Here is a 57,671-nt window from a genome sequence, read left to right on the forward strand (position 1 = left end):
TTCGCGCCCAGCGTTCCAGGGTGGCCCGCTCATCGGCAGAAAGCGTCACCGGAGTCTTTGGTCGTCCCGTCCGCGCCATAAATTCCACTCTAGACTTAGCCGACGAATTTTAGACGCAGGACACTAGGGGTCTTTAGGAGCGGACCTAGGGCGATAAGTATTTGGTGCGTTCCGGCATCGTTGCCAGCACAGGGATGTGGACGGTAGCGAGGCACCCGTCTCAGGCGTCGCAGACCGTGTCGTCACAGGGTCGATGTACAAGATCTGTACGCGCGAGCCCGCTAGGAGCCCGCAACCCCTAGAACAAAATTCCAAAAGGCCGCTGCCTCGCGCGTTTGCGCAGGTCAACGGCCTGAGGAGCGGTGCGCCGCCAGGGACTCGAACCCCGGACCCGCTGATTAAGAGTCCGCAGCTGCGCTACCCCAGCGTGTGCACCTAATCTCCCGCCATCGTGGTGAAGTCGCCGTCGTCGGTCATGCAGGACGGGCCGCCGCCTCTCGCCCCGTACCGCGTTGCTCGGATACCTGGCCTGGATCTTTGATGTCGTCGCGGACGTCGGTGGAGATGACCAACCTTGGCCTGTGGTGCTGTCCCATTTCGGGTGTGGCGGCAGGTATTTGAACTGGTGACAGGAGATCCGCCGCTGAGGTTCGGAGGCTGCCTGCGTTGTGCCCATCCGCATAGGGGTGGTGGTCGTCGAATTCCGGAACGGTCGTCGGATTCGGCTTGACCGATGCCGTCCAGGTGGGCGTCGATACACCCCCGCCCGACGTGGCCGTGCACCAGCCCCGGTGTGGTCAGGATCGTGCTCGCCTGACCACGCCCCTGGCTGTGCTGTGCACCCTTCGCGCAATGGGCGGGCGAACGCATCGCAGGATGAGGGGAGAATGGTGATGGCTGACGGCACTACGTTCAAGCGGTGCTCCTGCACGGGAGCCGATGGTAAGGCGCTGGGGCAGAAATGCCCCAAGCTGCGGCGCCCCGGTGGGGGCTGGAGCAACCGGCACGGCATTTGGAGCTACCAGATCGAGCTACCGGCCACCGTGGAGGGCAAGCGCCGAGGCCCGTTGCGCCGCAGTGGTTTCGCCACCCAGGACGCCGCGAACAACCAACTGGGGCAGGTGCGTGAGCTGCTGGCGCTGGCTGATCCCAGCGAGGTGGTCACCCGTAATCAGGTCGCGGATTTGATCAAGAGGACGCTGGCCGAGACGGATGCTCTGCCCAGTGTCGAGGTGGTCCGTCGTAGGGTGCGGATTCGGCAGGACCTGACGCAGGACGTGACGGTCGGGCAGTGGCTGGAGGAGTTCCTCAAGCGCAAGCGGAAGATCGAAGAGACGACCCGGCGCTCCTACGAGGGCCACATCAGGCTGTACCTGGCGCCCTACCTGGGTCATATCCGATTGGATCGGCTCAAGGTCGGCGATGTGGCCGGGATGTTCGAGCAGATCGATGAGTTCAACGATGTCATCGCCGCGCGCCGTACCAGCGCCGACCGCGAGGTGCGGGCCAGCGTCAAGTATCGGCGTCCGGTCAGCATGGCCACCATGCACAGCATCCGGGCGACGCTTCGGCACGCACTGAACATGGCCATCCGCCAGGACCGACTGATCGACTTCAATCCCGCAGCGGCGCTGGAGATGCCGGCCAAGACCCGCCCCAAAGCACTGGTGTGGACCAGGGACCGGGTTGAGGACTGGCATCAGGAGTTCCGGGACTACCGCAGGGCGGAGAAGCTGCGGCGGGCCGGGCGGCGGGTCGATCCGATCGACGCGTACATCCGGGTGCCGCGCCCGTCGGCGGTGATGGTGTGGACGCCGGAGCAGACCCGGCTGTTTCTGGAAGAAGCGCGCCGGCATCGGCTGTTCGCCCTGTACCGGCTGATCACGCTGCGAGGTCTACGGCGTGGTGAGGCGTGCGGGCTGCGCTGGAAGGACGTCGATCTCGATGCTGGAACCGTGAGCATCGCCTGGCAGCTGGTGCAACTGGCCGGACAGATCCACGAGGGCAGGCCCAAGACGGACGCCTCCATGCGCACCATCGCCCTGGATGCCGAAACGATCGCGATCCTGCGTGCCCACCAGCAGCGTCAGCGCGAGGAACGGCTCGCAACGGGCAAGGCATGGAAGGGGACCGGCTTCGTGTTCACCCAGCCCGATGGGGATCGGCTGCACCCCCAGCACGTGTCCGACCAGTTTCTGTGGCTGGCCTATCTGGCGGGACTGCCACCGATCCGGCTCCATGATCTACGGCACGGCGCGGCCTCGTTGATGCTGGCCGCGGGCGTGGAGATCAAGGTGGTCCAGGAGACGCTGGGGCACACGTCCAGTGCTTTCACCGCCGATACCTACACCTCGGTCTTTCCACAGGTAGCGATGGCGGCGGCGGAGAAGACCGCGGCGCTGTTGCTCGGAGACGGCGATCAGGAGGGGCGGAACGCGCTGAGGCATCTCCGCGCTTGACCGAAGCCGGGAGAGCGGCCTCGTCGCCGGATTCGCGGCGGAACGGGGCCGTTCGTCTTGACGCTGACTCAATGAGTGACCAACCGGACAGCGTGACGATCATGGCGTGTACGGAGTGTGTACGGGCGAGCACCACGCGAGCACTGATGACCTAGAATTATGTTCTGCAATCTTGAAGCGACACGCATTTCCGCAGGTCAACGCCATGATCAAAGCGCGCCCTGCAGGATTCGAACCTGCGACCGTCGGATTAGAAGTGGAGCGCTACTCACTCACCGTACGGCGGGCTGACCTGCGATCATGCGCCTGATCTCTTCGGCGAAGGTGTCAGCGTTCCGCACATATTCCGGATCTTGTCTGGTGTGTGCAGAACGAGAACCCAAACCGCATTAGCAGCTCGGATCTTGCCCGTCCCGATCGGTTCAACCTGGACCAATGAGCGCCGCTGATCCGCCTGGAACGGGCTGGTACGGCGGTGAACTGCAACCCAAAGTGCAACCCGCGCGCGGTTCGGCCAGCGCACCGGACATGCTTCGTCCGCCTGATCGTCCTGTCTGCCTCGACCCACCGCGAAGCGGCAGCGGGCCGGCGACGGAGTGGCAAGCCCGTCTTCGCGTGTCCGTTCGCCGGTCGCCGTTCCTCGACCATGGGATGCCAACCGTCACAGACGGGCTTGAGCCGGAGGAACCGGTCTGCTGGGCTCGCCTGGGTCGCGGCAGACGGGGCGATCAGCACTCACCTCAGCCACATACGGCCTGCGGTCACGACTGGCGATCATCCCGGCGCCGAGCCCTTGCCGGAGGCGTTCTCGGCGGTGACGCTGAGCCGAACCAGAAACACGCAGATTCAAAGATCGAGTAGACGCTGCTCCGTACGGTTCAACGCAGCTCAGAGGCTATGTGTGCCTCCTGAATGCCTCTGGACCTACATGAACTGCAACTAGTCTTGCAGCTCGGGACTTGCATGCCTATAGGACGACTCTGGAATACATTGAATGCGCGAACCTACGGCAGATCGCCCAACGCTTGGAAATCCCGACCGCTAAAGCTAACCGACTGAACATATACCACAATGCGACTCTGAAGGATCCGAGAGCGCGAGCCAAGCACGAATAGCGCGGAGAGGGGTACGAGAAGCAGAGGATGTAGCGTCGCTAGCAAGATACCTATCAATATGCGCGATAGTGCGATCGCGAGCCCCAACATCGAGAAGCTTCTTAGCGATCTTAAGGCGTTGAGCAACCTCGGCCCACGGCGCAGTAAGGGCAGCCAACCAGAGATCGATTGCAGCAGGAAGAGCCCCCTGTCTCGCTAGGGCGGTAGCGACTGCATTGCACTTATCGGCGGTTAGCGATCGAGGTAAAGCGGCCAATAGTTCAGGCACTGCTGTAAGTCCGGCAGCCTCCATCCAGGCATTTACAGCATGCCCGATCTCGAACTCCGTTATGTCGCGTCGGGTGATTGCATCACGGGCGAGCAATGCAGCTTCTTCTGTCGCTCCGATCTCAGCTAGAGCCTCAGCATAGTAAGCTTGATCCCATAAATCCAATGGAGACTTATCTAGCAATCGCGCATAGATCTCTGGCCCGGCAGACGGATCGGCTAGACCCCAAGCCCTTATTGCGGTCTCTATAACGTGCCATGGCATATGTTCCCCACACACCACTGTTTTCGCCAACCGAACTGCTGCTTCCATGCAGCCTTTTTCGGCAAAGAGCTCAGCGACGAGCGCCTTATATTCGGACGAAAATCGCTCACGAGCTTCCATTGCAGCAAGAATGCGCGAGGCAGCCTCGACTCCTTCGGCATTAATCCAAGCTGTTCCTGCATTCACCACGTCGATCTCGTCTGCGGAGTTGCTCCCGATGACTTCTGCAGCAAAGTCGCAAGCGGCAGCTCGCCAGCCTAGTTCGGCAAGTGCAACACTTATCCTTGCCTTATGTTCCGCAGTCAGCGACCTGCATCTCAAAGCCTCAATAACTTCGGACTGGCCCTCCGATCCGAGACCGGATGCCCAAGCTCTTACCGCAGAAGACATGGCCATTGCATCAGTTTCGGGATCGGCTACAGCTTCCCTTGCATAAGACAATGATTGATCGAGATATCCCAATTCACATAGAGTCTCAGCAACCCATCCTCGATGGGTCTTTGTCGGCCGCTTATCAATTAGATGTAGAGCCTCGTCCAGCGAGTTCTCACCGGCGGCAGTGAGCCAAACACGCAAGGCGCTGCGGATTGCCCTATCACTTACATCATCTGCCTCAAGGACCCGCTTCGCTAACCGTACGGCTTCGGCATGGCTTCCGATTTCGATTAGAGCATCCATTGCTCCTTCCAGATCGGCATCTTGAGGATTTGCCTCCGTTATATAACGCAGTACAAGCCACTCAGCGCTCTGTGGATCGTCGGGAATGAACTCATGAACCCCCGCAGCAAGGCGCTTCAAGTCATCGGGTGTCGCCTCATCAGCCAACGCGTGCAGCAATGGTACGGCATCCGCAGGCCCTACATTCTGGCCCAGTGCGATCGCGGCTTCTATCCTCGTCCTTGAAGGAAGTTCGCGCTGTTCAATGATTTCGATAAGACGGCGATGAACCTGAGTATTTTCTTTGAGGGAGGCCAAGACATCGAAAGCTGAGCTACTGAAGATGCTGCCCATGGCAACATTGATCAAGCTCTCTATCACCTCGTCGCCCACCTCGCTAGGGGCTGAAATCCCCTCCGCGAGGACTCTGCCTGCCAATAGCATCCGATCTTGATTTCCTTGAAGCAAGCGACGCAGAATCAGGCAGATGTCATGACCGGCCTGCCGCCCCCAAAGGCCAAATACGAAAATAACTAGGTTCCGTTCGGCCTCATTGAGCCCTCGCCTTATCCATTCTTCCATGTCCGGAAAATCGGCAGCAATCAGATCGGCGTATGCACGAGCGGCAAGGAATTCAGCAAATGAATGGTGTAGAAATCTAAGCCCATCTCCTTCATAGACGAACATTCCCGTTCCGATAAGTATCTGCCGTAATTGTCCTTCCCATCCTGGAGATAGTTTTAGATCGGATGGAAGGAGCTCACGTACCCAACTGGCAGCAGCATGGAGTAGGGATTCCTCGCTGTCCAGGCGAACACGAGCCAAGGCGTCGATCAGTGTCGAACGTTTGCCGTGGATCCAGCCAGCCAATCCGGAATATGAAGCTTTCCCGGTTACCAGATCGTGGAGCGTGTCACGTCCACTAATCTCGTCATCTATTAGATAATCGTAGAATCGGTGATAGAGATCTATTCTGTTGTTGGGTAGTGGCCGACTTGGCTCTCGGGTCCGCGCGATAGCAGCAATTGTGGCTAGCAGCGGGTTGCGGACCAATTCTTGTATACGGCCATCACTGGTTTCGCTGATGAATATATCCGCCTGCGCTTCCGCTGTTTCGGGGTTTTGCGTGTAGAACCATCGCCCAGCGAAGGATTTCAGCTCCGACCTGCCAAACCGCTCAACTGTATAATTACCCATATGGGCCGCCCTTAAGGGAGCCAGCTCAGAGTCAGGTAGTGGACGAGTGGTAATTAAGAACCGGTAAAAACTCCCTGGACGGGCATGTCTTGCGATGGCCTGTATGACGGTGCGCCTCAGCCCTCCATCAACAATCTCGTCGAGGCCATCGATAAATATGAGCCAGCGAGCTCCTTCAATTCTTCCTTCGAAAAGACGGGGAGCCAACTCCTCAATCAATCGCAGTCCCATAGCTTGTTGAGCAGCTTGCGCAAGCGCAACACTCCATGTTGTACCGTTGATCAACGCACGCGCTGATATTCGCAGCGGCATAACGGGTTCTGCTAGAGGAGACTCGGAAGCACTGAGTGTCCGCAACCAGATGCCTGAGAGCTGCCGAGCAAAGTGATAACCCAGAGTAGACTTCCCCGCACCCGGCTCCCCTGTCACCAATAGATGTTCGTGCCGATTCAACGCCTCGGTTGCCGATAATGAAGCTTCGCTATTTTGCTTTTCGATAAGAGCATCGGGCCGCTTAGATTCCCTGTCAGGTCTAACCTCGTCTTGTTGACGCATATGCTGCCGCACATAGATTGTAGACAACGGCGGGGGCTGAACCCCAAGTAGTCGGTAGGGGAGCTGCTCCACTACATCTGCCTGCGCTTCAAGGAAGTTACGCAAGATCGGGTTAGGCAATGGCAACTTATCCCAGGAAGTTAAGCGAGACTGTTCACTATCTCGCTGTTCAGCGACAGAGCGGTCCATTGCATCTTTGGCTCGCCACCAGATCGGCTCAATCTCCTCCAAGGGGCGCTCAAGGGCTCCTGCCAAGGAACGAGCAGCCTCGATAGTAACGAATCTAGTCCCATTAGCAACACCGTAGATCAGATTTTTGTCATACAAGTGCCGCTGAAGAAATGAGTTTACGCTCGAGTATCCCTTGGCTGAGAGTGACGAGCGGAACCAATCAGCAAACTCCATAAGAGCTGGATGTGACTCCTGCTTGCCCCCTGGGGGGCGTCCTCCAGGCATAGCACCTCTGCTCGTTTCTAAGCGTTTCCCTACCGTAGAGGGAAACCAGGAGCTTTGACCACCCTGGAGTCATGAATCCTTTGGCCGGCCTCGCCACGCTTCACCCACTGGTCCTGGTGTGCCTGCTCTTGGCCCCCTCGGCCACTGCCGTACTCGCTGCCTGGATCGCGTACCTAAAGATCGTCGTAACCGAACGATGGAGGACTCAGCGACTGATCGAGGTACTTCGCGACGTTGATCAAGACCATCGGGACAAAGTGATCCGCGCCTGCGCCGAGTTAGAGTCCGTGAGCAGTGCTGCTGTGCAGCAGTCCCGTCCTCGGCCCGCAGTCAAGCGGAGATAAGCCGAACCTTCAGCGCAGTCTACGCAGATTCAAGCCCTGCACCTTCCACACCAGCAGGAATGGCCCTCCCCCGCATCAGTATGGGGGGAGCCTTCCTCATTCCTTTCTTTGGTCCCGTATTTCCCCCTTGATCACGGCTAGATTTGGCGCGTTGGCGCGCGGGTGATCTTACGTAGACGGACCAAGTGAGAGTCCTTGGGCCAGCGTCAGGGGGACGGGGACAAGCGCAGTCGTGCCAAGCCATGCCGCTGGCCTTTATTGCGCCGGAGAGGGAGGATCATGTCGATCGCGACCATCAACGACAATGTCAACGCCGGTCACCGCCAGGAGAAGCATGATGGGAAACGAGTGATCGAGGTCGTGTAGTTGCAGTTGGTGAGCCCTGAATGTTGGTCTCCAAGGAGACTTGGAACCACCTAGTGCGGCTCGCGGAGATCGGCCACGTTACTCGGTGAGCCGGGGTGAGGGACGAACTCCGGATCTTCGATCGCCCCCGACCACGACGGAACATCGGCCACCCCGTAGCGATCGTCGTGCTGCACGGGGGCGGCGGCGCGACCAAAGGCCGGCAGATGGCGTAGGTACGGCGCGGCGTGCGTACGGCGACGGCCCGGAGTCCTGCCCGCATGCCGGGACCGGCCTCCAGGCCGCACGCCCGGCGTGCGCCGCAGGCGCAGGGCCGGGCGACGGCGCGCAGCGCCGCCGCCTCTTGATCACTATGAGAACAATTCGGCAATGGACGAGCCTGAGCTTCACTACGATGCGCTTACTGTCCTGTCAATGATGGCCACCGTACGGTGATCACGGTTGAGTCTTCCTCGGCTTGCCAGCAATGATCGATACCTGGGCCCCAGACGACGTAGTCACCCTGACGCTCCAGGGTGGTGCTACCGATGGTCAGGTCGAGGCGGAAGCGGCCTTGGACGAGCAACAGGAGGGTTGTGCGTTGGTCGTCGGCGGTCCATTCGGGGCGGGCTTGGCCGGCGGGGTGGATGCCCCATTTGACTTCGAGGGCGTCGGTGGAGCGGACGGCGCTGTGCTCAGGGTTGATGAAGTGGCCGAGTAGCCAGCCGCGGTGCTGGTCGGCGTCGTCGGTGGCGTTGCCGGTGTACCAGTTGTCGGCCATGGTCAGATCTCCACTTCGAGGGTCGGTAGGTTGACGCGGTCGCCACCGATCTCGCTTAGTCGGCGGATGCCTTCGGATAGCGCGAACAGACCCTCATTGCTCCAAGCGGGGTCATGGACCAAGGACGTGATGAGGTCCTTGTCCAGGGTGGAGTATCGCCTCAGGCCGCTGGATTCCCAGTTGGCGGTGATGTGTCCGCCGAACTTGGTCCACCATTCTTCGTCGTTGACGACGATGAGGGAGGCGAACTCGTAGTTGCCGCTGACGAGGTTGAACCCGTACCCGGTGCATTCCATCTGCCAGTGGCTCGGGTTCTCTGCCAGCCAGGCCATCGGTGCGGACAGCCTGCTGGGGTGCATCGGGTCGGCGTGAAGCTGTTCTCCGAACGTGGAATCGACGTCGTCCCGGCCGAAGAGTTCCTCTTCCATCTCTCGTTCCAACGTGCAGAGAACGGATACGTCTTCGCCGTAGTCAGCGAGGGGTTCGTGAAACGCCTTGGGGATGACGGCAAGCTTCTGGGCGGCGTTGAGCACGTTACCCGAGCGCTCCTGGACGAGGATGATGTAGTCGGCGCTTCCTCGGCGGGATCGGGTTGCCGGGCGGGCGACGGCGAAGAGGGCGAGCGGACCGCCTGCGCACAATCGGCCGGCTGGATTGACGACGGTCTCGATGTCGGGCAGGTACCGGTCACGTAGTGGCAGTGTTCCCGCGTGTGTCGGGCGGCCTTCGGCTATCGCGTCCAGAAGTTCTCGTTCGAGGAGATCCATGGACAGGGCGTAGTGGATGAATTCCTCAATGCCGAATGTGCTACGGATCTGCTTTGCCTCAATGTCGAGATCGATCATCCGATACAGCGGCGCGTTCACCATGCGCCTGCCGGTGATAAGAGCCTCGGCGAGACAGACGATTGCCGCGTCGGAGCGGAGCGGGTCCATGAGGAGATCTGGGCTGGTGGAGTCGGTGAGGCGGAAATCGTCGTTGCCTGATCCCAACGCGAGGCGTAAATCAAGCCACTGAGGCTTGGTGAGAAGGCTGGTGGCGATGACATCCTTGCCGCTGCGAATCCGGTAGGTGTTGTGGTCTGCGGCGTTGCCCTGGCTGAAGTAGTACGTACGCAGCGCGGCTGCGACCTGGTCCCGTGTGATTCGGCCGCGTAGCTGGGCTTCGTCGCGGAGCTTCCGGGGGTCCAGTCCGACAAGGTGAGAGGCGACCTTCCGCCGACTGCTCCCAGGTTGCCACCCCGCTTGCCGGTCGAGCCAGTCGAGGGCGGCGGTGATGTGCTGGTCGGTGGCAAGGCGCAACTCGGCTTCGTCGACCGCTGCGTCCTGCCCGACGAGGAGACGGCCGTTTCCTGCCGACGGTGCGGACGTGTCCGCGGTTGCCACGGGGGCGGGCATGCGCTCATCTCGCTGGGTACGCCAGAACCCTAGATCCTCTGGTGTCTGGCCGGTGAGCTGGGTGAGCGCAAGGCGATAGACGGTACTGGGCCATCGGACGTCTCCGGTCTCCCATCGACGTACCCGCTCTTCATCACACGCGAGGGACTCAGCGATACCCGTTGCGGTGGCGTTGATGCGGTCGGCCATTTCGAGGCGTGTCAGCCGCTCGGTATTCCGCCATTCCCGAAGCTGGACGTTCGGCGCCTTCATGGGCATCTGCTGACGTTCCTCTCGGTGGGGGACTCAAGAGGGGGGCGGAAGGGGGAGTGATTGGAGGTCCCCTTCCGCTCCTGTTGCCGGTGGACTTGCCATCAAGCAACCACGGTACGTCAAGCGGGCTCCCCGCAGAGGGAAGCACCGGACGAACAAAGGGAGATGGCGACGGTGACCCGGCCAGATGAGACCAGCGAGATACGGTCCTGCCCCTCGTGTCGAGGGCGTGGGAGCAAGCTGCGCAACTCACGCCGCGCCCTCCTGATCGGCGACGGCGGAGACGAGCACGATTCCAATGGGGAGCAACGGTGTCTCGACTGCCTCGGAAGCGGCCGGGCCGAAGGGAGCGTGAGATGAACCCGATCATGTCCGCGATGACGGATGCGGTGCAGCAGGTCAACCGGGCGGAGGAGGTGGCCGCGCTGATGCGGCTGCGCGATCGGCTCCTGATGCTTGGGGTGCGGGCCGAGTTGCGGGACAACAACACCGCGCTGCGGATTGAGCCGGAGGCGGGGATGCCGGTGTGGGTGTTCGTCGGGTACGGCGGCGCCTTCTTCTCCTGGCAGGCGGCCGAGAAGCGGCACCCCGTGGCCGATGTAGAAGGCGCGGCAAAGGTCCTGGTCGACTACCTCGGCCGATAGAGCGGGCGCGGCGGGGCGGAGAGAAGCCTCCCGCAGGGGTGGGGCCGGGTGCGCGCGGCGCCCCTCAACCCCGCCGCGTCTCCAACTCCCCGGCAGATGATCGAGCGATGTCCACAGTGTTCATGCCCCTGTGCCCCCGCCCGCTCGACATCTGCCGGGGCCGTCTTGTGTACGGCTCAGCTGGTGTCGCCTGGTCTGGCGTGGACAGGCAATGAACCCCAAGCTACGCTCCAACTTAGTAAAACAACCTGTCGGGTGTTGGACGGTCAAAATGTCGCTAGAGTCCGTACCGCCGAAGTATGCCCAGCTTGTGCATGCCCTTCAACGGCGGATCGAGTCGGGGGACTACCCTCCGGGCTCGCTCCTTCCCAGCGAGAACCAGTTGATCCAGGAGTTCGGCGTGTCCCGCCCCACGGTGGTGGCCGCGCTGCGGGTCCTGCGCGAACAAGGGTGGATCGAGTCCCAGCAGGGCAAAGGCCGGTTCGTGCGTGGCCGCCCCGCACGCTCCACCGACCGCCCTCGGCCGGGTCAGGCGTATCTGACCGCCCCGGAAAGCGACACCCCGGGCGAACTCCTGGAAGTAGGGGTGCTGGCCGCACCCAACCGGGTCGCGACGCTGCTCGGCCTGGAGGCCAAGAGCAAGGCATTCCTGCGCCGGCGACTAATCGCCCGTGACGGCGAACCCGCCGAGATCGTTTCCCTGTGGCTGCCTCTGGAGGTCACCGAGGGGACCGACCTGACCACCGCCATGCCGCTGGATGAGGGCATCCGCGAGCATCTCCAGACGCGTAAGGGCGTGCGGTTCGACCACGTCGCGGAGCAGATCACCGCGCGGATGCCCACCACGCAAGAGGGCAGGCAGCTCGGGATGCCGAGGAACACGCCGCTGCTTGCCGTGTACGGCACGGTGAAGGACGCTTCCGGGCGTGCGTTGGTGGCGGTGGAGGTGCTCATGCCCGCTGATCGGCATGAGCTGGAAGACGCCTACCCGATCGGTTAGCAGGATCTCACCCACCAAGCCCGCTTAGGTACTTGACCTATCAAGTGGGCTCTCTTATCCTCAGAATACTTGATAGGTTAAGTGCCTGTCAGTCGATACAAGGAGAGAGTTGTTATGGCGCTACACGGACCCATCCCCATCACCTACCCCATGCTCTTCCCGCACGGCTGCTACATCGTCGGCGGGGCTGCGTAAGAAGGACTGCGACCTTCCCGAGAAGGGGTGGGGCCTGCTCACGCTGGAGAGGACCAAGCCGCAGAGCAACAAGCGCTACACCGACTCGGGGCAGACCCACGACGAGCGTGGACTCAAGCACCGGGAGCAGAAGGAGACCCGGCCGGTTCCGATCCCTCCGGAGCTGGTGGCCACTCTCCGCGCGCACATCGACAGGCACGGTGTCGGCGAGGATGGCCGGCTGTTCCGCAGTTCGACCGGGAGTGTGCTCTCCGGCTCGGCCTACGCCAAGGTCTGGAAGCAAGCCCGCGCGTTCGCGCTCACTCCTGACCAGGTCGCCTCGCCACTGGCCGCCCGGCCGTACGACCTGCGGCACGCGGCTGTCTCCCTCTGGCTCAACGCGGGCGTACACGCACCTGAGGCGGCTGAGCGCGCGGGGCACGGTGTGGACGTGCTTCTCAAGGTCTACGCCAAGTGCATAGACGGCCAACGTGAGGTGGCGAACCAACGCATCCTGGATGCCCTCGTCGCATGAGACGTGGAACTGACTGGACCCCGGGAACCCTCTCGGGGTCCTTCGTCGTTGCAGTCCCGGAACCGTTCCGGAAGCGCTCGAATCTTGCGCGCTCACCTGCGGAAACGCGCCAAGATCTATTCCGTGTATGTTCCGGGAGCACTGGCATCCGGCTGCATCTGGGTGCTTCTGGCTGCCTGCCGTACGGAAAGATCGAATACAAAAGGCCAGGTCAACCGTTAGATTGCCTGGCCGGAGCGCGCGCCCTGCAGGATTCGAACCTGCGACCGTCGGATTAGAAGTCCGATGCTCTGTCCAGCTGAGCTAAGGGCGCTCCCGACTAATTGTGCATGATCCTGGGAGTGTCGGTGTATCCGATTACCTGTGTGGGGCCGGAGCGTTGAGGAAGCGGTGGAGGTCGGTGGTCTCGGGGGTGAGGTCGGCGGAGAGGGTGTGGAAGGGCTGCAGGTGGGTGTCCGCCGTGCGCCAGGTGCCCACGACGTGGCCGTCCACGAGTATGGCGGGCTGGATCATGCCGCCGCCTGCCTGGATGTGCTTGGCGTGGGCGGGGTCGAGGACGAGGTCCTTGCTGCGGAAGCCGAGGAGGTAGGTGTCGAAGTGGCCGAGGAGGCGGACCACGTGGCGGGGGGCGGGGCTGAGGTCCAGCTCTGAGGGGACGAAGGCGGGAATGCCGGCGGCGGTGACCTCGGTGAGGTCGGCGGCGAGGAGGGTGAAGGCCCGCTTGGCGGGGGTGGCGGGAAGGCCGGACCACCATTGGAAGTCGCGGATGGTGGCGGGGCCGTAGGCGTGGAGGTAGCGCCGGGCGAGCCGGGTCAGGGCCTCGTCGGGGGTCAGCGGCGGGGCGGGTGGCACCCAGTCGTCGAGGAGGACGTAGGTGGGCTTGGCGGCGGCGGTGTCGGGGCCGCGGCAGATCAGGCCGCGCATCGCCGCGTACGCGAGCAGGTGGGCGGGGGCCTGGCTGCGGGGAGCGAGGACCAGGCCCAGCTCGGCGAGGCGTTCGACGATCGTGTCGCGGGCGAGGGGCGGCGAGCCGGTGAGGACGGTGTGGACGGCGGTCAAGCCACGTTCGGCGGTGGCGTCGTCGAGGCCGAGTTCGAGCCTGCGGCGGCGACCGGCGGCGGCGAAGACGGGGCCGAGGAGACCGACCATCCAGCGGACGTCGTCGGCCGCGACCATGTGCAGGGTCCCACGCATCGCCCAGGTCCTGACCACACCGCCGTCCCGCCGGCAGGCCGCGTCGACGTCCGCCGCGGTCAGCCCGGTGGTGCGAGCCCGTACGGCGAGCCTCGCGGCCGGAGACGACTGGGCCTGGACGGCCGCCACGCTCGCCACCACGCCGGGGACTCCGTCGGCACCCCGGCCAGACAGCCGCTGACATCGGACCCGCAACGCGCGCACGTCATCGGCGGACAACGATCTCCTCATCCGGACGAGGTTAGTCGCAGCCGGCGAACACCGATCACGCGGTGCACGTCGGCCGATCACATGCGCGCCAGCCGACTCTGGTTCGACGCGCGTCCCCCCTCCCCCGACCTGACCCGCGACAACAGGGAGAGCGCGTCCACCGATCACACGGTGAACGCCGAGCGATCGCAAGCCCGTCAGCCGGCTCTGGTTTGACGCGCGTCCCCCTCCTCGACCTGACCCGCGACAACGCGGAGATCGCATCCACCGATCACACGGTGAACGCCAACCGATCGCATGCACGCCAGCCGGCTCTGGTTCGACGCGCGTCACCCCCGTGGCAACGCGGAGAGCGCGTCAGGGGCCCTGGTGGCGGCGGGCTCGGGTGAGGCCGCCGGGCAGGAAGTAGACGACCAGGATGAACAGGACTCCCAGCACGAAAAGCGGCTCGGACAGCGGAGCCTTGAGTACGGCGGGCAGCCCGGCCACCGCGTCGGAGGTGCCCAGGGCGGAGAGGCGGTGGTCCAGGTAGGTGTAGGCGATGCCGCCGATCATGGCTCCCCAGCGGCTGCCCGCGCCGCCGATGACGACCATGACGAGGAAGGCGAGGGTGAAGTTCGACGTGGTGATCTGCGGGCTGGAGCCGCCCACCAGGAAGAGGTGGACGACGCCGCCGAGGGTGGCGAGGAAGGAGGCAAGGGCGAAGGAGAGCAGGCGGAAGCGGTAGGAGGGCAGGCCGAGGACCGAGACACGACGCTCGTTCTCGCGGATCGCCTGCCAGACGCGGCCGGGTTCCGACTCGACGGCCCAGGCGACGACGGCGACCACCACGATGAGGTAGGCGAGGGCCAGCCAGTAGAGGTTGGCCGTGTTGAGAACGCCGGTGAGAAAGCCGGGCAGGGCGGACGGCGCGAGCGACAGGCCCTCCTCGCCGCCGGTCAGGCCGCCGGGGTCGCTCATCACCAGGATCGACCCGACCTGGGCGGTGGCCAGGGTCACCATCGCGAAGGCGATGCCGCTCACCCGCAGCGCCAGTGCGCCGAACACGACCGGCACGACGAGTCCCACCACCACGGCGAGCCCGAGGGCCGCGGCCAGGGACAGGCCCGCCTTGGTCACGGCGATGTTGACCGTGTAGCTGCCGAGGGCGACATAGAGGGCGTGCCCGAAGGAGAGCAGCCCGGTACGGCCGAACAGCAGATCGTAGGTGACCGCCAGCCCGGCGAAGACGAGGCAGATCGCCAGCAGTTGCATCGATCCCGGACTGTTGACCGGCCCCGGGAGCAACGCGGGCAGATCCAGCGTGGAGAACGGCAGTACGGCGAGCACCACGAACACGATCACCGGTACGGCACGCCGTACACTCCAAGCCGACCTCCCGCCCAGCGCCCACCACGCCACGGGTGCACCGCCCTTCGCCTCCGGACGCTCACCAGGCACCCGGTCCTCCCCAGACCTCCGCGCACGGACCTGCTTCTCGGACCGCCCCCCAAACAGTCGGCCCTCCCCAGACCCTCCCGTACTCACCTGCTTCTCGGACCGCCCTCCAAGCAGTTGGTCCTCCTCAGGATCCGGCCGGGACACGGGTTCGGTGCTCTGCCCGGAGGTGTGGTCATCCTGGGGGCGTTGCGGAGTCATGCGGTCCTCCCCGCGAGGCCGCCGGGGCGGGCGAGGAGGACGACGGCGAGCAGGAGCACGACCGACGCCTCCCCGACGCCGGCGGCGGCGTAGTAGCCGGCGAATTGTTGTACGAGGCCGACCAGGACGGCCGCGACGGCCGAGCCGGTCACCGAGCCCATGCCGCCGATGACGACGACGATGAAGGCGAAGATGAGCATCGAGGTGCCCTGCCCGGGGGAGACGTTGCCGAAGTAGACGCCGGCCAGGGCGCCGGCGAGCGCGGCGGCGGCGCCGCCGATGGCGAAGACGACGGTGAAGGCGGTGCGGACGTTGATGCCGAGGGCGGTGACCATCGTGCGGTTCTCGACGCCGGCGCGGACGATGAGCCCGAAGCGGGTGCGGTGCAGGAAGAGCTGGAGGGCGGCCAGGACGATCACGGCTGCGCCGATGAGCAGGAAACGGTCGTTGGGCACGATGGCGCCCAGGACGCGGGTGGTCTCGCCCGTCCAGGCCGGCTTGGGGAAGATGACCGGGTCGGCGCCGAAGGTGGCCTGGAGCAGCGCGACGCCCGCGAGGCTGAGGCCGACCGTCACCAGGACCTGTTCGATGGTCCTGGTGTACAGGGGGCGGATGAGGACCACCTCGACCAGTACGGCGACGGCCGTGCCCGCGGCGACTCCGAAGACGACGGCGAGGACGAAAGGCATGTGCGCGGAGGCCCACCAGGTGCCGTAGGCGCCGACTGCCAGGAAGAGGCCGTGCGCGAAGTTGAGCACGTCGGCCAGGCCGAAGATCAGGGAGAGGCCCGACGCGATGAGGAAGTACAGCGCGCCCAGCCCGAGCCCGGTGAGCGTCAACAGGACGACGTCGCTCACGACACCTCCCGAAGGGCAGGCGACGCGCCCAACCCCAATCCAGAAACCGCCGACAGGACGACGACACTCACGACCCTCGGCAGGCGGCGGGTGCAGGCAGGATCCCCGAACAGAGCGGCAACAACGCCCACAACACCACCAGACGCCAAACAAGCAACGAAGGTCATGAAACCCCCCAGCAGATCGCGCGTGGACGCAGAGTCCCCGAACAGAACGGCAACAACGTCACCAGACGCCGAGCGAGCGACGAAGATCGCGAAACCCCCAGCAGATCGCGCATGAACGAAGCCGCGACAACACCGAACGCCACCCAAGCGACGAAGGTCATGAGACCCCCAGCAGATCGCGCGTGAACGAAGCCGCAATAACGCCGAACGCCAGCCAAGCGACAAAGGTCATGAGACCCCAGCAGATCATGCGTGAACGAAGCGGCGACAACGCCGAACGCCACCCAGGCGACAAAGGTCATGAGACGCCCAGCAGGTCGCGGGTGAGGGCGGGGTCGCCGAGGAGGGCGGCGGCGGTGCCGGTGTGGACGACGGCGCCCTGTTCGAGGACGACCACGTGGGAGGCGATGCGGCGGACGAGGCCGAGGTTCTGCTCGACGAGCAGGATCGGGACCTCGGTGGCGGCGCGTTCCAGGACCGCGGCCACCTCGGTGACGATTCTGGGCGCGAGTCCTTTGGTGGGCTCGTCCACCAGGAGCATCCGGTTGTCGTTGAGCAGGGCGCGGCCGATCGCGACCATCTGCTGCTGGCCGCCCGACAGGGTGCCGGCGCGCTGGGCGGCGCGGCGCTTCAGCTCCGGGAACATCTCGTGGACCAGGTCGTAGCGGTGCGGGCCGGGGCCGCGTTCGGCGAGGCGGAGGTTCTCCGCGACGGTGAGGCCGGCGAAGACGTCGCGGTCCTCGGGGGCGTAGCCCAGGCCCAGCCGTACGATCGTGTGGGTGGGGAGGGCGGTGATGTCGTCGTCCGCGAGCCGGATGGAACCGGTTTTGGGGACGATGCCGAGGATCGCCTTCAGGGTGGTGGTCTTGCCGGCGCCGTTGCGGCCGAGGAGCGCGGTGACGCCCTGGCGGGCCACGCTGAAGGTGACGCCCTGCAGGATGTGCGAGCCGGCGATCCGCACGTGCAGGTCCGCGACGTCGAGCAGCGGGGTCACAGCGGCTCCCCCAGGTAGGCGTCCTGGACGGTCGGGTCGGCCATCACCTTCGCCGGCGTGTCGAGGGCGAGCAGGCTGCCGTGGTGCATGACGGCGACCCGGTCGGCGAGGCCGAGGAGGACGTCCATGTGGTGCTCGACCATGAGCACGGTGCGGCCCTGTTCGCGGTGCACGGAGCGGATGACGTCGGTGAGCGCGGGCACGTCGGCGGTCCCCACGCCGGCCATCGGCTCGTCGAGGAGGATGAGGCGGGGGTCGGTGGCGAGCAGGATGGCGATCTCCAGTTTGCGCTTGTCGCCGTGGGAGAGGGAGCCGGCCGTCCGGGCGGAACGGTCCGCGAGGCCGACGCGTTCCAGGGCGTCGGCGGCGGCGGAGGCGGCCACCCGGTCGGCGTCGGCTCGCCGCCACAGCCGGAGGCAGCTGCCCCGGTGGGCCGCGGCGGCCAGCCGTACGTTCTCCCGGGCGGTGAGGGCCGGGAAGACGCTTGAGGACTGGAAGGTACGGCCGAGGCCGCGGCGGGCCCTGCGGTGGGGCGGGGCGTGCGTGATGTCGGCCCCGTCGAGCTCGATCGTGCCCGAGGTGGGGCGGACCAGGCCGGAGACGAGGTTGAACAGCGAGGTCTTCCCCGCGCCGTTGGGGCCGATCACGGCGACGAACTCCCCTTCCGCGACGTCGAACCCGACGTCGGTCACGATCTGGGCGCCGCCGACCGCCCAGCCGAGTCCCCGTACCCGCAGGACGGTCACTTCTGTACGACCGGCGGGGTGACGGCGGTGGCTTCGAGCTTCTTGACCAGTTTGGCCTTCGGGGTGGCGCCGCCGGTCAGTTTGGCCTGGAACATCGGCTGGAGCAGCGCGTGGTCCTCGGCGCGGACGGTGAGGGAGCCCTTGACCCCGTCGAAGGTCCAGCCTTCGAGGGCCTTGACCATGGCGTCCGGGTCGTCGCCCTGCTCCGCGGCGTGCGCGATCATCTGTGCGCCGGTGAAGCCGTCCACGGTGAACAGGTCGACGGTGCCGCCGGCCTTGGTGACCTTCTCGGTCATGATCTTCTCCAGCTCGGTGCCGCCCGCGCCCGCGAAGTAGTGGGACAGGAAGTTGACCTTGCCCGCGACGCGGCCGTAGGCGGGCCAGGTGGCGGCGATGTCGAGGCCGGTGACGACGGTGGTGGCGTCGAAGACGCCCTGCTGGCCGAGCGCGGTCCACATGCTCTGCGCGGTGGTGCCCGCCCAGGCGACGAACAGCAGGTCGGCTTCGGACGCCTTGGCCTGGGTGGCGAACGGGGTGAAGTCGGTGGCGCTCGCGGGCACCAGGAGTTGCTCGATCCGCGCGCCGGCCGCGCCGAGCACGGCGTTCACCCCGGCCACGTTGGCCTGGCCGAAGGCGCTGTCCTGGGCGAAGACGACGACGTTCTTGTCTCGGACGTCGCCGATGAACGCGGCGGCGGTGCTGATGTCCTGGGAGGTCTGCCTGCCCGAGCGGAAGGTGTACTTGCCCGCGCCGGTGACGGCGTCGGTGGCGGCCGGGCCCGAGACGAACAGCACCTTGTTCTGCTCGGCGATCGGCGCGACCTGCGTGGCCACCCCGGACGACGCCGAGCCGGCGAGGATCTTGTAGCCCTTGCCGATCAGGTCCTTCGCCGCGGAGACGGCCTTGGCGGGGTCTCCGCCGTCGTCCACCTCGGTGACCTCGACCACCCGGTCGCCGATCTTGCCGGTGCCGTCGGTGACGTGGTCGAGGCCGGCGTTGAAGCCTTCCAGGTAGAGCTTGCCGTAGGTCGCCAGCGGGCCCGACTTGGAGTAGACGAGCCCTACCTTGATCGGGCTGGTGTCCTTCGCGGGGCTCTTGTCGGCGTTGCCGCCGGGGTCCGGGGCGCCGGGGCTGCCGCATGCCGCGGCCAAGAGCAGCGCGGCGGCTGCGGCCAGGACCGCGGACGTACGGCTCGCGTGACTCTTTCGACCCATGGTCAGCTCTTTTCTCAGTCAAGTCGGTGTGTCTGGTGCACACGGAACATTCAGCGGTGCGTCCGGCCATGTTGGCCGAAACGCTAGGAGATCACCAACAGCGATTCCATGTGTGCGGGTCCCACACCCGGGGCTGGGGACAGGTGGATTCAGGGGGTGTACTCGATCGTGAGCGTGGCGGAGGTCCCGCCGGCGACGAAGACGTAGGCCGTCGAGGTGTGGGCCTGCTCGAAGCGGAGCCTCAGCTGGGTGGCGCCCGACCTGTTCAGGGCCGCCACGGGGAGGTCGGCCGTGACGGTCGTGGTGAACCTGGGCAGTTCGGCGGCGGCCGGGAGCGTCGGGGCGGCGGCCCAGTCGCCCGTCTCGATCCCGCAGCCGCCGAAGCAGCCGTTCCGCACGTCCACGAGGAGCCGGTTGGCCGCCCACGGGTCGCCGCTCACGCTCTTGCGGGTGACGGTCAGCCGGGCGCGGGTGACGGTGACGCCCGCCGGGATCGCGGCGGTGTCGAAGGACAGGACGGTCCGGTTGTGCTTCCCGTCGGTGCCCCTGCCCACCGCCAGTCCGAGGGTCTCCAGCGTGCCCACGACGGCCCCGGAGCCGTCCGCGGCGGCCTTGACGTAGCCGTCCCGCGCGGCGTCGTTGACGAGGGTGACCGTCGCCGGGCCGGAGGGTCCGCCTTCGAGGCCCCAGAAGGCGGCCATGTGCCGGGCCGCGCAGATGTTCGCGTCCACGATGTACGCGTTGCCCGCCGTACCGCAGTCGCCCGGGTCGATGGCCTGGGCGTGGCCCATGCCGGTGATCTCGAAGCTCTCCACCACGGGACGGCCGGCGGGGTCGCGGTAGACCTTGTGCGGATAGCCGGCCACGGTGTCGGCGACGTCGGCGGTCTGGTCGGCGCGGTGGGCGTCGGTCCACTGGTCGACCAGCTCGCGGGTGTTCGCCGGGTTGACGGTGCCGTCGCCGGTGCCGTGCCATACCGACAGCACCGGCCAGGAGGTGCGCGTGCCGCCGGCCGGCGAGGCCGCCCTGACCTTGTCCCCCCACTGCGCCGGGGTCCGGTTCACGCCCGGGTTCATGCAGGTCCACTCGCTGGTCTCGGGCGCGCACCGGTACGGCAGGCCGGCCGCGATCCCCCCGCCGGCGACGAGGTCGGGGTAGACGGCCATCAGGGCGGCGGCCATTCCACCGCCCGCGGACAGGCCGGTGACGTAGACGCGGGCGGGGTCGATCCCGTTGTCGGCGCCCATTCTGGCGATCATCTGCTTGATCGACAGGGCTTCACCCTGGTCCCGGGTCGTGTGCTCGGTCTTGAACCAGTTGAAGCACTTGAGCGGGTTGCCGGTGGTGGTCTGCTGCGGGAGGAGCAGGGCGAAGCCGATCTGGTCGGCGAGCCGGGTCCAGCCGGTGTTCTGGCCGAAGGTGGTGGCGTCCTGGCTGCAGCCGTGCAGCGCGACCACCAGGGGGCGTCCGGCGGGGAGGCCGTCGGGCACGTAACGGAGCATCTGCAGGCGACCGGGGTTGGAGCCGAACCCGGTGACCTCTTCGATCGCGGCGGCTTGGGCGGGGTGCACACCGGCGACGGCCAGGAGCACGGCGAGAATGACGGCTAAACGGCTCACGGGAAACTCCTGGTTCACAGGCCCGGCATTTGCCCGTCACGTTACGTGCGGCCGTCGTCGCGGGATATGTGCTGATCCACAGTTTGGCCCTCCGGCGGAGTATGGGTCACCCACTCCTCCAGTTCCGCGAAGGCCGCGCGGTAGGCCGGCAGCATCGGCGTCAGGCGGCCGGGGAAGGCGTCGCAGAAACCGTCGACGTGGTTGCCGCCCTCGATCCGGTGCAGCCGGTGCGACGACCCGCGACCCGCCCGCTCGACCAGGGCGGCGTAGGCGTCGGCGTGCAGCGTGATCGGCAGCAGCGCGTCGAGCGTCCCGTGCAGGGAGATCAGCGGGCGGCCGATTCTGCCGGTGAGCGCGATCCGCTCGACGGCCTCGCGCACCCGGCCGGGGCGCGAGGTGTAGTCGTAGGCTGCTTCGTCGCCTTCGTAGGAGGGGTCGACGCTCGCCCGGTAGATCCGCTGGGTCAGGTCCCAGTAGATCCGGTGGTGGGCCTCCCAGAGGAATTCCGAGCCCGCGGGGAACCCGGCCGCGATCATGGCGGCGTGCGCCTCGGGCGAGCCCGTGTCGCGGTAGGCCGGGTAGTGCCTGAGCGCCGCCGGCAGGTAGGTCAGCAGGTTGGGCCCCTCGGCCCGCCACAACGGCCCCGCCCAGTCGACGCCCCCGTCGAACAGGTCGGGGTTGTTCTCCAGCTGCCACCTGGTCAGGTAGCCGCCGTTGGAGACACCCGTCATGAACGTCCGCGCGGGCGGCGAGCCGTAGTACCGCCCCGCCGTCCGCCACGCCGCCTCGGCCAGCTCGGTCGTACGGCGGTGCCACTCGGCCAGTGCGTCGCCCGGGAGGGTGCCGGCGGTGTGGAACTCCGGGCCGCAATTGCCCTTGTCGGTCGCCGCGAACGCGTAGCCGCGGGCGAGTACCCAGTCGGAGATCAGGTAGTCGAGGGCGTACTGGCGGCGGACCCCGGGCGCGCCGGTGACCACCAGCCCGCCGTTCCAGGTCACCGGCAGGCGCACCACGAACTGGGCGTCGTGGTCCCAGCCGTGGTGGGAGTTGAGGCGGGAGGAGGAGGGGAAGCAGCCGTCGATCTGCCAGCCGGGGACGCCCGCGGGGTTGCGGGCGTCGCTCGCGTGCAGCCCGGCCCAGTCGTCCGGCACGGTCTTCCCCGCCGCGGTGGTCAGGTCGTCGAGGAAGACGGCGGTCTGCAGGTCGGTCCCGGCAACCGAGGGCAATGTGGTCACCGACGTACCCTAGGCACCTTCCCGCCCGGCCTCAACGTGCCTGCCACCCATACGCGGGGTGGCAGGCACGTGTCGGCTCACTGGGTGAGGGCCCGCAACCCCGGGAGCACCCGGTCGTCGAACCCGAACAGCGCCTGGTTCTCCCACCCGTTGCCCGACGACGGGTCGGCCGGGTCCCAGCCGTTGCCCCGCACCCCGGTCCAGGTGGCCTCCCAGTAGAAGACGCCCAGGCCGCGCTGCCCGGGGACGGCCCTGACGATGTTCACCAGGTCGCGCATCATCGCCGACTGCCCCGCGGTCGTGGCCGGGTAGCCCTGGTACGGCACGGCGGAGCTGATGATGTTCGGGTAGCCGTCGTCGTCGCCCGTGGTGAAGGGGTAGGCGGTCTCCACCACGACGACCGGCTTGCCGTACCTCGCGGCCACGTCGTTGAGGTTGGTCTTGAAGGCGGCCAGGGTGCCGTGCCAGTAGGCGTAGAAGGACAGGCCGATCACGTCGTAGCGGATGCCGTGGGCGGCGGCGTTGTCGAACCACCAGCGGTACAGGCCGTTGTCGGCGCCGTCGGCGAGGTGCAGCACCACGCGGGTGGCGGAGGAGACCGCCTTGGCCGCGTCGTGGCCGGCGTTGAGCAGCGCGGCCATGTTCGGCCATCTGTCGTAGCGGCCGTCGGGCCACAGCAGCCCGCCGTTCAGCTCGTTGCCGATCTGCACCATGTCGGCCGTGGTGCCCTGCGCCCTGAGCGCGCCGAGCACGTCGTAGGTGTGGTCGTAGACCGCCTGCCGAAGCCGGTCGAACGGCAGGGAGGCCCAGGCGGCGGGCTTGTTCTGCTTGCCGGGATCGGCCCAGCTGTCGGAGTAGTGGAAGTCGACGAGCAGGCCCATGCCGAGCGCCTTGGCCCGGCGGGCGGTGGCCAGCACCTGCGTCTTGGTGTTGTAGCCGTCGGCCGGGTTCACCCAGACCTTCAGCCTGACGTAGTTGAGCCCGCCGTCGCGCAGGATGGTCAGCGCGTCGGCCCGCTGCCCGTTCTCGCGGCGGTAGACGCCGCCGAACGCCTCGGACTTGGCCAGGCTGGAGATGTCCGCGCCGCGGATCGGCGGCACGGGGGCGCTGGCGGTCGCATACGCCGGCTGCCCGGCCAGGGGTAACAGGAGCAGGAAGCTCGCCAGAAGCGTGGCGATGCCCTTCTTCATGGGTTCCTCCGGGGGGTGGTCGCGACGACGATGACGCCGCCGGGGGGCACGATCACTTCACCGTCGTACTGCCTGCCGTCGAGCACGCCGGTGCCGGTCACGTCGTGCGCCGTGGCCGGGCGGTCGTCGTGGTTGATCAGGAAGACGTGCGCGCCCCGCCGTACCGCTTCGAGGGTGTCGGGCAGGTCGCGGGGCCGGGTGACGCCCGCGTGGTCGAGGACCTGGCGCAGCAGGTCGCGGGGGTCCAGGGCGGTCGCGGCGTACCAGGCGGTGCCCGCGCCGAGGTCGTGCCTGGTGATCGCGGGATGGCCCGCGTCGGGCCCGTCCGCGAAGTCCTGTACGGCACGCGCACCGGCCGGCCGGACCCGTTCGGACCAGATCCGGCCCGTTCCCCCCGTTCCACCGCTTGTGCCGCCCGCGCCGAGCCGTACGGTCGCGCCTTCGGGGAGGGGGTGGAACTCCTCCACCCACAGGCCGAGCACGTCGCGCAGGGCGCCGGGGTGGGCGCCGGGGTGGATGGCGTCGTTCTCGTCGACGATGCCGGAGAAGAAGGAGACGACCAGGTGACCGCCCGATTCGACGTAGCGGTGCAGGTTCTTGCCGGCCGCCTCGGTGAGGAGGTAGGCACTGGGCGCGACAACCACCCGATACCCCGAAATATCGGCCGAAGGGTGGACGAAGTCGACGGTGACGTGTTCGCGCCAGAGCGCCGCGTAGTACGCCTCCACCCGTTCCCGGAACCGTACGTCGACCGACGGCCGCCACTCCAGTTCCACCGCCCAGTACGACTCCCAGTCCCAGACGACGGCGACCTCGGCCTCGACCAGCGAGCCGCGTACCCCGGCGAGCCTGCCCAGGTCGGCGCCCAGGTCGACGACCTCGCGCCACAGGGCGGAGTCGGTGCCCGCGTGCGGCAGCATCGCCGAGTGGAACTTCTCCGCGCCGTAGCGGGAGGCGCGCCACTGGAAGAAGAGCACCGAGTCGGAGCCGCGCGCGACGTGGGCCAGGCTGTTGCGGCGCATCTCCCCCGGCCGTTTGGCGAGGTTGCGCGGCTGCCAGTTGACCGCGCCGGTGGAGTGTTCCATGATCATCCACGGCCGGCCGCCCGCGACGGACCTGGTGAGGTCGGCCGCCATGGCCAGCTCGATGTGCGCGTCGGCCCGCCCGGAGTCGAGGTAGTGGTCGTTGGAGACGACGTCCACCTCTCCCGCCCACCGCCAGTAGTCCATCGGCTTGCAGTTGGGGATCATGAAGTTGGTGGTCACCGGGAGGTCGCTGTGCGCGCGGATGGCCTCGCGCTCGCGGCGGAAGTTGGCGATGTGCGCCTCGACGGAGAACCGCGCGAAGTCGAGCTGGAGCGCCGTGAGCTGGCCGACAGGCGAGATCCTCGGCGGCTCCACCTCCTCCAGCGAGCCGTACGTCAGGCCCCAGAAGGTCGTCCCCCAGGCCGTGTTGAGCTCGGCCACGTCGCCGTGGCGGTCCCGCAGCCAGTCGCGGAACGCCCCGGCCGAGGTCTCGCAGTAGCACTGCGGGTTGGCCCAGCCGTACTCGTTGTGGACATGCCACATCGCCGTCGCCGGGTGGTCCGCGTAGCGCTCGGCGAGCCGGCCGGCGATCCGCGCGGAGGCGGCGGCGTAGTCGGGCGAACTGGGGCAGAAGCTGTGCCTGGAGCCGCCGGCCAGCACCTGCCCCTCACGGCCGACCAGCCGGCTCGCGGGATAGCGGTTGCGGAACCACACGGGCGGCGAGGAGGTCGGCGTCGCCAGGTCCGCCTTGATCCCCGAGGCGGCGAGCAGGTCGAGGATCCGGTCGAGCCGCCCGAAGTCGTACTCCCCCTCGGCGGGTTCGAGCAGGCTCCAGTTGAAGATGCCGAGGCTGACCAGGTTCACCCCGGCCTCGCGCATCAGCCGCACGTCGTCGTGCCAGACCTCCTCGGGCCACTGCTCGGGGTTGTAGTCCCCGCCGTACGCGAGGCCCTCCGGCAGCACGGGATAACCGGGCAACTGCTCTCCCTCGTCAAAAGCTCTGTGAACGTGCACAGTAATTCACGGCCAGCGATTCGGGAAGCTTTAGACCCTTATACAGGTATTTAACGAGAGCGTAACGAGCATTGACAGCCGTTGGGGCGGGCTCTCAGTCTGTGAACGCTCCCAGAACGCATCGGAGGAACGTATGCGTACGAACCGGCTCGCACTCGCGGCCCTTGCCGTCACCCTGGCCGCCGGCTGCTCCGGCGCCCCCCAGGAGACGGCCTCCCCCAGCAAGGCCCCGGCCGGCCCGGTCACGCTCACGTACTGGACCTGGGTCCCGAACATGGACAAGATCGTCAAGGTCTGGAACGCCGCTAACCCCGACATCACGGTCACGGTCAGCAAGCAGGCGGGCGGTGACGACGCCGCCGCCAAGTTCCTCACCGCAGCCAAGGCCGGCAACCCGCCCGACCTGGTCCAGGCCGAGTACCAGATGCTGCCCTCGTTCGTCGCCGCCGACGCCGTCGCCGACCTCACCGCCGAGACCGCGCAGGCGAAGGCCGAGTTCGGCGAGGGCATCTGGGGCCTGGTCACCCTCGGCACCGACGCCGTCTACGCCCTCCCCCAGGACAGCGGCCCGATGATGCTCTACTACCGGCGCGACCTGTTCGACAAGTTCGGCATCGAGGTGCCGAAGACCTGGCAGGAGTACGGCGAGGCCGCCAGGACGGTGCACAAGAAGGACCCCGAGGTCTTCCTCGGCACCTTCTCCAGCAAGGACCCCGGCTCCTTCACCGGCCTCGCCCAGCAGGCCGGCGCCCAGTGGTGGTCGATCTCCGGCGAGTCGTGGAAGGTCGCCATCAACGACGCGGCCACCACCAAGGTCGCCGACTTCTGGGGCGGCCTGGTCAAGGAGGGCGTCATCGACGGCCAGCCGTACTTCACCCCCGAATGGAACAAGGCGCTCAACGACGGCAAGCTGCTGACCTGGCCCTCGGCGGTCTGGGGGCCCGGGGTGCTGTCGAGCAACGCGCCCAAGGCCAAGGGCAAGTGGGCGATCGCGCCGCTGCCGCAGTGGAGCGCCGGCGAGAACAGCAGCGGCTTCTGGGGCGGCTCGTCCACGGCGGTCGCCGAGAAGTCGCCCAACCGGGCCGCCGCCGCCAAGTTCGCCACCTGGCTGAACACCGACCCGGAGGCGCTCGAACTGCTCGTGAAGGAGGGAGCCGTCTACCCGGCGGCCACCAAGGGCGGCGCACTGCTCACCGAGGCGCCCGACTACTTCTCCAGCCAGCCCGACTTCTGGCAGCAGGTCGCCGCCATCTCCGCCACCGCGCGCGGCTTCACCTTCGGCCCCAACGTGAACGTCACGTACAACGCCTTCAAGGACGGCTTCGACCAGGCCGTACAGGACAAGGCCGGCTTCGCGGCGGCCGTCGGCAAGATGCAGGAGGCCACACTCGCCGACATGCGGAAGTCCGGATTCCAGATCGCCCCATGAGAGCCAGCCGCGTTCCCTATCTCTTCCTCGCGCCGGCCATGGCGTTGTTCACGCTCTTCATGGCCCTGCCCATCGGCTACACGATCTATCTGAGCCTGCGCGGCGCCAAGGTCTCCGGGCTGGGACTCGGCAAGGGCGCCCGCAGCGAGATCTTCGTCGGGGCGGCCAACTACACCGACGCCCTGGCCGACGGCGCCCTGTGGAACGGCTGGCTGAGGGTGCTGGCGTACGGCCTGCTCGTGCTGGTCGTGATGCTCGGCCTGGCCCTGCTGTTCGCCCTGCTGCTGGACACCGCGCACGTACGGCTGGCCAGGTTCTCGCGGATCTCCATCTTCCTGCCGTTCGCCGTGCCCGGGGTGGCGGCCACCCTGATGTGGGGGTTCCTCTACCTGCCCAGCCTCAGCCCGATCCGCGCGGTGCTCGACGTGGACCTGCTCGGTCCCACCGCCGTCACCTTCTCGATGGCGAACATCGCCGTCTGGGGCGGCGTGGGGTTCAACATGCTGGTGCTCTACACGGCGTTGCGTGCCGTACCTCGGGCCTACTACGAGGCGGCCCGCATCGACGGCGCGTCCGAGATCCAGATCGCGCTGCGGATCAAGATCCCGATCCTGTTGCCCGCGATCATCCTGACCACCGTCTTCTCCATCATCGCCACCGTCCAGGTGTTCACCGAGCCGACCGCGCTGCGCCCGCTCACCAACACCATCAGCTCGACCTGGAGCCCGCTCATGAAGGTCTACCGGGACGCGTTCGTCACCGGCGACCTCTACTCGGCCGCCGCCACCTCGATCATCATCGCGGCGATCTCGCTCGTCCTGTCGTTCGGATTCCTGCGCGTCGTCCGCGACCGCGCCTTCGGGGAGGGCTGATGGCCGCCGCCACGCGCACCGCCGCACACGCGGCCATGCGGGGAGCCCTCCCACTCGGGTTCACCTCGACCGCCGTCCTGCTGCTCGGGGCGGTCTACTGCCTGTTCCCCGTCAGCTGGGTGCTGGTCGCCGCCACCAAGTCCAAGGCGGAACTGTTCTCGATCTCGGCCTTCGCCCCGGGCACCGGGCTGCTGTCGAACCTCGCCGACCTGGCGGCCTACCGCGACGGGGTGTTCTGGCTGTGGCTGCTGAACACCCTGCTGTACGCCGGGGGCGGCGCGCTGCTCTCCACGGTGGTCTCCACGGTGTCCGGCTACACGCTGGCGAAGTATCGCTTCCCCGGCCGAAACGTGATCTTCAACCTGCTGCTCGGCGGCATCCTGGTGCCCGCGGTGGTGCTGGCGATCCCGCAGTATCTGCTGTTCTCCACCGTGGGGCTGGCCGACACCTACTGGTCGGTGCTGCTGCCGCAGATCCTGCACCCCTACGGCATCTACCTGGCCCGCGTCTACGCCGGCGCCGCCATTCCCGACACGCTGCTGGAGGCCGGGCGGATCGACGGGGCCGGCCACGGGACGCTGCTGCGGAAAGTGGCGCTGCCGCTCATGCTGCCCGGCATGGTGACCATCTTCCTGTTCCAGTTCGTCGCCATCTGGAACAACTTCCTGCTGCCCTACATCATGCTGGGAGACGACCAGAAGTTCCCGCTCACCGTCGGGCTCTACACCCTTCTCGCGGCCGGCGCCAACCAGCCCTCTCTCTACAATCTGATCATCACGGGCGCGCTGGTGTCGATCATCCCGTTGATCGCGCTGTTCCTCACCATGCAGCGGTACTGGCGGACCGACCTGTCCAGCGGGGCCGTGAAGCACTAGTGGCCGCGCGGGGGGACAATGCAAGCGTGACGAAGCGCCCGACCATCCATGACGTCGCGGCGGTCGCGGGGGTCTCACGCGGCACGGTGTCCCGCGTGCTGAACAACGACCGCTACGTCAGCCCCGCCTCGGACGCGGCCGTGCGCCGGGCCATCGCCGAGACGGGCTACGTGGTCAACCGCAACGCCCGCAGCCTGGTCACCCAGCGCACCGGGTCGGTGGTGATGGTGCTGTCGGAGCCGCACGAGAAGCTCTTCGAGGACCCCAACTACAGCGTGACGATCCGCACCGCCATCCGCCGCCTGGCCGAACGCGACGTGTCGCTCGTCATGATGATGGCCGGCGACGACGGCGACCGCGACCGGGTGATCCGCTACGTGCGCGGCGGCCACGCCGACGGCGTGTTCCTGCTCTCCACCCACGCGGGCGACCGGATGGCCGACGTGCTGGTGGATCTCGCGATCCCCGCCGTCGCGCTGGGCGCGGTCATCGGCAGGGAGAACGTCATCCCGTACGCGGCGGCCGACGACCGCGAGGGGGCCCGCCAGATGGCCCGCTACCTGGTCGGCCAGGGCCGCAGGAAGATCGCGACGATCACCGGCCCGATGGACACGCCAGGCGGCATCCAGCGGCTGGAGGGCTTCGCCGACGTGCTGGGCCGCAAGGCGTCCAAGAAGCTGATCGAGCACGGCGACTGGACCCGGCTCAGCGGCGAGAACGCGATGGCGCGGCTGCTGGAGCGCACTCCCGACCTCGACGCGGTGTTCGCGGCCTCCGACGTGATGGCGGCCGGCGCCATCTCGGCCCTGCGGATGGCCGGGCGGCGCGTCCCCGAGGACGTCGCGGTGGGCGGGTTCGACGACTCCTCGGTGGCCGCGACGACCCACCCGCCGCTCACCACGATCAGACAGCCCCTGGCACGGGTCGCCGAGGAGACGGTCCGCCTCCTGCTCGACCTCATCGACGGCGCCGGCCACGTGACGTCGGTGATACTGCCGACCTCGCTGATCGTGCGCGAGTCCGCCTAGCGCGGCCTCCGGCACCGTTCAGGGCAGTTCGGCGAAACGCTCCACCGAGTCGGTCTTGCCGGAGACGATGATGTAGTCGCCGTAGGTCAGCACCGTCTCGGCGGTCGCGTAGGTGAACTCCTCGCCCTGGCTCTTGACGGCCACGATGGTCACGCCGTACTTGCGCCGCAGTCCCGACTCGCCGAGCGGCACGCCGATGTAGTCCTTGGGCGGGCGGCTCTTGATCAGCGCGAAGTTCTCGTCCACCTCCAGGTAGTCGAGCATCCGGCCGCTGACCAGGTGGGCCACCCGCTCCCCCATGTCGTGCTCGGGGAGGACCACGTGGTGGGCGCCGATGCGGTTCAGGATCCTGCCGTGCTGGCGGCTGATCGCCTTGGCCCAGATGTCGTCGATCTCCAGCTCCACCAGCAGGGACGTGGTCAGGATGCTGGCCTCGATGTCGTTGCCGATCGCGACCACCGCGCGGTAGAAGTCGGGCACCCCGAGCTGCCGGAGCGCCTCCAGGTCGGTGGAGTCGGCCGTGGCGAGCTGGGTGATCTGCCCGGCGAGACTCTGCACGATCTTCTGACGGTGGTCGATGGCCAGCACCTCGGTGCCTCGCCGGGTGAGTTCCAGGGCCAGCGAGCTGCCGAACCGGCCGAGCCCGATCACCACGACCGGGTCGTTTCTGGTGTCAGCCAACGATGATTCGCTCCTCGGGTAGTTCGTAACGGCGGGTGCGTTCGCGTAGCGCGAGCGCGGAGCCGAGGGTGAGCGGGCCGATCCGGCCCACGAACATGAGCAGCACCAGCAGCAGGTGCCCGGCCGGGGTCGCCTGGGAGGTGATGCCGGTGGACAGCCCGTTGGTACTGAAGGCCGAAATCACCTCGAACAGTACTGCGTCCAGGCTGTGCGAAGTCAGGACGAGCATGACGTAGGTGGACACGGCGACCAGGGCCACCCCGATCAGGCTGATCGCGATCGCCTGCCGCTGGACGTGCTCGGGGAGCCGCCTGCGACCGACGTTCACCCGGGTCTCGCCGCGCAACTCGGCCCAGATCACCAGGGCCAGCAGGCCGAAGGTGGTCACCTTGATGCCGCCCGCGGTGCCCGCGCTGCCGCCGCCGATGAACATCAGCACGTCGGTGACCAGCCAGCTCGACGGGGTCATCTGCGAGATGTCGAGGGTGTTGAACCCGCCCGAGCGCGGCATGACGGCCGCGAAGAAGCTCGCGAGCATCTTGCCCGAGCCGTCCAGCCCGCCCAGCGTCCTCGGGTTGTCCCACTCGGTGCCGAGGAAGACGAAGGTGCCGATGACGAGCAGCGCGGCGGTCACCGTGACCGTGATCCTGGTCAGCACCGACCAGCGGCTCGGACGCCGCCAGGTGCGCGACAGCTCGAACATCACCGGATAGCCGATCCCGCCGACGATCACGGCCAGCGCGATCGTCAGGCAGATCCACGGATCGGCCACGAACCGCATCAGATTGTCGGGCCACAGGGCGAACCCGGCGTTGTTGAACGCCGACACCGCGTGGAACACACCCAGGTAGACGGCCCTGCCGAGCGGCTCGCCGTACCCGGTCACGAACCTCAGGGTGAGGATCGTCGCCACCACGGCCTCGCAGGCCAGGCTGAACAGGACCACGTTCCGCACCAGCCTGCGCAGGTCGGTCATCCGCAGCGTCTTGGTCTCGATCTGGGCGAACAGCCGGGCGCGCAACCCGAGCCTGCCCGCGACGAGCACCGTGAGCAGCGTCGCGAGCGTCATGATGCCGAGCCCGCCGACCTGGACCAGCGCGGCGATCACCACCTCGCCGAACGTCGACCAGTGGGCGGCGGTGTCGACGGTGACCAATCCGGTCACGCACACCGCCGAGGTCGCGGTGAACAACGCGGTCAGCCACCCGGCCGACTCTCCCGAGGTGGTGGCGACGGGCAGCGCGAGCAGCCCGGTGCCGGTCAGCACGACCGCTCCGAAGCTGCTGACCACGACCTGGGCGGGACGATGGAACCGGTCGAGCAGCGCGGCCCCGAAGGAACCGGTCCGGCTCATTCGACTCTCCGCACGGACGACGAGGGAAACGACATGGGGGACAACTTTGGCGACCTCACACCAGATAGCGCAACCAAAGGTACGGCGTCGCCAGGGCGACCGTCACCACGGTGACGATGAGGCCGTACTTCGTGAACTCCCAGAAACTGATCGGCGTGCGGTTGCGTGCGGCGATGCCGAGGATGACCACGTTCGCGGCCGCGCCGACGGCGGTGGCGTTGCCGCCCAGGTCGGCGCCCAGGGCGAGCGCCCACCACAGCACCTGGGCGTGCTCGTTGCCACCGTTCGCGGCGACCAGCTCGGCGACGATCGGGCTCATGGTCGCGACGTAGGGGATGTTGTCCACGATCGCCGACAGCCCGGCCGACGCCCACAGCAGACCTATCGTGGTCAGCCCCAGGCGTCCCTCCGTGGCGCTCACCGCGGCCTGCGAGATCTGGCCGATGACCCCGGTCTCGACCAGCGCGCCGACCATGACGAACAGCCCGGCGAAGAACACCAGGGTCGGCCACTCGACCTCGCGGATCGCCTCCTCCGTGGTCACCTTCGTCGCGGCCACCAGCAGCCCCGCCCCCAGGACGGCCACCACCGACGGCTCGTAGTGCAGCATCGGATGCAGCACGAACCCGGCCATCACCAGCGCGAGCACCGCCAGGCTCTGCCACAGCAGCCGCGGGTCGGCGATCGCCTCCCGCTCGTTCAACGCCATGATCTCCGCCGCCCGCTCCGGGTCGTAGCGGAACGTCCTGCGGAACATCACCCGGCACAGCCCGATGAACACCACCATCAGCACGATGATCAGCGGCGCCAGGTGGACCAGGAAGTCGTTGAAGGTCAGCCCGCCCCGGCTGGCGATGATGATGTTGGGCGGATCGCCGACCAGCGTGGCGGTGCCGCCGATGTTGGAGGCCATCGCCTCGGCGATGAGGTACGGCGCGACCGGCAGCGCGAGCCGTTCGCACACCAGGAAGGTGACCGGCGCGATCAGCAGCACCGTGGTGACGTTGTCGAGCAACGAGGAGGCCAGGGCGGTGATCACCACCAGCAGCACCATCAGCCGGAACGGCCGCCCTCTGGCCCGTTTCGCCGCCCAGATCGCCAGATACTCGAACACGCCGGTCTGTTTGAGCACCCCGACGATGATCATCATGCCGAGCAGCAGAAAGATGACGTTCCAGTCGATCCCCGAGTGCTCGGAGAAGAAGGCGGCCCCGGCGTCGGTGGCGTGGATCAGCAGCATCAGCGCCGCCCCGCCCAGCGCCGCGGCCACCCGGTGGATGCGCTCGGTCGCGATCAACGCGTACGCGCCGAGGAACACCACCACCGACAACCATGCGACCAGCGTCACGGGAAGAGCACCTTGTGCATCGGCCGGCTCCTTTCGGCAAGGCGAAATGAACTGCCGACCAGACTTCCCGGCGCACCGAGAGCCAACCTACCAAGGTCCGCACAGGGGACGGGACGCAGGGGATCTCCGGGATGATGACCGATTCCTGCAAGCCACCCGCCGGAGACCCTGCTCATGATTGGTTCCATGAGTACAGACGCGTTCATGGCCACCCACGCCCGGCCGCTCGACCGCCGCCGCTACGACCTGGTCACGGGCCGCGGCGACGCCGACGGAGCGCTGTCGGCGCTGGCCGCCCACCGCAACCCCGACCTGGGGTACGGCTGGGCCCTGGAACCCGACCTGCGCGCGCGGGGCAGCCAGCCGGTGAGCGCGCTGCACGCCTTCGAGGTGTTCGAGGAGATCGGCCCCGCCACCAGCCCGCAGGCGGCCGAGCTGTGCGACTGGCTGGCCTCGATCACTCTGCCCGACGGCGGGCTGCCCTTCGCGTTGCCGATTCCCGACACCGCCGGCTGCGCCCCGTTCTTCATCCAGGTGGACCCCTCGGCGTCGTCGCTGCACATGACGGCCATGCTCGCCGCCATCGCGCACCGCGTCGGACGGCACGACAAGGCGGTGGCCGGGCACCCGTGGCTCGACCGCGCCACCGAGCACTGCCTGCGGGCGATCCCCCGGCTGGCGGGTCCGGGCCACGCCCTGGAGTTCCGGTACGCGTTGCAGTTCCTCGACGCGGCCTGGGAGACGCGTCCCGCCGCCGCGGGTGAGCTGGAGCGGCTGGCGGCGTTCCTGCCGGCCTCCGGCTTCCTGCCCGTCGAAGGCGGCGCGGCGGACGAGGGGATGCGCCCGCTCGACTTCTCCCCCGACCCCGACCGGCCGCTACGCGCCTTCTTCACCGACGAGGTGATCTCCGCCGAGTTGGACAGGCTCGCCGGGGAACGACAGGCCGACGGCGGCTGGGTCGTCGACTGGGCAGCCCGCTCACCGCTGGCCGCCCTGGAGTGGCGCGGCTGGGCGACCGTACGCGCGGTCAAGATTCTGAACCGCCACTCGCGCCCGCTCACCTGAAGCCCGGCCTCTTCGCGTGGTTTCAGCAGATGGTTGCAGTGGCTGTTGAAGGACGGCCCAACAGCCGGTCCCGGGGCCCTGCGCGGGGCCGCGCTACCGCCGCGCTAGTCGCCCGCCAACGCCCGTCCCGATAATCGCCACAACCATCACTAGTAGGAGATACGAGGGGGCAGGATGAAGATCATCGACAAAGCTCTGGCGCTGGTACTTCCGGAGGAGAGGGCGTCGGCAATATGCGGATACCAGTACAAGTGCTTCCCGACCGGCTGGTACAGGAGGCTGTGCTGCTCGTCTTCCGGCGACAACTGCGGACCCTGGGAGAAGCGCGGCTCCTACTGCCCCTAGCGAGAAGACCCACCACGGGCCGTACCGTCAGAGGGGGAAGCCATCCCCGCGCTGTCGATCCCGGACGCGCCGACGGTCCGATCTGACGGCTATTCATCGCTGACGGGCCGGGCTCCGCAGGGGCCCGGCCCGTCCGTGCCGTGGTGGGTACGCCCGGCCCAACGGGTCCCGATCCTCGTCGACACCGAAGCCGCATGCGGCGAGTGGACCGATCGCCCCGCTACTTGGTTGCCCGACCCCAGGCCCGAAGAGCGTGGGTCAGTACCGCTCAGCATCGCGTCGAAGTATCCCGAGTATACCGACAGGCCGGTTTTCGCCGCGCGCGGTCAGTGTTCGCACGCGGCTTCCGCATGGCGGGGCCCTACCCGCGGCTTCGTCGCGTAGACGTCACCTGCCTAAGCCTCCGCGTCGGCGGTAGTCGCTCGGGGTGAGGCCGACGAGGTCGCGGAAGCGGCGGGCGAAGTAGGTCGGGTCGTCCCAGCCCACGGCCGCCCCGACGCGTGCGATCGGGGTCGTCGTCCGTGCCAGCAGCGTCGCCGCGCGCTCGGCCCTGACCCTGGCCAGGAAGGCGAGTGGGGACAGCCCGACGTGCCTGCGGAAGAGCCGGCCGAGGTAGGCGGCGTCGAGGCTGACCTGTCCGGCCAGGTCGGCGATCCGCCACTGGCGGGCGGGCGCGTCCTCCAGCAGCGCGATGACGGCCGCGACCGCCGGGTGCGGCGCGGCGGCCCGCTCGGGCTCCCGGCCGTCGGTAAGGATGCCGAGGACGCTGACCAGCCTGCCGAGTGTCCGGCCCGGCCGGCTGCCGGGGGCGGCGAGGTCGCGCGCCAGCAGGGCGATCTCCCCGATGGCCTCCGCCGCCGCGGCCGGTTCGATCCGGGTGACGATGACGCCGTGGGAGCCGGCGGCCATCGGCTCCGTCCACAGCAGGCGGCGGAAGGCGGGGATCTCGCGGAGCGGCGCGAGTTCGCCGCGCAGGGCCGCGGCGGAGACGCAGCAGTTGGCCACGGTCAGCTCGTCGCAGTCGCGGAACCCGTGCCACGCGCCAGGCCGCAGGACGATCACGTCTCCCTGCCGCATCCGCCGCTCGCCGTGGCTGGTCACGTGGGTCCCGGTGCCGGCCCCCAGCACCGCGATCTCCAGGAAGTCGTGGACGTGCGGCGCCACCTCGCCCGCCAGTTCGTAGCCCCCCAGTTCGTACACGCGGCCGAACACCGCCCCGCCGACGAAGGTGTCGTGCTCGTGCAACGCCGCTATGGCCGACATGTCGGAATCGTACGACTCTTCGCCGTAATCCGCCTAGCCTCTCGCCGGGCTCCTGGGAAAGGGTGGCAGCACAGGAACAACGGTAAAGGGAAAGGCCAGGCATGACTGCCACGCAGCACGTCACCGACATCGCACCGGACGGGCAGGTCGCCGCCGACCTCGTCACGGCCTACCGGGAGAACGGGTTCGTCCGGGTCCGCGGCATCCTCGGACAGCAGGAGGTCGAACGGTTCAGGACCGCGGCGGAGTCGATCCTGGCGGCGAACCGGTCCGACAGCACCGCCGGGGCCGTCTTCAGCCAGCTCGTCAACGTCTGGCGGCTCGACCCCACCGCGCGGGAGCTCACCCTGCACTCCCGGCTGGCCGGGGTGGCCGAGCAGCTCGCGGGCGTCCGGCTGCGGATCTGGCACGACCAGATGCTCGTCAAGGAGCCGCACAACGAGACGGCCACCGAGTTCCACCAGGACCAGCCGTACTGGCCGCACGAGCCCAACCGGCATGCCATCTCGGCCTGGATCGCGCTGGTCGACGTGCCGCCCGAGCGCGGCTGCATGACCTTCCTGCCCGGTACCCAGCACGTCACCGGGCTGCGGCCACAGGATCTCAACGAGGAGGACGACCTGTTCGAAGCCGATCCCTCGCTCCGGTGGCTCCCCCGTGTCACCGTCCCGCTCCGGGCGGGCGACTGCACCTTCCACAACAGCCACACCGGCCACATGGCCCTCCCCAACCGCACCGGCCTGGCCCGGCTCGCGCATGTCAACATCTACATGGACGAGGACACCCGTTACTCGGGGGCCGCGCACGTCGTGACCGACCCGCTCGGCCTCACCGCCGGCGACCGTCTCGACGGCGAATGGTTCCCCCGCCCCTGAGGCAACCAGCCGTGCCGTACCGTGTGTTTCCGGGCATCGCGCGGCGGTCGATCGGCACCGGGCGGCCATGTGGGACCGAACTCACGGCGGTTCGCGGCGAAGGCGGTCACGGCCACCGCCTCGACAACGCATGATGGGGGGACGTCCCCTACTTCAGCGAGGTGCCTTCCATGGCCGCCAACCCGGCCGGCCCCACGTCAGTCGAGGATCTTCGTTACCCCGCCCGCTCGCTGGTGCTGCTCGCCGGCCTGCCGGGCGCGGGCAAGAGCACACTCCTTGAACGCCTGTACGACCTGCGAGGTGATGAGAGGGAGCCGGTGCGCGGGGCCGGCGCCCTGGTGATCGACTCCCGCCAGTCGCGTAACCGGTGGGCCCCCCGGCTGCGCCTGATCACCCCGCGCGCCCGCACCCCGATCGTGCACGCCACCCACGTGTGGCGGATCGTGCGCGCCCTGATGCGCGGCGAGGCCGTCGTCGCCCACACCCGGGGCACCTGGCCGCATATCCTGCACGGCTTCGCCTGGCTCACCCGCAGGCTGGACGCCGAGCTGCACGTGATCCTGCTCGACGTGGAGCCGCACGTCGCGTGGGCGGGCCAGCAGGAGAGAGGCCGGGTCGTCACGATCTCGACCTTCGCCAGGCACTGCCGCCGCTGGCGCACGCTGGTGGCGCGGGCCCGCGGCGGGTCGCTGCCGCCGGCCACCGGTGTGACGATCCTCGACCGGCAGGCCGCCGACCAGCTCCGCGCGATCCGCTTCGACGACAGAGAACGGGTCAGGTGACCCGAGGCGCCGACGCCGGACCGGACCCTGCCCGCCATCACCGCACGCGGTGGGCGGGCAGGCGGCCCGTACGGCATGTCCAGCACCTGGGGCACGGTCCGCGTGCCGGGCGAGTACGGCAGGTCCGTCAGGCGGGGCGGCTGCGTGGGACGATGTCCGGATGGTGACTGTCGAGGACGTCCGGCGGCTGGCCCTGACCCTGCCCAGGACCCATGAAGCGCTCGTCAGGGACAGGGTCAAGTTCCGGGTCGGCGCCATCGTCTACGTCGGCTTCTCCGCCGATGAGACGATCATGGGCTTCGGGTTCCCCAAGGAGGAACGCGACGCGCTCATCGCGGCCGAGCCCGCCAAGTTCGAGCGGCCCCGCCCCTCCGACGAGCGCTTCAACTGGGTCCACGCCCGGCTGGCCGCCCTCGACGAGGCCGAGACCCACGAGCTGGTGGTGGAAGCCTGGAAGATGGTCGTCCCGAAGAAGGTCATCGCCGCCTACCTGGCCCGGTAGAGCCGCGCGCTTCGCGAAAGTGTCAGGGGCGCGTGAGAGCCTGGGCGGGTGCTTCGAGATCAGCGTGAGCCCATGGTCAGAGAGCTCGACGAGTCGGCCGGCCCCCGGTCCTGCTGGCGGGCCGCCGACGACGACGGCGGCGTCTGGCTGTTCGAGACCATCGAGGGCGACGGGCAGCAGTGGGCGGTGAAACAGATCGAGGTGGGGGCCGACCGCCGGATTCACCGATACTGGTGGCGGCATCTGGAAGACGACCACGGCTTCCTCACCGACCAGGCGGTGGAGATCTGGGAGAGAGGCACCAGCCCGCTCGATCCGGAGGATTTCCAGCGGGTCTGGGAGGCCGCCGTGTGCGCGTGCGGACAGGACCCGGCGGGCTCCGGTCACAGGTAGGGTGCCTGGGCAAAGGTGGCGGCGGTGATGGGGGTGGTCACGTGCTGGTCGTGCATGGTGCCTGGCTTGACGGGCGGCTCGGTCTGTGGGCCGAGGACACCTCGCTGACCACGGAGACCTCCTCCCGCGCCCGCACCCGGCCGCACCCGTTCGGCGCCGCCGCCGCGACCCTCGCGGCGGCCATCGGCGAACTCGCGGCCAAGGCCGAGGAACGCGAGCTCGCCCTGCTGCTGCCCGGATCGGCCAGGGGCCCGCTCCCCTCTCCGGAGTCCGGCATGGAGGGCGGCGCCCGAAGTCCCCGGCTCTCCTCCTGGCAGGTGCCCGCCCTCCTCCTCGCCCCCGTCGACGCCCTCCGTCTCCTCGACTCCCTCCCCACCCTCCAGGAACGGACCGCCGAGCCCGCCACGGAGGGCGAGCCCTCGGCGAAGCCCGCCACGAGAGCGGTCCGGACCGCGTCTCCTCCCGTGAACGGCGACGCCGAGTGGGGCCCCGGCGTCTCGCTGCGCTATCTCGGAGTGGTGGCGCAGGCGGCGCGCGGCCTGGTCAGGCGTGGCCGGGTGCTCCCGCAGCTCGTCACCGAGGACGGCGTGCACGCCGGACGGTGGTCGCCGGTGCTGACGGGAGGCGACGCCGCGGCGTTCCGGGAGCTGGCCCAGACGATGCCGCCGGTCTGCCGTGCCGCCGGAGGCGAGAGCCCGGCGGCGGCGGTGCTCCGCGACGCGCTCGCCGGGCTGGCCGACGCGGCGGTGCGCACCGCGTTGCCCGATCGTCTGCTGGCCGCGCAACGGCCCGGGCCCAGGAGCCCGCTGCCCGAGCGCTGGCTGTTCGCGCTGTCCAGCGCGGAGGCCGCGCTGCCCGGCGCCCGGCCGCGCGACGCCGAGGAGCTCGGCTCCGCCCTCCGCGACTGGCTCGCCGCCGCGCAACGGATGGACGGCCCGTTCCGGGTCTGCTTCCGGCTGATGGAGCCGGTGGACGACGACGACGGCTGGGAGGTGGAGTTCGCGCTCCAGTCGACCGACGACCCGTCGCTCTACGTGCCCGCCACCCGGATCTGGGCGGGCGAGCGGATCGCCGGACTGCCCAGGCGCCCGGACGAGACCCTCCTCGCCGGCCTGGGCCGCGCCGTACGGCTGTGTCCCGAGCTCTACTCCGCGTTGCGGTCCGCGCAGCCCTCGGGCATGGCGGTCGACACCGCGTGGGCCTTCACGTTCCTCCGTCACGCCGCGCCGCTGCTCCAGGCGGCGGGGTACGGCGTGCAGCTCCCGGCCTGGGCCGGCCGTAAGGGGCTGGGCCTGAAACTGACCACCCGCTCCCGCACCGGCCCGAAGGCGGTGGCCGGCCAGGGATTCGGCCTCGCCGAGCTGGTCGACTTCCAGATCGACCTGGCCATCGGCGACCACACGATCAGCGAGGCGGAGCTCGCCGAACTGGCTCAGCTCAAGGTGCCCCTGGTCCGGGTGCGCGGCCAGTGGGTCGAGCTGGACGACCGCCAGCTGAAGGCCGCCCTCAAGGTGGTCGAACGGCGGCGCAGCGGCGAGATGACCGTAGGCGAGGTGATCCGCGATGTCGTCGAGGGCGAGGACGAAGGGCTTCCGCTGCTCGACGTCGACGCGGACGGCGTGCTCGGCGACCTGCTCTCCGGTGAGGCCGACCGCCGCCTCTCCCCCGTCGCGACCCCCGCCACCTTCGACGGCGTCCTGCGCCCCTACCAGGAACGCGGCCTGTCCTGGCTCGCCTACCTCTCCCACCTGGGCCTCGGCGGCATCCTCGCGGACGACATGGGACTGGGAAAAACCGCCCAAACGTTGTCTTTGTTGCTTAACGAACGAATCGGACAAAGGCCGGCGGCGACGTTGCTGGTGTGTCCGATGTCGCTGGTGAGCAACTGGCAGAAGGAGGCCGCGCGGTTCGCGCCGTCGTTGCGGGTCTACGTGCACCACGGCAGCGGGCGGAAGCGTGAGGAGGAGCTGACGGCGGCCGTGGCGGAGGCCGATCTGGTGATCACCACGTACGGCACGGCCCTCCGCGACCTCGGCGCCCTGCGGGGGGTCGGCTGGGAGCGGGTGGTCTGCGACGAGGCCCAAGCGATCAAGAACAGCGCCACCAGGCAGGCGCAGGCCCTGCGATCGCTGCCCGCCCGGACACGGCTGGCGCTGACCGGCACGCCGGTGGAGAACCACCTGGCCGAGCTCTGGTCGATCATGGAGTTCTGCAATCCCGGCCTGCTCGGGCCCGCCAAGAAGTTCAGGACCCGCTACCAGGAGCCCATCGAGGCGCGGCAGGATGAGGAGGCGGCCGCGGCGCTGAAACGGGCGACCGGCCCCTTCGTCCTCAGACGCCTCAAGACCGACAAGTCGATCATCTCCGATCTGCCGGACAAGCAGGAGATCAAGGTCTGGTGCACGCTCACCCCCGAGCAGGGCACCCTCTACAAGGCCGTGGTCGACGACATGCTCGGCAGGATCGAGGGCAGCGAGGGCATCGAACGGCGGGGCAACGTGCTGGCCGCGATGACCAAGCTGAAACAGGTCTGCAACCACCCCGCCCACCTGCTCAAGGACGGCTCGCGGCTGGCCGGCAGGTCGGGGAAGCTGGCCCGGCTGGAGGAGTTGGCCGAGGAGATCGTCGAAGAGGGCGACAAGGCGCTCATCTTCACGCAGTACTCCGAGTTCGGCTCCCTCCTGCAGCCCTACCTCGCCGTCCACCTCGACCGTCCCGTGCTGTGGCTGCACGGCGGGCTGTCCAAGAAGAAGCGCGACGAGCTGGTCGACCGTTTCCAGAACGACGACGAGCCGATGCTGTTCCTGCTCTCGCTCAGGGCGGCCGGCACGGGGCTGAACCTCACCGCCGCCAACCACGTGATCCACGTCGACCGGTGGTGGAACCCGGCGGTGGAGAACCAGGCCACCGACCGCGCCTTCCGGATCGGCCAGACGCGGAACGTCCAGGTCAGGAAGTTCATCTGCACCGGCACTCTGGAGGAACGGGTCGATGAGATGATCGAGCGGAAGAAGGCGCTGGCCGACCGGGTCGTCGGCACCGGCGAAGACTGGATCTCCGAGCTGTCCACCGACCAGTTGCGCGACCTGTTCCGGCTCGACCCCGGGGCGGTGACCTGATGCCCTCCTGGTACGACGGCGACGGGCCGATCAGCGTCGAGGGCGGCATCCGGGCCCGCAGCACACGGGGCTCGATCGGCCGCCAGTGGTGGTCGCGCCGGTTCATCGACATCCTGGAGGGCATCTGCGACGCGGGCCGGCTCAGCCGCGGCCGTTCGTATGCCCGCAAGGGCCAGGTCCTCTCCCTCGACCTCTCCGCCGGCCTGGTCGAAGCCCAGGTCCAGGGTTCCCGGCCCCGGCCGTACGACGTCACGGTGCGAATCATGGCGTACGGCGAGGCCGCCTGGGGCCGGGTCGAGGAGTCGCTCGCCGGGCAGGCCCTCTACCGGGCGGCGCTGCTGGCGGGCGAGATGCCGAAGGAGATCGTCGACGTCTTCGACGCCCTGAGCCTGCCGCTCTTCCCCGCCGAGCTCGACATGGAGTGCTCGTGCCCCGACTGGGGTTTCCCCTGCAAGCACCTGTCGGCGGTCCTCTACCTGCTCGCCGAGGCCTTCGATCGGGACCCGTTCCTGGTGCTGGCCTGGCGCGGCCGGGCCAAGGACGATCTGCTCGACGCGTTGCGCGGCCTGGCCGACGATGACGAGGCGGCCGACCCGCTGCACGTCGACGAGGTGCCCTTCACCGACCGGATGAACGACTTCTACGCTCCCGCCGTCTCCCTCGGCCGCCTGCTGTCCCGCCCCGGTGGCGCCCCGCCCCCGCCCGATCTCCTGCTCCGTGCCCTGGATCCGCCGCCGGTCAAGGTGCGGCACATCCCGCTCCTCGACATCCTGCGCCCGGTCTACCGCGATCTGGCCGACTCCTAGATCTCCAGAGGGCTCCCCCGGCCTTCAGGCGCGCAGGTAGGCGAGCACGGCCAGGACCCGGCGGTGGTCGTCGTGGGCGGGTGGGAGGTCGAGTTTGCCGAGGATGTTCGCGATGTGCTTGGCGACGGCGGCCTCGGTGACCACCAGGGCGCGGGCGATGGCGGCGTTGGACCGGCCCTCCGCGATCAGCCCGAGGACCTCCAGCTCACGCGCGGTCAACCGGGTGAGCGGGTCGCGGCGGCGGCGGAGGAGCTGCCTGACCACCTCGGGATCGACGACGGTGTGCCCGGCGGCGACCCGTTCCAGGGCGTCGACGAACTCCCTGACGTCGCCGACCCTGTCCTTGAGCAGGTAGCCGATCCCGGTGCCGGATCCCGTGTCGAGCAGCTCGGCGGCGTAGGTCTGCTCCACGTACTGGCTGAGGACGAGCACCGCGAGCGACGGATGGCGGGCCCGTAGCTCCAGGGCGGCGCGCACCCCCTCGTCGGTGTAGCCGGGCGGCATCCTGACGTCGGCGACGACGATGTCGGGCAGGTGCTCCTCGACGGCGACGAGCAGCGCGCCCGCGTCGCCGACCGCGGCCACGACCTGGTGCCCGAAGCGTTCGAGCAGCCCGGCGAGACCCTCCCGGAGCAGCACCGCGTCCTCGGCGATGACCACCCTCAAGACGACACCCTCAAAACGACACCCCTCAAGACGACACTCCGAACGCCGCCCGCCCGCGCGGGATCGCCAGGTGCCCGGCTATCCGCATGGGATCTCCACCTCCAGCACGGTAGGCCCGCCCACCGGGCTGGCGAGGGACATCGTGCCCTCGGCGACCGCGAGCCGGTCGGCCAGGCCGGACAGCCCGGTGCCGGCGGCGGGATCGGCCCCGCCCCGGCCGTCGTCGCGGATCTCCAGCACCAGCACGCCCCGCACGACGCGCCCGCGCACCCGGCAGCGGGTGGCGGCGCTGTGCTTGGCCACGTTGGTGAGCGCCTCGGAGACCACGTAGTAGGCGGTCACCTCCGCCTGCGGCGGCAGCCGTACGGCCGGCAGCAGGATGTCGACGTCCACCGGGACCGGCGAACGGCCCGCCACGTCGTCGACCGCGGCGGCCAGCCCCCGGTCGGTGAGCACCTGGGGGTGCACGCCGCGGATCAGCTCCCGCAGCTCGGCCAGCGCGTTCCTGGCCTCCTCGTGCGCCTCGGCGACCTGGGCGGCCACGGCGGATCCCGGTGGCAGGTCGAGGCGGGCGAGGCCGAGTTTCATGGTGAGCGCGACGAGCCGCTGCTGGGCCCCGTCGTGCAGGTCGCGCTCGATGCGGCGGCGCTCGGTCTCGAAGGCGTCGACGAGCCGGGCCCGGGAGCGGATGATCTCCGCCTCGCGCGGCGCGAGCACGGCCCGGATGATGGTCGCGCGCGCCCCCGCCCAGGCGGTGATCGGGTAGGCGGCGAGCGGCAACGTCAGCAGGCCGAGGATCGACAGCGGGAGTCCGGCGGCCGGCGAGGCGCTCGGTTGCAGGGGCGCGGTGATCAGCATGACGGGAAGCCCCATCCCGAGTGTCACCAGGCCGAGGTCGATCCACCACAGCGCGGTCACGGAGACCACCCCGAAGCCGAACTCGCGCCACGTCGCCTGTTCCCTGAGCCGGGTGGCGAGCCAGGCGCGCGGACCGGGTCCGGCCCGCCGGTGCGGGTCGCGGACCGGCCCGAGGTCGACCAGCCGGAGCCGCCACCGCTCGAACCTGGCCAGCCCGAGGGCGGCGACCATCGTGAACACCAGCCCGGCGAGCACGGCGACCGGCACGCCGAACAGGTAGGCGGTGTGGACCAGGAGCGCCGCGACCAGCGCCATGGCCAGGCTGATCAGCAGGTACGCCAGGGACCGCCACGGCCACGAGGACGCCAGGAAGCGCAGCGGCCCACTGGCCATGGCCTCCAGGGCGGTACGGGCGATCACCCTCCAAACGGTAACCGACCGGCTCGGGCCGGGCAGTAGTGCTGGGACTAGCTTCCGGTCTCGTCCCAGCGCCAGTGTGCTCCAGGTCCGGCACGGCTTGGCTGGACGGCATGAAACCTAGAGAAACCGTCCAGCTCTGGTCGGTGCGCAAGGTGTACGGCCCGGCCGCGCTGCCGGTGAAGGCCCTGGACGGCGTGTCCATCGACTTCCACGCGGGAACCTTCACCGCCGTGATGGGTCCGTCAGGTTCGGGGAAATCCACCTTGCTCCACTGCGCCGCCGGGCTCGACCGCCCGACGGAGGGCAGGATCGTCATCGACGGCACCGACCTCGGCGGCCTGCACGAGACCGCGCTCACGCTGCTGCGCCGGGATCGGGTCGGGTTCGTCTTCCAGTCGTTCAACCTGGTCTCCGCGCTGACCGCCGAGCAGAACGTCGCCCTGCCGCTGCGTCTGGCGGGTCGCCGGCCGGAGCCCGCCGAGGTGCGCGCGGCGCTGGCCGAGGTGGGCCTGGCCGGGCGGGGCGGTCACCGGCCGAGCCAGCTCTCGGGTGGGGAGCAGCAGCGGGTCGCGATGGCCAGGGCGCTGATCACCCGGCCGGCCGTCGTGTTCGCCGACGAGCCGACCGGGTCGCTGGACACCAGGACTTCGCGTGGCGTGCTGGCGCTGCTCCGTGATCTCGTCGACCGTCAGGACCAGACGCTGATCATGGTGACCCACGACCCGGTGGCGGCGGCCCACGCCGACCGGGTGATCTTCCTGGCGGACGGCCGGGTGGTGGAGGAGGTCACCTCGGAGGTCACCGCCGGGTCGGTCGCGGCCCGGATGGCGAAGCTGGAGGCCGCGGCATGCTGAGCCTCGCAATCCTGCGGGAGCGCTGGAGCGGGTTCGCCGGAACGTTCGTCGCGCTCTGTCTCGGGGTGGCGATCCTGTCCGCGACCGCCCTGGCGTACCTGTCGGCGCAGCCGCTGGTGCCCGTACGGCTCGCGGGGGCGGCCGTGCTCGTCCAGGTCCCGGCCGCGGTCAGGGAGGACGGCAACTTCACGCCTGACCGGCCCTGGATGCAGGAGACGGCCGCGTCGCTGGCCGGGCGGCTGGCGGCGATCCCCGGCGTGGCGGCGGCCGTGCCCGACCTCGCCTTCTACGCCCAGCCCGTCATCGACGGCGAGCCGATCGGCGACGGGCGTGGCCACGCCTGGTCCGCCGCCGCGCTCGGGCCGTACCCGCTGACCTCGGGAAGGGCGCCGGAGGGCGCCGGGGAGGTGGTGCTCGACCGCGCCCTCGGCCTCGCCCCCGGCGCACCGGTGACGCTGCTCACCGCGGCGGGGCCGGCGCCGTACACGGTGTCGGGCACCAGTGACGCCCCGGGTGTCCACGTCTCCGACGCGACGGCCGCCCGCCTCTCGGGCGGTGTACGCCTGATCGGTCTGGTCGCCGAGCCGGCCGCCGCCCCGGACACGATCGGGCGTGCGGCCGAGGAGATCGTGGCAGAGGTTCCCGGACCGGGGGCCGGGGGCCGGGTTCTCACCGGTGACGCGCGCGTGGCCGCGGAACCCCTGGAGGACGCGCGGATCCGGTGGATCGGCATGCAGGTGCTCAGCGCGATGGCCGCCCTGGCCGGGTTCGTCTCGGTCTTCGTGGTGGCCTCGACGTTCGCCTTCGGCGTTGCGCAGCGGCGGCGTGAGCTCGGCCTGCTGCGCGCGGTGGGCGCGACACCGCGCCAGGTACGGCGGATGATGTACGGCGAGGCGCTCGGGGTCGGCGTGGTGGCGGCGCTGGCCGGCGTCCTGCTCGGTGCCGCCGTCGCGCCGGTCGTCGGTGATCTGCTGGTCGCGGCGGGGTTCGAACCCGCGTCGTTCACGGTGCGGGTCGAGGTGCCGCCGCTGGTGGCGTCGTTCGCGGTCGGGCTGGTCGTGGCGTTGCTGGGCGTCTGGTCGGCCTCCCGCCGGGCGGCCGGGGTGCGCCCGCTGGAGGCCCTGCGCGAGGCCGCCGTCGACGAGCGGCCCCTGCCGCGCGGCAGATGGATCTCCGGTGTCGTCTGCACGGCCGCCGGTCTCGCGGCGGCCGTGGCGAGCGCCACCGCGGGGGGCGCGGAGCTGGTCTCCTACTCGATCTACGCCGCGTCGGCCCTGATCCTGGGTCTGACCCTGCTGGCCCCGGCCGTCGTCCCGCCGGTGGTCCGGCTGGTCACCTGGCCGCTCACCCGGCTGCGCGGGGCCACCGGCATGCTGGTGCGGGAGAGCTCCCTGGTGGCGATTCGCCGTACCGCCTCCACCGCCGCCCCCGTGCTGGCCACAGTGGGCTTCGCCGTACTGATCACCGGCATGGTGCAGACGACGGCGGGTGCGTACGCGGCCGCGCGGGCCACCACGGTCCAGGCCGGCGCGGTCGTGATCCCGTCGGGCGCCCCGGGCCTCTCCGACGCGGTGGGCGGGGCGTCGGCGCTGCCCACCGCCCTGTACGGCGAGACGCAGGCCGGCACCGTCTCCGCGTCGGGGGTCACCGCCGACGCGCTCGCCCGGGGATGGCGGCCGGAGATGATCTCGGGCTCCCTCGGCGACCTGCGCGGCGACACCATGATCGCCACCGAGTGGCTCGCCGCGGAACGGCGCTGGCAGCCGGGCGACGTGGCGGAGGTGACCTTCGAGGACGGGCGCTCCGCGGCGTTGAAGGTGGTGGGTGTGATGGGTTCCGCGCCGGCCAGCGTGCTGCTGCCCCGGGAGCTGGTGCGGGCGCACGATCCCTCGTCGCTCGCCGACCAGGCGTACCTCGCGGGCCCGCCACGGCTGCCGGACGGCCTCGGCGCACGGGCCGTCGACGTCGCCACCTATGCGGCGGAGGCCGACGCGGCGGAGGACCGGCTGGTCTGGATCTTCACCCTGCTGCTCGTCGTCGTGTCGGCCGGGTACACGGCCGTCGCCATCGCCGGCACGCTGATGATGTCCACCTCGGGCCGCGCCCGCGACCTCGCCGTCCTGCGGTTGTCGGGCGCGACGAACCGGCAGGTGCTGGGCGCGGTCGCGGCGGAGTCGGTGCTCGTGGTCCTGCTCGGGACGGCGCTCGGCGTGGTGGTCGCCCTGCCCGCGCTGCTCGGCATGCGCGCCGGGCTGGCCGCGACGCTGGGCACCCCGGTGACCCTCGTGATCCCGTGGGGGCTGATCCTCGGCGTGGTCGCGGCCTGTGCCGTGCTCGCCTCCGTGACGGGCATGCTGACCGCGAGGGTACGGCCCGCGTAGGTAATCGGCTCGATCCGGTGGACGCCGTGGTGAAGGATGACGGCCATGGAGGACATCGCGGTTGTTCTGTGGCTGCACGGTGGCGGGTGGCATTCCCGTGCGCCGATGCGGGGAGCCTCGCTGGCGGGGCACGGCCTGATCCTGTTCGAGGGGAGCTACCGGCTGTCCGGCGAGGCCCGGTGGCCCGCCCAGCTTGAGGACGTCCGGCAGGCGGGGCGGGAGGCGAAGGCCCAGGCCGGCGACCGCCCGCTGATCGTGGCCGGTGACTCGGCCGGCGGGCACCTCGCCCTGCACCTGGGCCTGCGCGGGATCGACGAGCCCGATGACGTCGACGCGGTGATGGCGTTCTGGCCGCCCGTCGACCCGTTGGCCGACGACTGGCTCCAGGCCCGCAAGGACAACGACCCCTGGGTGGGGCTGATCGGCCACCAACCGGCCCCCGGCGACGAGGCGACCGTCGACTCCACACCGCTCACCCACGTGGGCAGCGGGGTGCCGGTGCTCCTGGTGCACGGCGCGGCCGACGAGTTGGCGCCCGTGACCCAGACCACGGCGATGGCCTCCGCCCTGGTCGCCACCGGCCACCCGGTGCACACCCTGATCACCCACGGCGGCCACGACCTCGACCTGCGCCGCGACGAGATCGCCGCCGTCATCCGCGCCTTCCTCGGCACCGTCCTGGAGGCCCCCGATGGCCGTTGAGCTGATCTACGAGACGCATTCCATCTCCGTCGACAACGAGACCGGCATCGCCTCCGGCTGGCTGCCGGGCGAGCTGTCCGAGCGCGGCGAGGGCTTGGCCAGAGAGCTGGGCGAGCGCCGCCAGGACGATGACCTCGCGGTCGTCTACTCCTCCGACCTGCGGCGGGCCGTGCAGACCGCCGAGATCGCGTTCGCCGGCCGGCCGGTCGAGATCCGGCAGGACAGACGGCTCCGCGAGTGCGACTACGGCGAGCTGAACGGCATGCCGGTGGAGCGGCTGCACGGCATGCGGTCCAGGCACATCGACGAGCCGTGGCCCGGCGGCCAGAGTTACCGGCAGGTCGTCGAGCGGACCCGTGACTTCCTCGGCGACGTGATCGCCGAGTGGGACGGATGCACGGTCCTGGTCGTCGCGCACGCGGCCAACCGGTTCGCCCTCGACCACATCGTCGGCGGCGTGCCGCTGGAGGATCTCGTGGACGCCCCGTTCGACTGGCGTCCAGGCTGGACCTACCGGCTGGTCGCGTGCCAAGATGGGAGCGCTCCCATCTAGTCTCTCCCCGTGTCCCAACCTCCCCCCGGGGCACGGGGAGTCAGCTTCGCCGTACGGCCCACAACCGACCGCAGGACAGAGCGGTCCGCGCCGACCGCGGGCCCTGCGGCTGCAGGGGGCGGACCGCGGGCCGGCGGGTCAGGAGAAGTACGCCCGGGGGTTGGCGATGAGCATCTGGTCGAGCTGCGCGGCGGTGACGCCCTTCTCCCGCAGCGCGGGCAGCACGTCGTCGAGGATGTGGTCGTAGCGCCAGTTGGGCAGGGCGAGTTCGAGGACCTGGTCCCAGTCGCCGCCGAAGTAGTCCATGAAGCAGGCCGTGTCGTGGCTGAGCACCATCCGGTCGGCGTAGCCCCTGGCGCACAGCTCGGCGACGGTCTCCACCCGCCGCACGGTGGTGTTGTAGGTGTCGAGACCGAAGCGGTCCATGCCGAGGGTGGCGCCGCTGTCGGCCAGCCGCATCAGGTAGTCGAGGTCGTTGGAGTCGCCCGCGTGGCCGATGACGACCTTGGTGAGGTCGACTCCCTCCTCGGCGAACAGGTCGAGCGCGAGCAGTCCGCTGCGGGTGCCGGCGTTGGTGTGCACCGTGATGGGCGCCCCGGTGCGCACGTGGGTCTGGGCCACCGCACGGCAGATGCGCTCCACGCCGGGGGTCCAGCCGTTCCGCTCGACCACGCACTTCAGGAAGGCCGCGCGCACGCCCGTGTCGGCGATGCCGTCGGTGAGGTCGCGGGTGAAGTCGTCGATCATCGGATCCGGCATGTCCAGGGCCAGTCCCGGCCCGCGGAATTCGTACTGGTGCGGGAGTTCCTCGAAGGAGTACAGCCCGGTGGCGACGACGATGGTGAGCTCGGGCACCTGGGCGGCGATCCGCAGCACGCGCGGGAGGTAGCGGCCGAGTCCCCACACGGTGGGATCGACGATCGTCCTGACGCCCTTGGCGGCCAGCGCCCTGAGCTTGGTGACGGCGTCGGCGACCCGGTACTCCTCGTCCCACCAGCCGCCCACGCCGTAGTTCTGCAGATACTCGGTGGAGGTGAGGATGATGTGCTCGTGCATCAGGGTCAGGCCGAGATCATCGACGTCGACGGGCCCGCTGACGGTGTTGACGGTCGGCATCCGGTCGCCTCTCTGCGTTCGTACCCGTCGGCCGGGTGCCTGCGACGCTAGATCGGCCGGCGGGCGCCCGTCAATGACGGTGCCCGCCGTGTCCGTCAACGGGCGGTCTGCCGTACGGCACGGCCGATCGCCTGGCGCCTGAGCAGGCCGCCGAGCAGCACCAGCACGCCCACCTCGGTCACCACGACCAGCCGCTGGGTGAGCCCCGCGGGGATGTCCTCGTTCGCCACGTCCAGCCCGCCCATCCGCAGCACGTACGGCACGACCACCGCGACCAGGCAGGCCAGCGCGATCCCGCTGAGCACCCGCATCACCGCCGCGCTGCGGTCCCGGCCGAGGCGGCGGGCGAGCGCCAGCCCGGCCACCGGCATGCTGAGGAACGCCACGAACGCCGCGTACCTGTGGATGCCTCCCGACATCGACAACGGCACCCCCGGCTTGTCGGTGGGGAAGGCGCCGATCAGCAGCATGCACAGTCCCCAGACGACGATCAGCCAGGCGATCCGCCGGTCCGCCCCCGCCTTGATCATGGCGACCGCGAACAGCACCGACCCGGCGGCGAAGAGGGTCAGCGAGGCGGCGAGCAGCCACCCCTCGGGCTCGAAGGCGTACTCGCTGATCACGCTGTGCAGCGGGTCGAGCCCGGTGCTCAGATGCAGCCCGATCATCGCCGCCGCTCCGGCGATGACCGCCGCGAAACCGCCGGCGACATAACCCTGGTGAACCCGAATGCCCATGGTCAAGACACTCGTGGAACCCGGCCTTCCGGGGTATCGGAGATCAACCCAGAACGTGCCCTGAAGGCTCCCTGAGAAGCATCGCGGGCAGGTAGGGAATACTCCACCGGGACGTCCCCGACCGGACCCCGCTGACCTGCCGCGACGCCCCCGATGGTACGGCTGGCCCCCTCAGGGTCACGGGTGGCTTCGCCCCGGCATGGCAACCCCCCGTTTGACCTGGACCGCGCTCCAGGGGCAAGACTGAAGTGAGGCATCTGACATATGGGGGAGAAATGATCAAGCGTCGTCTCGGTGACGGAGGACCAGAGGTCTCCGCGATCGGCCTGGGTTGCATGGGAATGTCGGAGTTCTACGGCGCGACCGACGAAGCGGAGTCGATCGCCGTCATCCACCGAGCACTGGACCTGGGCGTCGACTTCCTGGACACCGCCGACATGTACGGCAGGGGCCGCAACGAGGAACTGGTGGGCCGGGCCGTCAAGGGCCGCCGTGACGAGGTCGTGCTGGCGACCAAGTTCGGCATCGTCAGGAGTGACGACCCCACCGCCCGCGCCGTCAACGGCAGGCCCGAGTACGTCCGCCAGGCGTGCGACGCCTCGCTCCAGCGGCTCGGCGTCGACCACATCGACCTCTACTACCTGCACCGCCGCGACCCCGAAGTGGCCATCGAGGAGACGGTGGGCGCCATGGCCGGACTGGTGGCGGCCGGCAAGGTGCGGCACCTGGGCCTGTCGGAGGTCAGCGCCGACACCCTGCGCAAGGGCCACGCCACCCACCCGATCGCCGCCCTGCAGAGCGAGTACTCCCTGTTCACCAGGGGCCTGGAGGAGGACATCCTGCCTGCGGCCCGCGAGCTGGGCATCGCGCTCGTCGCCTACTCGCCGATCAGCCGCGGTCTGCTGACGGGCACCCTCGGCGCGGTGGAGGACATCCCGGACGACGACTTCCGCAAGCACATGCCCCGCATGCAGGCCGAGCACGCCGAGCACAACCTGGCCCTGGTGGCCGCCGTCGGCGCGATAGCCGAGGAGGCCGGTTGCACCCCCGCCCAGCTCGCGCTGGCGTGGCTGCTCACCCGGGGCGAGGACGTCATCCCCATCCCCGGCACCAAGCGTCTGCGCTACCTGGAGGAGAACTCCGCGGCGGCCGACGTCACACTGACGCCCGCCCAGCTCGACGCCCTGGAACGGGCCGTACCGGCGGGCGCGGTGCAGGGCGCGCGTTATCCGGACATGTCCAGCGTGGAGCTCTGAGCCTCAGATCGCGAAGAACACCGTCTCCCCCGCGCCCTGGAGCCTGACGTCGAACCGGTAGACCGCCTCGCCCTCCCGCGTCGCCACCAGGGTCGCGCGCCGTGACTCGTCCACCTCGTCGAGGAACCTGTCGTCCGGGGTGAGATGGACGCGGGTCCACACGGGTTTCAGCAGCCCGCGGGCGAAGATCAGCAACGGGAGATAGGTCTCGGGGCGGGCCGTACGGAAGTGGTAGGAGCCGTCGGGGGCGGTGGGGCAGCGGCCGAAGAGGCCGGGCTGGCAGATCTCCAGCAGCGCGTCGGGCACCGGTTCGCCCGCCCCGTCGGTGACCCGGCCGCGCAGCTCGATCGCACCGGGGTGCCCTTCGGGCACGCAGAAGGGGCCCTCGGCGTACGGCAGGGCGTGGGAGAAGAACGGGCCCAGGGTCTGGGACGGGGTCAGCATCAGGCCGCTCCCTTGATCACGATGTCCCACTGGTAGCCGAGCGCCCATTCGGGTTCGGTGGTTCCCAGGTCGAACCTGGCGACCAGCCGGTCACGGGCGGCGGCCGCCGAGTTCATGATCGGGTCGTGCTCGAAGAGCGGGTCGCCGGGGAAGTACATCTGGGTGATCAGCCGCTGGGCGAACTGGGTGCCGAAGACCGAGAAGTGGATGTGCGCGGGACGCCAGGCGTTGGGGTGGTTCCGCCACGGGTACGCGCCGGGCTTGATCGTGACGAACCGGTAGCGGCCCTCGTCGTCGGTCAGGCAGCGGCCGAAGCCGTGGAAGCCGGGGTCGAGCGGCGCGGGGTGCCGGTCCAGGTCATGGGCGTATCTCCCGGACGCGTTGGCCTGCCACACCTCGACCAGCGCGCCGCGCACGGGCCGCCCGCCGGACTCCAGGACCCGGCCGGTGACGATGATCCGTTCGCCGAGCGGCTCCACCGGACGCTGCCGGGTGAGGTCGTGGTCGAGGTCGCCGACCGGCCGGTGGCCGTAGACGGGATCGACCAGCTCGGCCGCCTCCGGGTCCAGCTTGGGCGCCAGGAGCGGCTGCGCGGGCGCGCGCAGCAGGGTGCTGCCGTAGGGGGGATGCAGGTACGGCGGGTGCGGGTCGTCAGCGGGCATCGAGTCCTCCGATGGAAGGTTCGGTGAGGTCGCGCAGCTCGGCCGGGGTGACTCCCGGCGCGGTCTCGACGAGGAGCAGGCCACCCGGTGTGACGTCGAGCACGCCGAGGTCGGTGATGATCCGGTGGACGCAGGCGGCGCCGGTCAGCGGCAGCGAGCACTCCTTGACGATCTTGGGGCTGCCGTCCCTGGCGGTGTGCTCCATCAGCACGATCACCCGCCAGGCGCCGTGCACCAGGTCCATCGCCCCGCCCATCCCCTTGATCATTTTCCCGGGAACGGACCAGTTGGCCAGGTCGCCGCGCGCCGACACCTGCATCGCGCCGAGCACCGCCACGTCCACGTGGCCGCCGCGGATCATGCCGAACGACAGCGAGGAGTCGAAGAACGCCGCGCCGGGCACGACGGTGACGGTCTCCTTCCCCGCGTTGATCAGGTCGGGGTCCACCTCGTCCTCGGCGGGATAGGGCCCGACGCCGAGCACGCCGTTCTCCGAGTGGATCCACACCCCCTCGGGGGCGTGCCCGGCGACCAGCGTGGGCAGTCCGATGCCGAGGTTGACGTAGTCGCCCGGGTCCAGCTCCGCCGCCGCGCGGGCGGCGATCTCGTCACGCGTCCAGGGCACCGCGGGTCCTCCGGTTCTCGATGGGCTTGTCGACCGCGCCGACCGGGACCACCTTGCTGACGAAGATCCCCGGCAGGTGGACCTCCTCGGGGTCCAGCTCGGCCAGTTCCTCCACCTCGGCGATCGTGACCCGGCCGGCCATCGCGCACAACGGGTTGAAGTTCCTCGCGGACTTGGCGAAGACGAGGTTGCCGAACCGATCGCCCCTGGCGGCGCGGACCAGCGCGAAGTCGGTGGTGATGCTCTCCTCCAGGACGTACTCCCGCCCGTCGAAGGTGCGGGTCTCCCTGGGCGGCGAGGCGACGGCGACGGTGCCGTCCGGGTGGTAGCGCCACGGGAGGCCGCCCTCGGCGACCATCGTGCCGACCCCGGCGGGGGTGTAGAAGGCCGGGATGCCGCATCCGCCCGCGCGCAGCCGTTCGGCCAGCGTGCCCTGCGGGACCAGCTCCACCTCCATCTCGCCCGCGAGGTAGCGCCTGGCGAGCTCCCGGTTCTCACCGATGAAGGACCCGGTGGCGCGGTCGATCAGGCCGTCGGCGAGCAGCAGCCCGAGTCCGCCGCCGTCGACGCCGCAGTTGTTGGAGACGACCGAGAGGCCGCCCACGCCGCGCTCGCGCAGCGCCTCGATGAGCACCGACGGCACCCCGCACAGCCCGAACCCGCCCACGGCCAGCGAGGCGCCCTCGAAGATCTCGGCGACCGCCGCGGCGGGCGAATCGACGATCTTGCTTGTCACGGCGCCCCCACCTGGTTCCCGGCGAGCGTCGCCGCCGCTTCCGACGAGGGACCGGCTCCGGTGGTCCCGACCTGAGTTCGCATGACACGAGCATGTCGTGCGGATCAGGTGCGCATCACTGGGACTTCCGCCCAGCGGAAGGGGCGGCCACGAGATCTCTGCCCAGGTCGCGCGCGGCGGACCGCACGGCCGGGTCCAGCCGCCGCAGGTCGGCGCTGTGCCGCCAGACCACCACGGACAACGCGGCCACCACCTCGTCACCGGGCCCGAGCACCGGCGCGGCGGCCGAGCAGGTGCCCGCCGACATCTCCTCCAGGGTGTGGGCCAGGCCGGTGCGCCGGATCTCCGCCAGCTCGGCGCGGAGGCGCGCCGGGTCGGTCACGGTGTGCGGGGTGTGCGCCGGCAGCGGCCCGCCGAGCACCCGATCGGCCGTCTCCTCGCCGGCGAAGGCCAGCAGCACCTTGCCGACCCCGGTGGCGTGCAGCGGCAGGTCGCCGGCCACCCGGGAGAACAGCGGCACCGACTGCGGCCCGCGGAGCCGCTCCAGGCACAGCGCCCGATCCTCCGCGAGCACCGCCAGCTGGACGTTCTCCCTGGTCGCGGCGTACAGATCCGCCATGTACGGCAGCGCCAGCTCGCGCAGCCCGCGCGGCTCCGCCGCCTGTGCGCCGATCCGCCACAACCGCCGCCCCACCCGGTAGGAGCCCTCCGGCAGCCGTTCCAGGAATCCCGCCGCGGTGAGCTCCCCGACCAGCCGGTGGCCGGTGGTCAGCGGCAGCCCGGCACGGCGGCAGATCTCGGTGAGCGTCAACCGGACGTCGCCGGGCAGGAAGGCCGCCAGGATGTCGGTGACCCTGGCGGCGACGCCCCGTACGGGTGGCTGGTCGTTCACGCCGTCACCCTACGCGGGGGCCAGATACCACCGGGCATGGCCGTCGCCGTTGGTCAGCGAGTCGAGGCGACGGGGCAGCTCATGCCGGGAGAAGGGGTCACCGGTCGCGTTGCGGATGTGGATGCCGACCGCGTACATGTCCCTGACCTCCATCAACGTGGAATACCCCGGCCAGGCGCGCAGGTCCCGCCCGTAGGCGGCGGCGAACGCGTCGACGTCGGCGGCGGTCAGGCCGAAGCGCCGCTGGCCGTGGTAGGTGTGCACAAGGTCCCACTCACGCCGTCCCACCGCCACGCCGTCCCAGTCGCACAGGACCACGTGCCCGTCGGTGCAGCGCAGCAGGTTGTCGATCCACGCGTCACCGTGCAGCAGCACCGGCGGCCCCGCGTCGTCGAGGCCCTCCCAGCGCTCGGTCAGCTCGGCGACCCGGTCGCGCAGCCACCCCCGCTGGCAGGGGGTGAGCACGTCCGTCCGGCGTTCCACCGCCCGCCGCACCTCGGCCAGCGGGTCGGCCAGCCGCTTGAGCGCGAACGGCGGCACCGGCAGCCGGTGCAGGTCGCGCAGGATGTGGCCCAGCTCGGTGGTGGTCGGCCGGCCGCTGGCGGGCACGTACCGCCAGAAGGTGATCACCCGCCCCGCGTGGACCACCGGATGGTCGCACAGCTCGTCCGCCGGCCGTACCGTCGGGAAGCCCCGCTCGGCCAGCCAGCGGGCCACGGCGAGCACCACGGGCAGCCTGGTCAGCGCGTCCGGCGCGGTCGCGATCCGCACCACGATCTCGCTGCGCAGCTTGAACACGGCGTTGCTGCGCACCCGCAGCAGATGCGCCCCCCGCGGATCGAGCCCCATCCCTACGCACACCTCGCGCAGCACGGCGGTCGCCTCGTCCGCCAGCGTGGCCCTCACGGGCGCTCCAGGGCCAGCTGCGGGATGGCCTCGGCGAGCATGGAGGTCAGATGCCGTACGGCGGGCATCCTGCGCCGCGCGGGCGGCACCGCGGCGAGCAGCGCCCTGGCCCTGATCACCACGATCGAGGTGCGGTGCTCCGGCGGCACGTGCAGCAGCGCCTGCTCGGCGAGCCGGCACGCCTCCTCTATCCGTCCCTCCCTGGCCAGCCGGGTCGCCTGGTCCAGCATGATCAGCGCCGGGTCGATGGTGTAGGGGCCGGACGGGCCGAGGGTCCAGTCGTCGACCTGCTCGGTCTCACCCAGCTCGATCAGCGTGCAGGTCCGGTAGAACCGCAGACGGCGTTCCGAGAAGCGGAAGGCCAGATGGTCGGCGCCCTCCCTGGGCATCCGCGCGAAGATCTGCTCCGCGTCGGCCAGCGCGGTCCTGGCCGCCTTGTGCTCGCCCATCCTGGCCAGCGCCCGCGCCTCCGCCGCCGCGCCGAGCGCCGCCGGTGAACTCGGCGCCGCCCCGGCCAGCATCCGCGCCTCACGGGCCAGCCGTACGGTCTCCGTCAGGTCGCCGTAGTAGTAGGGCAGCATCGCCTGCTGAGCGCGGACCAGGGCGCGGAGCCGTACGTCGCCCATGTCGTCGGAGGCGGTCCTGGCCGTGCCGTACCAGGCGTGGGCCTGGCGGGTGTCGCCCAGTTTCATCAGGGCGTCGGCCGACAGCAGGGCGAGCATGGTGGTGGCGTTCAGCAGGCGGCGCTGTGACGACGCCTGCTGGCGTACGGCCGACAGCCTGCGGACGTCGGACAGCTCCAGCATCAGGCGGTAGAGCATCGGCAGCGGGGCACTGGTGATGTACTCCCTGCGGTAGCGGACCACCTGCTCGTCGAGCCGGTCGAGCTGGTCCTCGGTCACCGTGGAGGCGGCCAGCGTGCGGTCGAGATCCTGCCGGGTGCGCTCGACCTCGGCGAGCATCCGGCCGCTCATGACCATGCCGGAACCCAGCAGCGCGTGGTGGAACAACGCCCGGCGTTCCTGGTCGTCCTGGTGGATCACGTGGGCGTCGGGCATGAGCAGCGGCGGCCCCTCCGGCTGGACGACCACGACCGTGCCGTCGCCCGGCTCCTCGATGTAGTCGCCCGCCAGGCCGAGCCGTACGGCATTGGCCCGGTAGAGCCTGGCCACCAGGTCGATCGTCTGGGGGCGCGGCCTGGCCCGGTTGTTCTCCCACGCGTTGAGCAGGTCGATGCTGGCGCGCGGCTCGCCCAGGTCGTGCCGCGCGCACAGCTCTTCCAACTCCTGGATGGCCAACCGGGCCGACCAGCCCCTGGCCAGCCGGTGAGCCTTCAGCAGGCTCACTCCACAGCATCCGTGGATCGCCTGGACGGTCTGCCATGTGCTCCATTGCCGTGCTTCGCCTTGTTCGCGCCAGCGTCGTGCGCACGCCGGTGAGTGCTCGCCCCGGGCCATCGCCCGCCCCTCCGCGTCTAGGGCCCCCGCAAAGATCGATGTTTCGCTGAGGTTAATCATGGCGCACTACGCCATAAACGGTCCCGTCATCCATCTTCCCCGGAACCGCGTATTTTCCACGGA

At 69.3% G+C, this 57,671-nt stretch carries 49 protein-coding genes and 1 tRNA gene; 21 read left to right on the forward strand and 29 right to left on the reverse strand.

Features of this window, described 5'->3' with window-relative positions:
* Positions 1-893 precede the first annotated feature (893 nt).
* The gene (locus tag MBA17_RS04885; protein WP_238495625.1) at positions 894-2,459 is read left to right on the forward strand and encodes a tyrosine-type recombinase/integrase; all 1,566 of its coding nucleotides are present in this window, start codon (positions 894-896) and stop codon (positions 2,457-2,459) included.
* 1,047 nt (positions 2,460-3,506) lie between these two features.
* On the opposite strand, the gene MBA17_RS04890 is transcribed toward MBA17_RS04885, so the two are convergent.
* The 3 genes from MBA17_RS04890 to MBA17_RS04900 form a co-directional block, all read right to left on the reverse strand.
* Positions 3,507-6,920, reverse strand: a complete 3,414-nt coding sequence (locus MBA17_RS04890; RefSeq protein ID WP_238495052.1) for an NACHT domain-containing protein — start codon at positions 6,918-6,920, stop codon at positions 3,507-3,509.
* Positions 6,921-8,081: 1,161 nt separating this feature from the next.
* Complete coding sequence (locus tag MBA17_RS04895; RefSeq protein WP_238495053.1) at positions 8,082-8,441, reverse strand: signal peptidase I; 360 nt, start codon at positions 8,439-8,441, stop codon at positions 8,082-8,084.
* A gap of 2 nt (positions 8,442-8,443) precedes the next feature.
* Complete coding sequence (locus tag MBA17_RS04900) at positions 8,444-10,096, reverse strand: hypothetical protein (RefSeq protein ID WP_238495054.1); 1,653 nt, start codon at positions 10,094-10,096, stop codon at positions 8,444-8,446.
* Positions 10,097-10,446: 350 nt separating this feature from the next.
* Between MBA17_RS04900 and MBA17_RS04905 the strand changes: the two genes are divergently transcribed.
* The 3 genes from MBA17_RS04905 (at position 10,447) to MBA17_RS04915 (ending at position 12,443) form a co-directional block, all read left to right on the forward strand.
* A complete protein-coding gene (locus MBA17_RS04905) occupies positions 10,447-10,734 on the forward strand; it encodes a hypothetical protein (RefSeq protein WP_238495055.1) in 288 nt (95 codons plus the stop codon).
* A 310-nt stretch (positions 10,735-11,044) separates the two neighbouring features.
* Positions 11,045-11,734, forward strand: a complete 690-nt coding sequence (locus MBA17_RS04910; protein ID WP_238495056.1) for a GntR family transcriptional regulator — start codon at positions 11,045-11,047, stop codon at positions 11,732-11,734.
* A gap of 109 nt (positions 11,735-11,843) precedes the next feature.
* Positions 11,844-12,443 (forward strand): site-specific integrase, encoded by a 600-nt coding sequence (locus MBA17_RS04915; protein WP_274384999.1) that lies wholly within the window; start codon positions 11,844-11,846, stop codon positions 12,441-12,443.
* Between the two features lie 239 nt (positions 12,444-12,682).
* Here the strand turns inward: MBA17_RS04915 and MBA17_RS04920 are convergent.
* The 11 genes from MBA17_RS04920 to MBA17_RS04970 form a co-directional block, all read right to left on the reverse strand.
* Positions 12,683-12,756: transfer RNA gene (locus MBA17_RS04920), tRNA-Arg, on the reverse strand.
* Between the two features lie 44 nt (positions 12,757-12,800).
* Positions 12,801-13,868: a winged helix DNA-binding domain-containing protein gene (locus MBA17_RS04925; protein ID WP_238495057.1), complete on the reverse strand. Its 1,068-nt coding sequence runs from the start codon at positions 13,866-13,868 to the stop codon at positions 12,801-12,803.
* A gap of 336 nt (positions 13,869-14,204) precedes the next feature.
* Complete coding sequence (locus tag MBA17_RS04930) at positions 14,205-15,287, reverse strand: branched-chain amino acid ABC transporter permease (protein WP_238495058.1); 1,083 nt, start codon at positions 15,285-15,287, stop codon at positions 14,205-14,207.
* A gap of 194 nt (positions 15,288-15,481) precedes the next feature.
* Positions 15,482-16,342: a branched-chain amino acid ABC transporter permease gene (locus tag MBA17_RS04935; RefSeq protein WP_238495059.1), complete on the reverse strand. Its 861-nt coding sequence runs from the start codon at positions 16,340-16,342 to the stop codon at positions 15,482-15,484.
* 465 nt (positions 16,343-16,807) lie between these two features.
* Positions 16,808-17,503: an ABC transporter ATP-binding protein gene (locus MBA17_RS04940; RefSeq protein ID WP_238495060.1), complete on the reverse strand. Its 696-nt coding sequence runs from the start codon at positions 17,501-17,503 to the stop codon at positions 16,808-16,810.
* The gene (locus MBA17_RS04945) at positions 17,500-18,249 is read right to left on the reverse strand and encodes an ABC transporter ATP-binding protein (protein WP_238495061.1); all 750 of its coding nucleotides are present in this window, start codon (positions 18,247-18,249) and stop codon (positions 17,500-17,502) included. The genes MBA17_RS04940 and MBA17_RS04945 overlap by 4 nt, the downstream gene beginning before the upstream one ends.
* On the reverse strand, positions 18,246-19,463 hold the full coding sequence (locus MBA17_RS04950) for a substrate-binding domain-containing protein (RefSeq protein WP_238495062.1): 1,218 nt from the start codon (positions 19,461-19,463) through the stop codon (positions 18,246-18,248). The genes MBA17_RS04945 and MBA17_RS04950 overlap by 4 nt, the downstream gene beginning before the upstream one ends.
* A gap of 149 nt (positions 19,464-19,612) precedes the next feature.
* Positions 19,613-21,082, reverse strand: a complete 1,470-nt coding sequence (locus MBA17_RS04955) for an extracellular catalytic domain type 1 short-chain-length polyhydroxyalkanoate depolymerase (protein ID WP_238495063.1) — start codon at positions 21,080-21,082, stop codon at positions 19,613-19,615.
* 41 nt (positions 21,083-21,123) lie between these two features.
* Entirely contained in the window at positions 21,124-22,317 is a 1,194-nt protein-coding gene (locus MBA17_RS04960) for a tannase/feruloyl esterase family alpha/beta hydrolase (RefSeq protein WP_238495064.1), read from the reverse strand.
* Between the two features lie 77 nt (positions 22,318-22,394).
* Positions 22,395-23,507 (reverse strand): glycoside hydrolase family 53 protein, encoded by a 1,113-nt coding sequence (locus MBA17_RS04965; protein WP_238495065.1) that lies wholly within the window; start codon positions 23,505-23,507, stop codon positions 22,395-22,397.
* Entirely contained in the window at positions 23,504-25,510 is a 2,007-nt protein-coding gene (locus MBA17_RS04970; protein ID WP_238495066.1) for a beta-galactosidase, read from the reverse strand. The genes MBA17_RS04965 and MBA17_RS04970 overlap by 4 nt, the downstream gene beginning before the upstream one ends.
* A 169-nt stretch (positions 25,511-25,679) precedes the next feature.
* Here MBA17_RS04970 and MBA17_RS04975 point away from each other — a divergent pair, with 169 nt between their 5' ends.
* The 4 genes from MBA17_RS04975 to MBA17_RS04990 are packed head-to-tail and all read left to right on the forward strand — an operon-like array spanning position 25,680 to position 29,750.
* Positions 25,680-26,975 carry an ABC transporter substrate-binding protein gene (locus MBA17_RS04975; protein ID WP_238495067.1) on the forward strand — a complete coding sequence of 432 codons (1,296 nt, stop codon included), beginning with the start codon at positions 25,680-25,682 and terminating at the stop codon, positions 26,973-26,975.
* Positions 26,972-27,847 (forward strand): carbohydrate ABC transporter permease, encoded by an 876-nt coding sequence (locus MBA17_RS04980; RefSeq protein ID WP_238495068.1) that lies wholly within the window; start codon positions 26,972-26,974, stop codon positions 27,845-27,847. Before MBA17_RS04975 ends, MBA17_RS04980 begins: the two co-directional genes overlap by 4 nt.
* Positions 27,847-28,722 (forward strand): carbohydrate ABC transporter permease, encoded by an 876-nt coding sequence (locus MBA17_RS04985; protein ID WP_238495069.1) that lies wholly within the window; start codon positions 27,847-27,849, stop codon positions 28,720-28,722. The genes MBA17_RS04980 and MBA17_RS04985 overlap by 1 nt, the downstream gene beginning before the upstream one ends.
* Before the next feature lie 26 nt (positions 28,723-28,748).
* Entirely contained in the window at positions 28,749-29,750 is a 1,002-nt protein-coding gene (locus MBA17_RS04990; protein WP_238495070.1) for a LacI family DNA-binding transcriptional regulator, read from the forward strand.
* Positions 29,751-29,768: 18 nt separating this feature from the next.
* Here MBA17_RS04990 and MBA17_RS04995 read toward each other — a convergent pair whose 3' ends face one another.
* From MBA17_RS04995 to MBA17_RS05005, 3 genes are read right to left on the reverse strand one after another with little or no spacing between them, the layout of a single operon-like run.
* Positions 29,769-30,431 carry a potassium channel family protein gene (locus MBA17_RS04995; protein ID WP_238495071.1) on the reverse strand — a complete coding sequence of 221 codons (663 nt, stop codon included), beginning with the start codon at positions 30,429-30,431 and terminating at the stop codon, positions 29,769-29,771.
* On the reverse strand, positions 30,424-31,785 hold the full coding sequence (locus MBA17_RS05000) for a TrkH family potassium uptake protein (RefSeq protein WP_238495072.1): 1,362 nt from the start codon (positions 31,783-31,785) through the stop codon (positions 30,424-30,426). Before MBA17_RS05000 ends, MBA17_RS04995 begins: the two co-directional genes overlap by 8 nt.
* 55 nt (positions 31,786-31,840) lie before the next feature.
* On the reverse strand, positions 31,841-33,133 hold the full coding sequence (locus MBA17_RS05005) for an ArsB/NhaD family transporter (protein ID WP_238495073.1): 1,293 nt from the start codon (positions 33,131-33,133) through the stop codon (positions 31,841-31,843).
* A 186-nt stretch (positions 33,134-33,319) separates the two neighbouring features.
* Between MBA17_RS05005 and MBA17_RS05010 the strand changes: the two genes are divergently transcribed.
* On the forward strand, positions 33,320-34,198 hold the full coding sequence (locus tag MBA17_RS05010) for a hypothetical protein (RefSeq protein WP_238495074.1): 879 nt from the start codon (positions 33,320-33,322) through the stop codon (positions 34,196-34,198).
* Between the two features lie 174 nt (positions 34,199-34,372).
* On the forward strand, positions 34,373-34,543 hold the full coding sequence (locus tag MBA17_RS05015; protein WP_238495075.1) for a hypothetical protein: 171 nt from the start codon (positions 34,373-34,375) through the stop codon (positions 34,541-34,543).
* Between the two features lie 387 nt (positions 34,544-34,930).
* Here the strand turns inward: MBA17_RS05015 and MBA17_RS05020 are convergent, their stop codons facing one another.
* On the reverse strand, positions 34,931-35,806 hold the full coding sequence (locus MBA17_RS05020) for an AraC family transcriptional regulator (RefSeq protein WP_238495076.1): 876 nt from the start codon (positions 35,804-35,806) through the stop codon (positions 34,931-34,933).
* Positions 35,807-35,907: 101 nt separating this feature from the next.
* Between MBA17_RS05020 and MBA17_RS05025 the strand changes: the two genes are divergently transcribed.
* From MBA17_RS05025 to MBA17_RS05050, 6 genes are all read left to right on the forward strand, one after another.
* Positions 35,908-36,681: a phytanoyl-CoA dioxygenase family protein gene (locus tag MBA17_RS05025; protein WP_238495077.1), complete on the forward strand. Its 774-nt coding sequence runs from the start codon at positions 35,908-35,910 to the stop codon at positions 36,679-36,681.
* Positions 36,682-36,851: 170 nt separating this feature from the next.
* On the forward strand, positions 36,852-37,463 hold the full coding sequence (locus MBA17_RS05030; RefSeq protein WP_238495078.1) for an ATP-binding protein: 612 nt from the start codon (positions 36,852-36,854) through the stop codon (positions 37,461-37,463).
* A 160-nt stretch (positions 37,464-37,623) separates the two neighbouring features.
* Positions 37,624-37,965: an MmcQ/YjbR family DNA-binding protein gene (locus MBA17_RS05035; RefSeq protein WP_238495079.1), complete on the forward strand. Its 342-nt coding sequence runs from the start codon at positions 37,624-37,626 to the stop codon at positions 37,963-37,965.
* Between the two features lie 72 nt (positions 37,966-38,037).
* Complete coding sequence (locus MBA17_RS05040; protein ID WP_238495080.1) at positions 38,038-38,358, forward strand: hypothetical protein; 321 nt, start codon at positions 38,038-38,040, stop codon at positions 38,356-38,358.
* Between the two features lie 41 nt (positions 38,359-38,399).
* Positions 38,400-41,477, forward strand: coding sequence for a DEAD/DEAH box helicase (locus MBA17_RS05045; RefSeq protein WP_238495081.1), 3,078 nt, complete (start codon positions 38,400-38,402; stop codon positions 41,475-41,477).
* On the forward strand, positions 41,477-42,283 hold the full coding sequence (locus MBA17_RS05050) for an SWIM zinc finger family protein (protein ID WP_238495082.1): 807 nt from the start codon (positions 41,477-41,479) through the stop codon (positions 42,281-42,283). The genes MBA17_RS05045 and MBA17_RS05050 overlap by 1 nt, the downstream gene beginning before the upstream one ends.
* Before the next feature lie 24 nt (positions 42,284-42,307).
* Here the strand turns inward: MBA17_RS05050 and MBA17_RS05055 are convergent, their stop codons facing one another.
* Positions 42,308-42,949 carry a response regulator gene (locus tag MBA17_RS05055; protein ID WP_238495083.1) on the reverse strand — a complete coding sequence of 214 codons (642 nt, stop codon included), beginning with the start codon at positions 42,947-42,949 and terminating at the stop codon, positions 42,308-42,310.
* Positions 42,950-43,027: 78 nt separating this feature from the next.
* Positions 43,028-44,227, reverse strand: a complete 1,200-nt coding sequence (locus tag MBA17_RS05060; protein ID WP_238495084.1) for a sensor histidine kinase — start codon at positions 44,225-44,227, stop codon at positions 43,028-43,030.
* A 110-nt stretch (positions 44,228-44,337) separates the two neighbouring features.
* Between MBA17_RS05060 and MBA17_RS05065 the strand changes: the two genes are divergently transcribed.
* From MBA17_RS05065 to MBA17_RS05080, 4 genes are read left to right on the forward strand one after another with little or no spacing between them, the layout of a single operon-like run.
* Positions 44,338-45,081 carry an ABC transporter ATP-binding protein gene (locus tag MBA17_RS05065; RefSeq protein WP_238495085.1) on the forward strand — a complete coding sequence of 248 codons (744 nt, stop codon included), beginning with the start codon at positions 44,338-44,340 and terminating at the stop codon, positions 45,079-45,081.
* On the forward strand, positions 45,075-47,462 hold the full coding sequence (locus MBA17_RS05070) for an ABC transporter permease (protein ID WP_238495086.1): 2,388 nt from the start codon (positions 45,075-45,077) through the stop codon (positions 47,460-47,462). Before MBA17_RS05065 ends, MBA17_RS05070 begins: the two co-directional genes overlap by 7 nt.
* 45 nt (positions 47,463-47,507) lie before the next feature.
* The gene (locus MBA17_RS05075) at positions 47,508-48,164 is read left to right on the forward strand and encodes an alpha/beta hydrolase fold domain-containing protein (protein ID WP_238495087.1); all 657 of its coding nucleotides are present in this window, start codon (positions 47,508-47,510) and stop codon (positions 48,162-48,164) included.
* Positions 48,154-48,717 carry a histidine phosphatase family protein gene (locus MBA17_RS05080; RefSeq protein ID WP_238495088.1) on the forward strand — a complete coding sequence of 188 codons (564 nt, stop codon included), beginning with the start codon at positions 48,154-48,156 and terminating at the stop codon, positions 48,715-48,717. The genes MBA17_RS05075 and MBA17_RS05080 overlap by 11 nt, the downstream gene beginning before the upstream one ends.
* A 138-nt stretch (positions 48,718-48,855) precedes the next feature.
* On the opposite strand, the gene MBA17_RS05085 is transcribed toward MBA17_RS05080, so the two are convergent.
* Together MBA17_RS05085 and MBA17_RS05090 are read right to left on the reverse strand one after the other, a co-directional pair.
* Positions 48,856-49,833 (reverse strand): phosphotriesterase family protein, encoded by a 978-nt coding sequence (locus tag MBA17_RS05085; protein WP_238495089.1) that lies wholly within the window; start codon positions 49,831-49,833, stop codon positions 48,856-48,858.
* A gap of 95 nt (positions 49,834-49,928) precedes the next feature.
* Positions 49,929-50,570: a DUF998 domain-containing protein gene (locus tag MBA17_RS05090; protein ID WP_238495090.1), complete on the reverse strand. Its 642-nt coding sequence runs from the start codon at positions 50,568-50,570 to the stop codon at positions 49,929-49,931.
* A 275-nt stretch (positions 50,571-50,845) separates the two neighbouring features.
* On the opposite strand from MBA17_RS05090, the gene MBA17_RS05095 reads away from it, so the two are divergent.
* Positions 50,846-51,826, forward strand: coding sequence for an aldo/keto reductase (locus MBA17_RS05095; protein WP_238495091.1), 981 nt, complete (start codon positions 50,846-50,848; stop codon positions 51,824-51,826).
* A gap of 3 nt (positions 51,827-51,829) precedes the next feature.
* Here the strand turns inward: MBA17_RS05095 and MBA17_RS05100 are convergent, their stop codons facing one another.
* The 7 genes from MBA17_RS05100 to MBA17_RS05130 form a co-directional block, all read right to left on the reverse strand.
* Positions 51,830-52,270: a peptidase associated/transthyretin-like domain-containing protein gene (locus tag MBA17_RS05100; RefSeq protein WP_238495092.1), complete on the reverse strand. Its 441-nt coding sequence runs from the start codon at positions 52,268-52,270 to the stop codon at positions 51,830-51,832.
* Positions 52,270-52,932, reverse strand: coding sequence for a protocatechuate 3,4-dioxygenase subunit beta (gene pcaH, locus MBA17_RS05105; RefSeq protein ID WP_238495093.1), 663 nt, complete (start codon positions 52,930-52,932; stop codon positions 52,270-52,272). Before pcaH ends, MBA17_RS05100 begins: the two co-directional genes overlap by 1 nt.
* Positions 52,922-53,557 (reverse strand): CoA transferase subunit B, encoded by a 636-nt coding sequence (locus MBA17_RS05110; protein WP_238495094.1) that lies wholly within the window; start codon positions 53,555-53,557, stop codon positions 52,922-52,924. Before MBA17_RS05110 ends, pcaH begins: the two co-directional genes overlap by 11 nt.
* Complete coding sequence (locus MBA17_RS05115) at positions 53,541-54,293, reverse strand: CoA transferase subunit A (protein ID WP_238495095.1); 753 nt, start codon at positions 54,291-54,293, stop codon at positions 53,541-53,543. Before MBA17_RS05115 ends, MBA17_RS05110 begins: the two co-directional genes overlap by 17 nt.
* Positions 54,294-54,408: 115 nt before the next feature.
* Positions 54,409-55,185, reverse strand: coding sequence for an IclR family transcriptional regulator (locus MBA17_RS50225; RefSeq protein ID WP_238495096.1), 777 nt, complete (start codon positions 55,183-55,185; stop codon positions 54,409-54,411).
* A 9-nt stretch (positions 55,186-55,194) separates the two neighbouring features.
* Entirely contained in the window at positions 55,195-56,091 is an 897-nt protein-coding gene (locus tag MBA17_RS05125; RefSeq protein ID WP_238495097.1) for an aminoglycoside phosphotransferase family protein, read from the reverse strand.
* Positions 56,088-57,437, reverse strand: a complete 1,350-nt coding sequence (locus tag MBA17_RS05130; protein WP_238495098.1) for an NsdA family TPR-like regulatory protein — start codon at positions 57,435-57,437, stop codon at positions 56,088-56,090. The genes MBA17_RS05125 and MBA17_RS05130 overlap by 4 nt, the downstream gene beginning before the upstream one ends.
* Between the last annotated feature and the right edge of the window lie 234 nt (positions 57,438-57,671).

Origin of the sequence: Dolomitihabitans soli, from assembly GCF_022213955.1 — a bacterium.
GTDB lineage: Bacteria > Actinomycetota > Actinomycetes > Streptosporangiales > Streptosporangiaceae > Streptosporangium_A > Streptosporangium_A soli.

What these genes read in the sequence shown, in the direction of transcription:
- MBA17_RS04885 (WP_238495625.1), top strand. Translation starts at nt 894, where the DNA reads ATGGCTGACGGCACTACGTTCAAGCGGTGCTCCTGCACGGGAGCCGAT.
- MBA17_RS04890 (WP_238495052.1), bottom strand. Translation starts at nt 6,920, where the DNA reads ATGGAGTTTGCTGATTGGTTCCGCTCGTCACTCTCAGCCAAGGGATAC.
- MBA17_RS04895 (WP_238495053.1), bottom strand. Translation starts at nt 8,441, where the DNA reads ATGGCCGACAACTGGTACACCGGCAACGCCACCGACGACGCCGACCAG.
- MBA17_RS04900 (WP_238495054.1), bottom strand. Translation starts at nt 10,096, where the DNA reads ATGCCCATGAAGGCGCCGAACGTCCAGCTTCGGGAATGGCGGAATACC.
- MBA17_RS04905 (WP_238495055.1), top strand. Translation starts at nt 10,447, where the DNA reads ATGAACCCGATCATGTCCGCGATGACGGATGCGGTGCAGCAGGTCAAC.
- MBA17_RS04925 (WP_238495057.1), bottom strand. Translation starts at nt 13,868, where the DNA reads ATGAGGAGATCGTTGTCCGCCGATGACGTGCGCGCGTTGCGGGTCCGA.
- MBA17_RS04950 (WP_238495062.1), bottom strand. Translation starts at nt 19,463, where the DNA reads ATGGGTCGAAAGAGTCACGCGAGCCGTACGTCCGCGGTCCTGGCCGCA.
- MBA17_RS04965 (WP_238495065.1), bottom strand. Translation starts at nt 23,507, where the DNA reads ATGAAGAAGGGCATCGCCACGCTTCTGGCGAGCTTCCTGCTCCTGTTA.
- MBA17_RS04975 (WP_238495067.1), top strand. Translation starts at nt 25,680, where the DNA reads ATGCGTACGAACCGGCTCGCACTCGCGGCCCTTGCCGTCACCCTGGCC.
- MBA17_RS04980 (WP_238495068.1), top strand. Translation starts at nt 26,972, where the DNA reads ATGAGAGCCAGCCGCGTTCCCTATCTCTTCCTCGCGCCGGCCATGGCG.
- MBA17_RS04985 (WP_238495069.1), top strand. Translation starts at nt 27,847, where the DNA reads ATGGCCGCCGCCACGCGCACCGCCGCACACGCGGCCATGCGGGGAGCC.
- MBA17_RS05000 (WP_238495072.1), bottom strand. Translation starts at nt 31,785, where the DNA reads ATGAGCCGGACCGGTTCCTTCGGGGCCGCGCTGCTCGACCGGTTCCAT.
- MBA17_RS05010 (WP_238495074.1), top strand. Translation starts at nt 33,320, where the DNA reads ATGAGTACAGACGCGTTCATGGCCACCCACGCCCGGCCGCTCGACCGC.
- MBA17_RS05015 (WP_238495075.1), top strand. Translation starts at nt 34,373, where the DNA reads ATGAAGATCATCGACAAAGCTCTGGCGCTGGTACTTCCGGAGGAGAGG.
- MBA17_RS05020 (WP_238495076.1), bottom strand. Translation starts at nt 35,806, where the DNA reads ATGTCGGCCATAGCGGCGTTGCACGAGCACGACACCTTCGTCGGCGGG.
- MBA17_RS05025 (WP_238495077.1), top strand. Translation starts at nt 35,908, where the DNA reads ATGACTGCCACGCAGCACGTCACCGACATCGCACCGGACGGGCAGGTC.
- MBA17_RS05030 (WP_238495078.1), top strand. Translation starts at nt 36,852, where the DNA reads ATGGCCGCCAACCCGGCCGGCCCCACGTCAGTCGAGGATCTTCGTTAC.
- MBA17_RS05035 (WP_238495079.1), top strand. Translation starts at nt 37,624, where the DNA reads ATGGTGACTGTCGAGGACGTCCGGCGGCTGGCCCTGACCCTGCCCAGG.
- MBA17_RS05040 (WP_238495080.1), top strand. Translation starts at nt 38,038, where the DNA reads ATGGTCAGAGAGCTCGACGAGTCGGCCGGCCCCCGGTCCTGCTGGCGG.
- MBA17_RS05050 (WP_238495082.1), top strand. Translation starts at nt 41,477, where the DNA reads ATGCCCTCCTGGTACGACGGCGACGGGCCGATCAGCGTCGAGGGCGGC.
- MBA17_RS05065 (WP_238495085.1), top strand. Translation starts at nt 44,338, where the DNA reads ATGAAACCTAGAGAAACCGTCCAGCTCTGGTCGGTGCGCAAGGTGTAC.
- MBA17_RS05070 (WP_238495086.1), top strand. Translation starts at nt 45,075, where the DNA reads ATGCTGAGCCTCGCAATCCTGCGGGAGCGCTGGAGCGGGTTCGCCGGA.
- MBA17_RS05075 (WP_238495087.1), top strand. Translation starts at nt 47,508, where the DNA reads ATGGAGGACATCGCGGTTGTTCTGTGGCTGCACGGTGGCGGGTGGCAT.
- MBA17_RS05080 (WP_238495088.1), top strand. Translation starts at nt 48,154, where the DNA reads ATGGCCGTTGAGCTGATCTACGAGACGCATTCCATCTCCGTCGACAAC.
- MBA17_RS05085 (WP_238495089.1), bottom strand. Translation starts at nt 49,833, where the DNA reads ATGCCGACCGTCAACACCGTCAGCGGGCCCGTCGACGTCGATGATCTC.
- MBA17_RS05090 (WP_238495090.1), bottom strand. Translation starts at nt 50,570, where the DNA reads ATGGGCATTCGGGTTCACCAGGGTTATGTCGCCGGCGGTTTCGCGGCG.
- MBA17_RS05095 (WP_238495091.1), top strand. Translation starts at nt 50,846, where the DNA reads ATGATCAAGCGTCGTCTCGGTGACGGAGGACCAGAGGTCTCCGCGATC.
- MBA17_RS05100 (WP_238495092.1), bottom strand. Translation starts at nt 52,270, where the DNA reads ATGCTGACCCCGTCCCAGACCCTGGGCCCGTTCTTCTCCCACGCCCTG.
- pcaH (WP_238495093.1), bottom strand. Translation starts at nt 52,932, where the DNA reads ATGCCCGCTGACGACCCGCACCCGCCGTACCTGCATCCCCCCTACGGC.